Genomic DNA, 57671 nt, shown 5'->3' with positions numbered 1-57671 from the left:
GCCGAATCGATGCAGCCCTTGCTCGATGCGGGAGCGACCGGTGCCGCGTCGCCGGCCGAAGTCGCGTGCGGGCAGGAACTGGTGATTTCCATGGTCGCCGACGCGCCCGATGTGGCCGAAGTGATGCGCGGCGTGGCCAGTGCCGGCATGCCGGGGTTGGTCGCTGTCGATATGAGCACCATTGCGCCGGCAGCAGCGCGCAGGATTGGCGAGGATCTGGCGGCAGCCGGTGTCGATTTCATCGATGCGCCGGTGTCCGGCGGCGAGGTGGGGGCGATTGCCGGTACTTTGTCGATCATGGCCGGCGGTTCGGTGGCAGGTTTTTCCCGCGCCCAACCGGCTTTTGAATGCATGGGCAAGAACATCGTGCATGTTGGTGCATCCGGTGCCGGGCAGGTGACCAAGGCAGCGAACCAGATCGTGACCGGCATGGGGGTGCTGGCGGTCGCCGAGGCGATGGCTTTTGCCTCGAAAAACGGCGTCGACCGCAGCAAGGTGCGCGAAGCGCTGCTCGGTGGCTTTGCCTACTCGAAAATCCTGGAAAACCACGGTCAACGTATGCTGGATCGCAATTTCAAGCCGGGTTTCAAGAGCTGGATGCATGAGAAAGACCTGAATATCGTGATGCAGACAGCGCACGAACTCGGCCTGTGTCTGCCCGGTTCAGCGGCAACGGCGCAGATGTTCAACGCGATGGTCGGTTCCGGCTATGGCGAAGAGGATTCCATCGCCGTGCTGAAACTGCTGGAAAGCTTGTCGGGGCAGCAATGAAAGTCGGATTCATCGGCCTGGGCGTCATGGGGCGCCCGATGGCGCTGCATTTGCAGGCGGCCGGGCATGAATTGCATGCCTGGGCGCGTCGACCGCAAAGTTTTGCCGGTTTGCCTGCCATCGTTCATGCCACGCCGGCCGAACTGGGCGCGGCCTGTGAGGTGGTGTTTACGGTCATTACATCGAGCGCCGATGTCGAAGGCGTGGCGCTGGGCGAACAAGGACTGATCCACGGCATGGCCGCCGGCTCGGTGCTGGTCGATTGTTCGACCATCGCGTCGGATGTTGCCCGTCGTATCGCCGGCCGGCTGGCGGAAAAAGGCATCCATATGCTCGACGCACCGGTGTCCGGCGGCGTGCAGGGGGCGATTGATGCCACGCTGGCGATCATGGCCGGTGGCGATGCGGCGGTGCTGGAACGGGTGCGGCCGCTGCTCGATTGTCTGGGCAAGCGCATCGTGCATGTCGGGCCGAACGGGGCCGGGCAGGTGGCCAAGGCCTGCAATCAGATGATCATGGTGGCGGCCATCCAGGCGGTGGCCGAGGCGATGCGTCTGGCGCAGGCGTCCGGCGTCGATTGTGCCAAGGTGAAACAGGCCTTGTCCGGCGGCTCGGCGGCCTCAAAGGTGCTCGATGTGATGGGCCAACGCATGGTTGAACGCAATTTTTCGGCCGGTATCGAGGCACGCTTGCACCACAAGGATTTCGGTCTGGTGCTGGAGGCTGCGCGCAAAAGTGCTGTGCCGGTGCCGTTGACCGCAAGTGTGGCGCAGCAACTCAATGCCTTGATGGCGATGGGCATGGGGCGTGACGATACGGCGTCGTTGCTGCGTGTGCTGGAGCCTGAACCGGAACCCCGGCCGCATTGATTTTGCCCGTTGGGCTGGTCAGATGGCGGCGAGCTTGGCATGATGCTCGACGACCTGCAGGTTGATGCGGCTGATCCGGCCGGATTGCTATAAGATTGCCGCCTTGTGATTGCTGCTGCTTATGGTTTCCGCATGGTTTTCTGCTTGAACCTGCTCGATGGCCGCGCCTTTCAGACTGTTTGATTAATGAGAAATACAAGGAAAGATCGATGACCCGATCCACCAAATCCGCCGCCCCGCTGAGCGAAGCTGAATTGCTCGCCGCTTCGCCGGATGACTACATGTCGCCTGCCCAACTTGCTTTTTTCCGTCAGCGCCTGCTTGACGAGGAAAAGGCCCTGCGTGGTGCCGCTGAGGAAACCACGCATCACCTGCAGGACAACGCGGCTGAACCCGATCCGAACGATCGCGCCAGTGCGGAAGAAGAGCACACGCTGGAACTGCGCGTGCGTGACCGCGAACGCAAGTTGCTGAAGAAGATTACCCAGTCGCTGCAGCGCATTGACGACGGCACCTATGGTTGGTGCGAAGATACTGGCGAACCGATCGGGATTCCGCGCCTGTTGGCCCGGCCGACGGCCAGCCTCTGTCTCGAAGCCCAGGAACGCCACGAACAGAAGCGTCGCCAGTTCGGCGGCTGAGTGCATGACGTCGTCCGATAGCGACCGGCGCATTCCGGTCATCATCCTCACCGGGTTTCTCGGTGCCGGCAAGACGACGCTGCTCAACCATTTGCTGACGCAGCCGGAGATGGCCGAAACGGCCGTGTTGATCAACGAATTCGGCTCGATTGCGGTCGACCACCATCTGGTGGAAAAAATCGACGATGACGTGATCCTGCTCGATTCCGGCTGCATCTGCTGCACCGTGCGCGGCGACCTGACGCGCAGCCTGACCGACCTGTTCATGCGCTGCCTGCGCCGCGAGTTGACGCCGATTCGTCGCGTCATCATCGAAACCACCGGGCTGGCCGACCCGTCGCCGGTGATTTTTACGCTGATGGAAGATTTCTTCCTGCTCGAACGCTATCGCATCGACGGTGTCGTGACGGCAGTCGATGCGACGCACGGCGAAGGGCAGCTCGGCGCCCACGGCGAGGCGATCAAGCAGGTGGCGATGGCCGACCGGCTGTTGCTGACCAAGACCGATCTGGCGACGCCGGAACAAATCGATTCACTGGCACGCCGGCTGACTGCGATGAATCCCTCGGCCCCACAGATTCAGGTGCAGCAGGGTGCCGTGGCCGCCTCGGTCATCCTGGATTGCGGTTTGTACGATCCGGCCGGCAAGTCGCCGGACGTGGCAGGCTGGCTGGCCGAAGAAAAGGTGCGCGAGGAACGACGCAAGGCGCACGGCCAGCATCACCATCACGACGTGGACCGGCACGACGCCCACGTTTACAGCTTTGCGCTGACTTTCGCCGAACCGCTGCAGTGGGCGGCTTTTGCCGATACGGTCAGCGTGCTGCTGGAAAGCATGGGCGAACGCATCCTGCGCATCAAGGGCCTGCTCAATGTGATCGGCGATCACAAGCCGCGCGTCGTGCAATGCGTCCAGCACGTGCTTTATCCCTATACCCGGCTCGACGACTGGCCGGCCGATGCGCCGTACAACGACCGCCAGAGCCGGCTTGTGTTCATCGTTCGCGATCTCGACCAGTCGCTGGTCGAACAGGCTTTCGCGATGTTTTGTGGAGCGCGCGACCAATGTTGATCCGTAAATTGTTCAAGTTCGAGAATGCCCATATCGTGCGCGGCTGCAGCACCCGCCGTTGTTCGCATTCGATGCACGGGCATTCGTACAAGGTCGAATTGCTGCTCGAAGCGCACGCTTTCGACAACGGCCAGATGCTCTACGATTTCGGCCTGCTGAAGAGCGGCCCGCGTGACCTGATCGACGCTTTCGACCATGCCGTCGCCGTCTGGGATGGCGACGATGCCGAGTACATCGCTGCCTGCAAGCGCTTTTCCGAGCGCTGGATCAGCCTGCCCGTGTCGCCCAGCGCCGAGCAGTTCTCGCGCCTGTTCTTCCGCTTGGTCGACACGCTGCTCGACCTGACCGACAAGGTGAACGGCGAGCAGGACGTGCGCCTGCATTCGGTCATCGTCCATGAAACCGAAACCGGCTACGCCCAGTGTTTCCGCGAGGATGCCGAGAATCCGCGCATGGGGCTGATCGGCCTCGACCAGATCGTCTTTTCCGAGGCCATCACGCAAGCCTGGCGCGACCCGCAACTGTTTGAAAAACTGAAACGCGGCGAACGCCTGATCAATCCGCCGGCTGTTTGAATGCCGGTTGGCCGGCGTGCCGCGTGACGATGTCATTGCCTGAAGGAAGATTCCGATGAAAAAACTGTCTGTTTTGCTGCTTTCCTTGTTGCCGACGCTGGCGCTGGCCCAGCATGCCCATAGTCATGGCGTCGGCCGGCTCGACATCGTGGTCGAGAAGAATCAATTGATCCTGGCGCTGGAAATTCCGCAGCACGATCTGGTCGGTTTCGAGCGTGCGCCGAAGAACGCCCGCGAACAACTGACGGTGCAGGCCGTGCTGGAAAAGCTGAAAGACCCGGCTCGCCTTTTCGTGCCGACGGCGGCCGCCCAATGCGCGCTACTCGAACAGAAAATCGACGCACCGCTGCTCTCCGGCGGCCAGGCGGCCGATGGGCATGGCGATGTCGAAGCGCGCTACGTCTATGCCTGCGCCAAACCGGAAGCGCTGAACGACGTGCAGGTGAAGGCGCTGAACGAGTTCAAGCGCGTCCGTTCGTTGACGCTGAGCTTCGCCGGCCCGAAAGGCCAGAAGGCGGGCAAGGTCGATATGAGGAATCCGGCGTTTGCCTGGTAACGCATGAGCGCAGCGGCCATCCGCATTGATGATCTGGCATTTCGCTGGCGGCGTAAGGGGCCGCTTTGCGTGACGCTGGCGCATCTTGCGGTCGACGCCGGGAAAAGCCTGTTTTTGCACGGCCCGAGTGGCGTTGGCAAAAGCACGCTGCTCAACCTGATCGGCGGCGTGCTGTTGCCGGAGCGCGGCGGCGTCGAACTGCTTGGTCAGCCGTTGGGGAAGTTGTCGGCCGCCGGGCGCGATGCCTTTCGCGCCGATCACCTGGGCTTTGTCTTCCAGCAATTCAACCTGATTCCCTACCTGTCCGTGCTCGACAACGTGTTGCTGCCTTGCCGCTTTTCGGCACGGCGTGCCGCTCGGGCGGGTGATCCGCAGGCCGAGGCGCGGCGCCTGCTCGGCGAACTCGATCTGGCGGCCAGCCTGGCCACGGTGCCGGCGGCCGAACTGTCGGTCGGCCAGCAACAGCGCGTAGCGGCGGCGCGGGCCTTGATCGGCCGGCCGGAAATCATCATCGCCGACGAGCCGACTTCGGCGCTCGACGCGTCGCGTCAATCAGCCTTCATCGATTTGTTGCTCCGCGAAGCGAAAGCCGCCGGCAGCACGGTGGTTTTTGTCAGCCACGACGAACGGCTGGCCGCGCATTTTGATGAAAAACTGGCGTTGACCGCAGGAGCGGCGCAATGAGCGCCTTGTTGCGTCTCGCGCTGGCCAGTGCCTGGAATCGTCGGCTCAGCCTCGGCCTGACCTTGCTCGCCGTGCTGCTGGCGGCGACCTTGCTGCTCGGCGTCGAGCGCGTGCGCCATGCGGCACGCGACGGTTTCGCCCAGTCGGTGTCGGGCACCGATCTGGTGGTCGGTGCGCGGACCAGCCCGGTGCAACTGGTGCTGTATTCAGTCTTCCATCTTGGCGAAGCGACCAACAACCTGAGCTGGCAGAGCTATCAAGCCATTGCCGGCGACCCGGCGATTGCCTGGAGCGTGCCGCTGGCGCTCGGCGATTCGCATCGCGGCCATGCCGTGCTGGGCACGACGGCCGACTATTTCACGCATTACCGTTACGGCGAGCGGACACCGCTGCGCCTGGCCGAGGGCCGCGTGTTCGATGCGCTGTTCGATACCGTGCTCGGCGCCGAAGTCGCCACAACGCTCGGCTACCGGCTGGGCGACCAGATCACGCTCAGTCACGGCGCGGGCGGTTTGCCCGGCATGGAACACGAAGACAAGCCCTTTACCGTCGTCGGCATCCTGGCGCCGACCGGCACGCCGGTGGACCGCACCGTGCATATCAGCCTGCCGGCCATCGAGGCGATCCACCTCGACTGGCTGGGCGGTGCGCCGATTCCCGGTTTGTCGCTGGCCCCCGAGGTGGTGACGAAGTTCGATCTGCAGCCGAAAAGCATCACCGCCTTCCTCGTCGGCCTGCGTCAGCGGGTCGAGGTTTTCCGCGTGCAGCGCCGGATCAACGAATTCCGGGGCGAGCCTTTGCTCGCCGTCATGCCGGGGGTTGCGCTCGACCAGTTGTGGCAAACCGTTGGCGTCGTCGAACGCGCCTTGCAGGCGCTGTCCTGGCTGGTATTGGCGGTCGGTCTGGCCGGGCTGATGGCGGTCATGCTGGCCGGCTTGAACGAGCGGCGCCGTGAAATGGCCATCCTGCGCTCGGTCGGCGCCGGGCCGCGGCATATTCTTTTTCTGCTGATGCTGGAAAGCTTCGTCGTCAGTCTGCTCGGCTGCGCACTGGGCCTCGGGCTGGTGACCTTGCTCGCGCTGACCGGCGATGGCCTGCTCGCCCGTTTCGGTCTGGCGACGCTGCCGATTGCGGTCAACGCAGAAGAAATGCAACTTCTCGGCATTGTGCTTGTCTGTGGGCTCTTGGTCAGCCTGTTGCCGGCCTGGCGTGCCTATCGTCTGTCGCTGGCCGACGGCCTCATCCCGCGTTTGTGATTGCCGTCCGCGAAAAGGAATTCCATGCTGCCTAAACTGTGTCTGCTGCTCGCTCTCGTGTTTCCCCTGACCTTGTCCGGCAGCTTGTCGGCCAGCGATTATCGCGTCGGCGAACGTTTGCCGGCCAGCAAGGGGGCGGCCAAGGGTTTCCAGGAAATCGTCTGGGACGATCTGATGCCCAAGGGCTGGGACCCGATGGCGGCGTTCAAGGGCATCGATCTGAATCGCCTGCAGGACAGCGACCCGAAAGCCATCGAAATGCTGGCCAAGGTGCGGGCCGAATGGGACAAGGCGCCGGTCGAGCCGGCACTGAATGGCACGCGGGTCAAGATTCCCGGTTTTGTCCTGCCGCTTGAGCGCAAGGGCGACGAAATTTCCGAATTCCTGCTGGTGCCATACTTCGGCGCCTGCGTGCATGTGCCGCCGCCGCCGTCGAATCAGGTGATCCACGTCGTCCCGGCCAAGCCGGTGAAGGGCATGAAAACCATGGAAACCTTCTGGATCAGCGGTACGCTGCACTTGCAGGGTGGCGACAGCGGCATGGGGACTTACGCCTACCGGATCGCCGCCGAGCGCGTCGAGCCGTATGAAGTAAAACAAGGAAAGAAACGATGAGTACCTTGAGCATGATCCTGCTGGCCTGTCTGGCTGGCGGATTGATCAGCATGGCCGGCGCGGCGGCGGTGGTTTTTCGCTTTTCCCGGCAGTCGACCGCAATATTGGTGGCTTTTGCCGCCGGGGTGATGTTGTCGTCGGCCTTCCTGCACATCCTGCCGGAAGCCTTCAATTCGCTGCCGCCGGTCGATATCCATGCCGGCCACGACCATGCGCCGGGCGATCAGGCGGCGATGGCGGCAGAGGAGGATGAGCACGCCGGGCACAATCATGGCGGGCCGATTGCCACGCTGTTTGCCGTCATGCTGGTCACGCTGTTCGTGTTTTTCGCCCTGGAGCGCCTGGCGCTGTGGCGTCACTCGCACGGCGACTGCGCTTCGCACGATGGTCACCATGCGGTGGTCACCGCACCGCTGCTCATTCTGGTCGGCGATGCCTTCCACAATTTTGTCGACGGCATCCTGGTGGCGGCGGCTTTCATTGCCGATCCGATGCTCGGCGTGACGACGACGGTGGCCATCATCGCGCATGAAATTCCGCAGGAAATGGGCGATTTCATCCTGCTGCGCAACGCTGGCTGGAGCAATGGCAAGGCCTTTGTGGCCAATGCCGGCTCCAGCCTGAGTTCGCTGCTCGGCGGCGTTCTCGGCTATTTCATGCTGTCCGCCGCCGATTTCGTGTTGCCCTACGTGCTGGTCATTGCCGCATCGAGCTTCATCTACGTCGCGCTGGCCGACCTCTTGCCCTTGCTGCATAAGCAGCGCGACAGCTTTGTCCGGCAGACCCTGCTGATCGCTGCCGGCGTCGCCGTGGTGCCGATCGTGAGCTGGTTTACCCATTGAGTCACCGGATTTCTGGCGTTGTATGATGTTTTCGGGCTGCGGGAGTATTGATTGTTAAATTCGCCATTCGCCAAAAGGAATGTTCGCTTCGGGGTGGCTCTGGTTTATGTGCTGACCGCGCTGCTTGCCTTGTCGCTGGTTTCGGCGCAGTTGCGCAGCATTGACCGGCATACCGACGAGCTGGCCTTGCAGCGGGGCGAGGGGCTGTTCCGGCTGATCGAATTGACCCGGCTGTGGAACGCCCGGCATGGCGGTGTTTACGTGCCGGAGGGGCCAAATGCCCAGGCCAATCCCCACCTTGAACATCCGAAACGGGATATTCGCAGCGATGACGGGCTGGCATTGACCATGATCAACCCGGCCTACATGACGCGACAGATTGCCGAACTGGCCGAGCAGGCCTTGGGCGAACGCCTGCACATCACCAGCCTGAAGCCGCTGCGTCCGGCCAATGCCCCCGATCCCTGGGAGCGTCAGGCGCTGGAGATTTTCGAACTGCGGGAAAAAACGCATCTGCTGGAACTGATCGAAGCACCCGATGGGCCGGTTTATCGTTACATGGCGCCGCTCGAAGTGAAACAGCCTTGCCTGGCCTGTCACGAAAAACAGGAATACAAGCTGGGTGATATCCGTGGCGGCATCAGTGTGACGATGGATGCCCGACCGTTGCTTGCCGTGCGCGATGCGCAACATTGGCAGGTGATCTGGGGTTTTGGCGGTGCTGCCTTGGTGGTGGCGCTTCTGTTGCATCTGGTGATTGCCAGCCAGTTCAAGTATGTGCGTCGCCTGCATCGCGTCAACGAATCGCAGGAACGCCTGATTGCCGAGCGTACGGAGCATTTGCGCCAGGCCAACCAGGAGTTGAACGAGGAGGTCGTGCAGCGCAAGTCGCTGGAAGAGAAATTACGCCATCTGGCGTATTTCGATGCGCTGACCGGCTTGCCCAATCGCAGCATGTTCGATGACCGCTTGCACCAGGCACTCGGCCATGCCGACCGCTACAAATGCCTGTTCGCGCTGGCCTACGTCGACCTCGATTACTTCAAGGAGGTCAACGATACGCATGGGCATACGATAGGTGACAAGGTCCTGCTCGAGGTGGCTCGGCGTCTGCAGGGTGAGGTGCGCGAATCGGATACGGTGGCCCGGCTGGGCGGCGATGAATTCGCCATCATCCTGCATCACGTTGTTGACAGCATGGAAGTCGATAGTGTGGCCCAACGGATCAATGCCCGGCTCGTCGAGCCCTTCATCTTTGGCGAAGTCGAAGCCCATCTGTCGGCCAGCATCGGGATTGCCTTGTACCCGCAGCATGGCGATACGGCGGAAAAGCTGGTCGACGTGGCGGATGCCGCGATGTATGCGGTCAAGGAAGCCGGCCGGAACGCCTACCGGATCGCCTGATCCGGCAGTTCGGCCAGCAGCAGTTCGCCGGCTTCGTTGGCGAACATCAGCCGGGCGTCATCGAGCAATTGCACGAAGGGGCGGACGCGCTCCGGCAACTGGAAGTCGGCCAGCGGGCGGCCATCGTCCAGGGCCAGAATGTGCAGGACGTGGTTCAGGTCGAGTGCGTAGAGCCGTGTTTCGTCGCTGATCAGTTCGGCCAGTAGGGCGCCCCAGTTGTAGCGGCCGCCCCGGTAATCGTTGGTGCGCTGGCGCCAGCGCTGGCGCCCGGATGCCGCATCGATGGCGTAAACCCAGCCGGTCGGCGACCACAGGTAAGCCACGCCATTGGCCACATGGTGCGAATTGATGAAATTGCCGGCGCTGAACTCCCAGGTCTGGTGGCCGCTGGCGATTTCGATGCCGTATAGCTTTTCCTTGTAGCTGCCGGCAAGCAGTGTGTCGCCGCTGGGATGCAACTGGCGCAGGTATTGCCAGTCGGCCATCCGGTCGACGATCCAGCGCGGCTTGCCGTCAATGGCTGACAGCGCAATCAGGCGGCCGTCGCCGGGGCCGAACAGCACCACGTCGCCGGTGACGACCGGTGCGTAGCTGATGCGGGTGTCGGCCACGGCGGCAAAGCGCCACAAAATCGTGCCATTTTCGCTGTCGACCGCAAGAAGTTCGTGTCCATCGCCGAAATACAGCCGGTCTTGCGCCAGGCAGGGCGTGCCGATCTGATCGTGCGCCCGGTAGCGCCAGCGCGCCTGTGCTTCGCCAATGCGCCAGCCGGCGATTTCCGCCAGTCCGCCGCACACGACGATTGGCCCATTGCTGCGCGGGCGGAAAATGGCTGGGCTGGCCAGTTGATGCGGCACGGACCAGGGGATTGCTGTTTGTGCCGGATCGATCAGCCCCAGTCGCTGCTCACCGGCAAAAAGCACCTGGTTTTCCAGGCGGCCGGTCGGGGCGAGGCGCAGGTTGCCGGTTTTCCAGCGGCGGCGCACGGCCAGCGTTTCGCTGAGCGGGCCGCTCGCGGCATTGTTCGTCGGCAGCGCGCTGGCCAGCGGTGCGAGCAGGCTGGACAGCCCGCCGGCCAGCGCGGCACGCAAGCACTGGCGCCGGCTGAGCCTCAATTGCAGCGGGCGCCCTGTTCGATCCAGCGCAGCAGGATGCGTGTGTTCGGATGATCGCGATCTTCGCTCGGCGAGATGCCAGGTGGCATGCGGTCTTCCACCAGATGCTGGAACAGGCTGCTTTCATCCGGTTTGCCGGGTATCACGACCTTGGTCGCGTTGTTGACGCCCTTGGCTACCGAGTCGGCGCCGAGCATGATGCCGGCGTAGCTGCTCAGGTCCAGTTCGTGGAAGCTGGGCGGTTCCTGATTCGACATGTGGCAGGTGATGCAGGCCGGGGTGTCGGGGGCGAAGGCGTTGTCGCGGGTGAACAGCGGCAGGACGTTTTTGGTGAAATGCGCGTTGTTGACCGCACCATCGGCGATCCACTGGCGCACCGTGGCGTAGGCCGCGCTGTTGCCGCCGACCGAGAACGGGATACCGAGCGGCATGCGGTTGTTGCGCAGCCGACGCCCGAGGATGTGCTTCGATCCCTTTTCGCCGGGCTGGAAAATCGGCCGCGAGGGGGCTTCCCGCGAACCGGCGCGGATGCCCTCGCAACTCGACAGGTCGAGGCCGCGATAGCTGTGCGCCGGATTGCCCGAGGAGTGGCAGACGATGCACGCCGGTCCCTGGCCGAAGGCATTCGGTGTGCGCATCAGCGTGGCGATGTAGTCGTAGGGAATGGGAATGTCGCGGCCCAGAATGAGGGCGTCGACGGCTTTGTGATCCCCGTCCAGCTTGACCTTGCCGTCGCGCAGATCCTGTACCCATTGATGATTGAGCGTTGCATGTATCGGTTCGGCGCTGGCCTGGGCGCTGCCCAGACTGAGCAGGCCGGCGAGCAGCAGCCTGGCCCGTGGTGCGTGACGCAGTTTCAAGTGTTGCAGCATGATTTTTCCCCTGTCGATGCTTGGTCGAGTTCTTTATTCTTGCCTGCCGGTAAGCAGAGGCGGACACGCAGGCCGCCCAATGGAGAGTCGAGCAAGGCCAGCCGTCCACCATACAGGCTGGCGAGGTCGTCGACGATAGCCAGCCCGAGTCCGGAACCCGGTACTTGTTCATCACCACGCTGGCCGCGTTGCAGCAGGAGTGGTCGCGCCTCGATATCGATGCCGGGGCCGTCGTCGTCGATGTCGATACACAGTTCGCCGGCCTGCCGGCTGGCTGATACCTCGACGCGCGATCCGGCCCATTTGCAGGCATTGTCCAGCAGGTTGCCGAGCATTTCCTGCAAGTCCTGCGCTTCGCCGCGAAAGACCAGTATTTCCCGGTCGTCGTCCAGATGCAGCGTCAGCGCACGTTCGGCATGCACGCGCTGCATGACGCGCAGCAATCCCTCGATGGCCGGACGAAGCAGGCAATGCTGGCCGTGTACCTGAGCCGATGCGGCGATCCGGGCACGCGCCAGGTGGTGGTCGATGTGTTGTCTTGCCACGCTGACCTGACTGGTCACCAGTTCGGCCAGCTCACTCCGTTCTGCGGCTGCGGCATTGGCCATCACGGCCAGCGGCGTCTTGACTGCATGCGCCAGGTTGCCGGCCTGGCTGCGGGCGCGCTCGACGAATTCGGCATTGCGTTCGAGGACGGTATTCAGTTCGTCGACCAGCGGCTGGATTTCGGCCGGATGGCTGCCGCCCAGCAAGGCCTGTTCGCCATCGCGCAGTCGCGTCAGTTCATCGCGCAGGCGGTTGAGCGGGCGCAGGCCGGCGACCACCTGCACGATGGCGGCCAGGATCAGGCCACCGGCGAGCAGGCTGAGCGCCATCAACAGCAGGCCACGGAAGCGCTCCACCGGTTCGGCGAGCAGTTTTTCATCGGCGGCGACGATCAGGCGTAGCGTTTGTTCCGTGTTTTCGGCCTGCTGTTCGGTCAGATGCAGGCTCTGCTCGATCATGCGCAGCGATTCGCCTTTCGGGCCATTCAGCCGATGTTCGTGGTGCTCGCCATCGCCCAGCCAGTCGTCGGGAACCCGCAGTTCGCCATCCCATAGCGAGCGCGAACGCAGCAAGGCCGGCTTGGCCGGCATGGTGTCGGAGCGCATGCGGTCGACTTGCCAATACAGGCCGGAGTACGGACGTTCCAGCCGGGGGTCGCTGAGGACGTGGCTGACTTCCGGCTGGCCGGCAGCATTGATTTCCAGGTTGGCCGCCAACTGGTTGAGATGGGTGGCCAGTTCGGCATGGAACTGGCGCGACAGATGCTGCTCGAACATGCCTTGCAGCACCCAGCCGGTGACACCGATTGTCGCGACGATCCAGAGCAGGGTGCCGAGCAACAGCCGCAGGCGCAGTGACGGGGCGGCTTTCATCGGGCTGAATTCATCGCGGCGGGGTTGGCGTTTGCGGCATCGCTTGCTTCAAGCATCGCAGCGCAGGCGATAGCCCATGCCGCGCAAGGTTTCGATCATGTCAGGCGGCAATTTCTTGCGCAGCCGGCCGACGAAAACTTCAATGGTGTTGGAGTCGCGGTCATTGTCCATCGGATAGATGTGTTCCGACAATTCGCTACGCGAACAAACCTGGCCGCGCCGGTGCATCAGGAAGGCGAGTACGCGGAATTCGTGGCTGGTCAGGACCAGCGCCTGGCCATCGACATGCGCCTTGGCGCTGCGCGTATCCAGCGTCAGCGGGCCACAGACCAGTTCATTCGCCGCCTGGCCGGCCGCCCGGCGAATCAGGGCGCGCAGGCGGGCCTGCAATTCTTCCATGTGAAACGGCTTGGTCAGGTAATCGTCGGCCCCGGCGTCGATGCCGGCCACCCGCTCGTGCCAGTCGCCGCGCGCCGTCAGGATCAGGACCGGCATGTTGCGGCCGGCCGCGCGCCAGCGCTTGAGCACGCTGAGCCCATCGAGTACTGGCAGGCCCAGATCGAGCACGACGGCATCGAAGGGTTCTTCGCTGCCCAAATGCAGCGCATCCAGGCCGTTGACCGCAGTATCGACCGCATAACCGGCAGCGCTCAGGGTTCGGCTCAATTGCAGGCAGAGTGTGGGTTCGTCTTCTACGACAAGAATGCGCATTACGCTCTCCGCCTCATGGTCTGGGTTCTCCGAACTTGCGCGCTTCGTGCTTGCCGGCGCGACGGCCCTTGATTTCGATCAACGAGGCATCCCTGGCGTTGACCATCAACTTGCTGATACTGCCGTCGCTGCCCAGCAGCTTGACCTCGTAAATCCAGCGGCCGGATTCCTGTTCCAGTTCGACTTCCAGCACTTCGCCGGGGTACGCCTGTTCGAGGCGTTGCAGTACCGTGCGCAAGGGCAGGATTTCACCGGCCGCCATAGCCCGGCGGGCGATTTCGTGATCCTGTCGGGTGTCGGCCTGGGCCGTTGTGCCGAACGGCCCGAGCAAGGCCCACAGGCTCAGGATGGCGCAGCATCCGGCAATCCAGCGTTTCGGCGGCCTGGCGTAGTTCATTGGGGTTGTCCGCGGCATTCTAGTTCGCCGGCTTGCTGCCCGGCAGCGCAAAGTGTTCCCGGATCTTGGCTTGCAGCAATGCCTGGCAGGCATTTTCGTCGCATAGCACGAGTTGGTCATGGATGTCCTGGGCGATGCCGAGAAAGGCGTCGACGACGCTGGCGTCGAAGTGCGATCCGGTGTCCTGTTTGATGATGCTGATTGCCGCATCGAAGCTCATCGGTTTCTTGTAGGGCCGTTCCGAGCGCAAGGCATCGAATACGTCGGCTACGGCAAAGATGCGGGCACCCAGCGGAATGGCATCGCCGCGCAGGCCCTTGGGATAACCGGAGCCATCCCATTTTTCATGATGTCCCGAAACGATGCTCGCCGCGTCGCTCAGCCAGGCAATACCGGATACGATGGTTTCGCCTTGTTCGACGTGCGTGCGCATGATTTGCATCTCGGCATCGTCGAGCCGGCCCGGCTTGAGCAGGATGGCATCCGGGATGCCGATCTTGCCGACATCGTGCAGGAAGCTGCCCATGATCAGCGATTGCATCTTCAGTCTCGGCAACTCCAGCACTTCGCCAATGCGTGCGGCAACCCAGGCGACCCGGTAATTGTGTGCGCCGGTATCCGAATCCCGGCGGGCGACGGCCCGGCCGAGTGCCTCGATGATCGAAATGTGCGACTCGAGCACTTCTTCTGCCTTGCGCAGATTTTCGGCTGACAGTTTGACCACCAGCGGGTAGATCGTCATGCCGCACAGGAGCGATGCGGCGGCCACCAGCAGTGCGATGGTCAGGGCGCCGGCCTGCATTTCCTCCTTTTGCCAGGCCGGCACGATGCGCACGCCTTCGAAATAGGCCAGGGGTTTGTCGGACGACGCGCTGCTCGGCTGGCCCAGCGGAACAAAAATTCTCAGTGCCCAGACTTCGTCGGGAAGATGGATGCTTTCGTACGAAGGTTTCAGGTAGTTCGGGCGCAGATGCTTGGGTAGCTGATGTTCAACCAGATGGCCTTGTTCCGTCGTCGATTCGGCAAGCTTGTTTCCGTTGCCGTCATAAATCTCGGCAATGTCGAACAGGCCGCCGGTGATCATCATGGCCGCTTCCTGTGCCTGCTTCCGCAGTTGTGGTGAATCCAGCGTGAAATCGTCGAGATGCGAAAGAATGCGTTGCGATTCTTCCATGGCCAGCGACATCGCTTCCTGTTCCGCTGTTTCCCTGGCGATGTGCCATGCGATGGGGCTGACCAGCAGCGCCAGCAGGACAGAGACGGCGCCGATGCGCTTGGCGGCCCTGGTGTTGAACGAGTTCATGAGGATTCTTTCCGGTAATTTTTTCAGGCTGGCGCAGGATAGCAGTCCGCGAAGCGCCAATTTACAAAGGCGAAGATGAACAGAAGCTGAATGTCCGCTTCAGGATACGTTCAGCACTACTCTGCCAAAGTGTCGGACATCTACTTCATCAGGCCGATCAAGATGTTCAAATCCCGCTTCAAATTCGCTCAAACAAAAGTCGCCGTCGGTGCACTGCTGCTCTTGTCCTGCTTGCCCTTTGCTGCCACGGCCGCTTCCCTGGAGGCTCAGTTGAGCCAATACGCGGCCACCGCGAAAGCTGCCAATCCGGGTTTTGCCGGTTTTTCCGCGGCGCGTGGTGAAGCCTTGCATACGCGTAATTTTGCCAGCGGCAAGCCGGATACCCCGGCTTGTACGTCGTGTCATGGCAAAGATCCGCGTAGTGCCGGTCAGACCTTGACTGGCAAGCGCATCGAAGCGGTGGCGCTATCGGTCAGCCCGAGTCGTTACGCCGATCCGGCCAAGGTCGAGAAATGGTTCAAGCGTAACTGCAACGAAGTGATCGGCCGTGAATGCACGGCGCAGGAAAAAGGCGACTGGCTGACTTTCGTCGGTAGTCGTTGAAATCCACCGGAGAAAATGATGAAATTTCCAACCCGTCCCGTGAGCTTGGGCCTGCTGGTCCTGGCCTTCTCTGCCCTGGTTTTCAGCCGCGCCCAGGCCGGCGGTGGTCACTACTACCCACCGGTCGTAGATCCGGTAGTCAAGGAGGAGTGCGGCAGTTGCCATCTGGCGTTTCCTGCCGCCATGCTGCCGGCAGCCTCCTGGAAGCGCATGATGGGCGAACTGGAAAATCATTTTGGCGACAATGCTGCGGTCGACCCGGCTTTGGCCAGGAAAATCACTGCCTACCTGGTGGCCAATGCCGGCGATGCCGCCGGTCAGCGTTACAGTGCGAAGTTGTTGCGCGGGGTCGATGCGGCGAGTGCGCCGCAGCGCATTACCGCCTTGCCGCAATGGGTGCGCGAACACCGCAAGGTGCCTGACTGGGAATGGCGCCACAAGGATGTGCGCAGCAAGGCCAATTGCACTGCCTGCCATGCCGATGCCGAACTTGGCTACTACGAGGACTGAGGCGGCCATCACAGCCGCTCGAACGATATCAAGGAGTTCCGACCATGCGTATTTCGACCCAGATGTTTTCCTTTGCCTTGTTTGCCGGCCTGCTGGCCGGCGGGCTGATGCTTTTCCAACCGGCCAGTGCGAACGATGATCGTGTCGGCGCCTGGTTGCCGATACCCCGGCTGATCGAAAAACTGGAGGCCGCCGGCTATCGCAATATCGAAAAGATCGAACGCGAACATGGACGTTACGAAGTGCGGGCGACCAATCGTCAGGGCGAACGCAGCAAGCTGCGCCTCGATGCCCGCACTGGCGAGTTGCTTGGCGCTCAGCGCCGGGATGGCGAAGGCGCTTCCGGCCGGCACGAAGCGCGCAATGCCGGGCGGGCGGAAGGAAGCGGCGAATGCAACAAGCGGCGCTGTCGCGACGACATGCCGGCAGCACCGGCCGGGAGCCGCTGATGACCAAACTTGTGCTTGTCCTGATCGGCGCTGCACTGGGCCTAGCCTGGGGCTGGGATGTGCTGAACGCCCCGGCATTGGCGGCGCATCCCTGGTGGATCGCCCGGCAGGAGTTGATGTATCTGAGTGGTTTGTGGTCAATCGGCCTGATGTCGCTGGCGATGTACCTGGCGACCCGTCCGGTCTGGCTGGAAAAGCCGCTGGGTGGTATGGACCGGGTTTATCGCACGCACAAGTGGGCCGGCATCCTGGCCGGTGTTTTTGCGATCATGCACTGGCTGGTCAAGGAGTCGGACGGCCTGTTGAAGTCGCTGATCGGCCGTGAGGGGCGGGTGCCGAAGGAGAAATTTGTCGGCTTGCTGGAGAATCTGCGCCATCTGGGCAAGGATTTCGGCGAATGGGGTTTCTACATCCTGCTGGTGTTGCTGGCGATCACGCTATGGAAGCGCTTCCCCTATCGTCCCTGGCGTTTTTTGCATCGCGCCATGCCGGTGATTTACCTGGCGCTGGCTTTTCATGCGGTCTTCCTGTCGCCACTCGACTACTGGGCGCAGCCGGTGGGCTGGCTGCTTGCCGGGCTCATCCTGGCCGGTGGCTATGGTGCGCTGCGTGCGCTGCTGGGCAATATTGGGCAGGCCCGCCGGTCGACCGGAGAAATTCTTGCCGTGACGCAGACCGCGGCCGATATTGTCGGCGTACGTTGCCGGCTGGCAGGTGGATGGTCCGGGCATCGGCCGGGGCAGTTTGCGCTGGTGACTTTCGATTCGGCCGAGGGGGCGCATCCCTTCACCATTGCCAGTGCCGATCAGGGGGACCGGACAATCGAATTCCGCATCAAGGCGCTGGGCGACTACACCCGGCAACTGGCCAACCGTTTGCGGGTCGGGCAGATGCTACGCATCGAGGGGCCTTATGGTTGCTTCGACATTGATCGTCTGGATCGTCAGGCGCAGCAGGTCTGGATTGCTGCCGGTATCGGTGTGACACCCTTCCTTGCCTGGCTGGCGTCCTTGCAGGAAAACCCGCAAGCTGCGCCGGCGGCAGATTTGCATTACTGCACGCGGGATCGCGAGACAGATCCTTTCGTTCAGCAATTGACCACGCTGTGCGCCGGTTTGCCGGCTATTCGTCTGCAGGTGCATGGCGACCGCCAGGGCGAGCGTCTGGATGCAGCAAGTCTGTTGCCCAATCGGCCGGCTGGCCAGCCCGCCGAGGTCTGGTTCTGTGGCCCGAGCGGTCTGGCGGCGGCGCTGCGCCGAGGCTTGCCAGGCATCGGCTCGGGGGGGCTGCGCTTTCACCAGGAAGCTTTCGAAATGCGCTGATCCAGCGTCGTGTTCATGTTCGATTAATCTTTGTCGGCGCATACTCTTCAGTCTTGTTGCGAAAACAGGCTCCGGCTCGTCATTCAAACGGTCGGGGCCTGCGTCGTTTTGTTACCCTTGCTGATTTTGATTAGGCGCTTTGCATGAGCATTTCTCAGTCTTTTCCCGCCCCGAATGCAAACCGGACCGATTGGGCCGCGTTGGGGTGGGCCTTCCTGTTCTTCTGGTATTTCTCCGGCGTTTACCATTCCCTGTTGCAGATTTCCGGCGCCACGATTTTCGTCGGCTTTCGCCAGGCAATCATCGTCAGCACGCTGTGGCTGGTGCCCTTGCTGCTTTTTCCCGCCCGGACCAAACAGATTGCGGCAGTCATCGGCGTCATCCTGTGGGCCTTCTCACTGGCCAGCCTGGGGTTTTACTTCGTTTACCAGCAGGAGTTTTCGCAGAGCGTGATTTTCATCATGTTCGAGTCGAACAGTGCGGAAGCCAGTGAGTACGTCGCACAATATTTCGCCTGGTGGATGATTCCCGCCTTGCTCGCCTATACCGCCGGCGCCTGGCTGTTATGGCGCCGCTTGCGGCCGGTCGCGATGGCACCGAACAAAGCGCTGGCCCTGGCCCTGCTGATTTTGGCGTCGTTGTTCGTCTATCCCTTGATCAAACTGGTCAAGGCGGATGAATTGTCACTGTCCAGCGCCGTCGAAGCCTACGAAAAGAAGATGGACCCGGCAACGCCCTGGCAGGTGGTTTTCGGTTACACCCAGTATCGCAAGCGCCTGGCTGAAATGCAGGAGTTGCTCGACAACAACAGCAAGGTGCCGCCACTGGCCAATTTGCGCGATGCCAATGCCGGTCTGCCGGCCACGCTGGTGCTGGTGATCGGCGAATCGACCAATCGGCAACATATGGGGCTGTATGGCTACAGCCGGCAGACGACGCCGAACCTGCAGGCGATGCCGGGCGTGACGGCGTTCAATCAAGTGATTGGTGCGCGTCCGTTCACCATCGAAACGCTGCAGCAGACCCTGAGTTTCGCCGATCAGAAAAACCCCGACCTGTACCTGACCCAGCCCTCGCTGATGAACATCATGAAGCAGGCCGGTTACAAGACTTTCTGGATCACCAACCAGCAGACGCTGACCCAGCGCAACACGATGCTGACATTCTTCTCGCAGCAGATGGACGAACAGGTTTACCTGAACCACACCCGTGCCCAGAACTCCCGTTCGTACGACACCAATGTGCTTGAACCTTTCGCCAAGGTGCTGGCCGACCCGGCCGAGCGCAAGTTCATCATCGTGCACCTGCTCGGCACGCACATGAAATACGAGTACCGCTATCCGCCGGAATACGAGGTGTTCAAGGACAGGCAAGGCCTGCCGGACTGGGTGAACGACAAGCAGCTACCGGTGATCAACAACTACGATAACGCGGTGCTGTTCAACGATTTTGTCGTTTCCCGCCTGATCAAGACTTTCCAGGCGAGCGATCCGAATGGTTTCCTCGTCTATTTTTCCGATCATGGTGAGGATGTGTTCGACTCCGGCCAGCACACGATGCTCGGGCGCAGTGAATTGACGCCATCGGTGCCAATGTACGCCGTGCCCTTCCTGCTCTGGACATCCGACTCCTGGCGGGAAAAGAACCTGCGCGACTTCGTGCCGCAGCCGGATCGTCCGTATAGTCTGGCCAATTTCATTCACACTTGGGCCGATCTGGCCGGGCTGCGTTTCGATCTCTACGATCCGGCCAAAAGCCTGGTCGGGCGTGAATTCAAGGAAAGCCCTTTGTGGGTCGGTGACCCCTATAACCCGAAAAGCCTGATCGACATGCGCAGCATGATGTCGTCCGGTTCGTAACGCAGATACCTTGAGGATTCTCCGCCGGTTCCCTCAAGGTGTCGCATTGAGCAATCCGGCTCGGCGTTGATGGTCCGTTTCTTCTACTGCTGCATTGCCAAGCGGAGCGGTGCGGTAGAGCAGCAGACGGTAGGTCACCAAGCAGATCGTCCAGTCGATCAGCAGAGTCCACAGATTATGCGACAGAAAGTGGGCGCCTTGCAGCATGCGGCCTGCCGAGAGCACTGCGCCGAAGCCCAGTGCCGCCAGCAGTGCGCTGCGTGCCAGTCGAGGCCGACGGTCGCGCAGTGCGAAAAAGAGGGCGAGCAGGGAAAAGCCGGTTGAAGCATGGCCGCCGGGCCAGCAACGTCCAGGTTTGTCGGTCTGGGGGTGTTCGCCGAACAACGGCACAAAAATTTCGTTGCCGCCGAATGTGTTCAGACTCCAGGGGCACTGAATCGCGGTAAGTGTCTTCAGTGGCGGCACGATTGCGGTAGACAGGCTGATGGCGAGCAGCAGGTAGGTCAATTGTCGACGCCAAGGGTGCAGGGCTGCCAGGCGGGGGCTTAAGAGAAGCGTCAGAGCAAGCAGCATGACGAAACTGATGACCAGTTGTTTGGCACGATCATGCAGGATCGATTCGAGCCAGTAGTCGTTGCGGGCAAAGAAGCCCTGGCTGGGGATGTAGAAATGTTGCGTGATCCAGAAGTCCAGTTCCGTCGGTTCGAAAATCAACAACAAAGTCATTGTCACTAGAGGAATGCTCAACCAGAACGTAAAATTGAAAGGGCGTGAAGCCATCATGCGGGTGGCGTGTTCAGGGGGTTTCAGCATGGGAGATGGTTGGTTGTGGCATGTCTCCAGTGTCGACCAAAGCAGGTCAAGGGCTTGTCAAAGACACGTCAAAAAAGCGTCAAAAGCAAGGGGAAATCCCTAGGCGGCATGATGGCCTGGATGACATTTTTTGTTCGATATTTCGTTTTGTCCGGATTTCTGCGGTTGACCGCAAAAATCCGTCATTTTTCTTTTTCCATTTATCCGGATTGCCATGCGCCTACTTGTCATCGAAGATAACCGCGACATCCTGGCCAATATCGTCGATTACCTCGAGGCGGCAGGCCATGTCGTCGACTGCTCACTGAATGGTCCGGGCGGCCTGCATCTGGCGCTGACCGAGCGCTTCGACCTGATCGTGCTCGATGTCATGCTGCCGGGCATGGATGGCTACCAGCTTTGCCAGAGCCTGCGCGCTGCCGGCAATGAGGTGCCGATCATCATGCTGACGGCCCGCGATGCGCTGGATGATCGTTTGCAGGGCTTGAAAGCCGGGGCGGACGATTATCTGGTCAAGCCTTTCGCGCTGGCTGAGCTGGCTGCCCGGATCGAGGCCATCCTGCGCCGGGTCCAGGGCAGCCGGCAACGCCGCCTGCAGGTCGGCGATCTGGTGTTCGATCTGGAAACCGTCGCAGTGTCGCGCGGCGGGCTGGCGCTCAAACTCAACCCGGCCTGTCTCAAATTGCTTGAAGTCCTGATGCGCAAGAGTCCGGCGGTGGTGCGCCGCGAGGTACTGGAAGAAGCCCTGTGGGGCGACAACATTCCGGCCAGCGACGGGCTGCGCAGCCATCTGCATTTGCTGCGCCAGGTCATCGACAAGCCCTTCGCGCAACCCCTGCTGCACACCGTGCATGGCTTGGGTTACCAACTGAGCGAGGCCGAGCATGGTCGCTAAACAGCCGCTGGCCCGGCGCATTGTGCTGGCGTTTACCTTGTTGACCGCAGTCGTCAGCGCACTGTTTGCCTGGGGCATCCTGGCGGTGGTGCATCTGGTTGAGGATGATCTGGTCGGGGATGAATTGCAGCGGGAAATGGCCGCGGTCAGGGAGGTTTATCGGCTGGAGGGGCGGGTGCCTGACCTGGTGGCCGGTAGCGAATTGTATGTGCCGGATTTACACCACAAGCCTTTGCCGCCGGAATTGGCCGGTTACGGCCCCGGCTATCACGAAGTGGTGGGCGAGGCGGGGGCCTGGTACACCTACAAAACGACGATCGACGGTCACGATTTCATCCTGGTGCGCAATCAGGACGATTTCGAGGCGCGCGAGCAACTCTTGCTCAGGGTGGTGCTGATCGGGTTTTTTGCCGCGCTGGGGCTGGCCTTGTTGATCGGCAATTTGACCGCGCGCCGGGTGATCGATCCGGTGGTCCGGCTGGCCAACCAGGTGCGCAACCGCGATCAACTGTTGCCGCTGGCCCCCTCGCTGGCGTCCGATTACGCGGCGGATGAACTGGGGCAGTTGGCCCTGGCTTTCGACCATGCGCTGGATCAATTGCGCGCAGCGGTCAATCGCGAGCGCCTGTTCACCAGCGATGTCAGCCACGAATTGCGCACGCCCCTGATGATTATTGCGACCTCCGCCGAATTGCTCGCCCGCGCCGATCTGCCGCCACGCGAACAGCGCCAGGTCGAGCGCATTGGCAAGGCAGCGGCGGAAATGCGGGCGTTGGTCGAAACCTTCCTGCAACTGGCGCGCGCCCAGTCGGTCGGCAATGCCGTCGAGGCGGGCGTTCTGCTGGCCGACATGGCGGCGGAACAGGCGGCGTATTGGGGCGAAGAAATCCGCAACCGGGGCCTGGCGTTCTCGCTGCAGGTCGCGGCTGAGAGTTCCGTCCGCTACCATCCAACCTTTCTGCGTGTGGTGATGGGCAATCTGTTGCGCAACGCCTTGCATTACACCGAGCAAGGAGAAATCCGGCTGATTCTCGAAGCACAGGGCTTTCGCGTCGAGGACAGCGGGCCGGGTATTCCTGAAGTCGAAAAAGAGACCTTGTTTCAGCCTTTCGTGCGCGGCCGGCAAGCCCGCGGTGAGGGCCTGGGGCTGGGCCTGTCGCTGGTCAAGCGGGTGTGCGAACAACAGGGCTGGTCGATTGCCGTCGGCAATCGGGCCAGCGGTGGTACGTGTTTTTCGGTCATCCTCGGCCGCTGATTTGACAAATTTTTGACATGCTTTTGACAGAGGCTTGACGCCCTGCTGGCTATCGTTGCGACCATTCTGTTTAAAGAAGGTCTGCAATGTCTGCCAAACCGACAATCGAGCTTGAGTTTTCGCGCAAGTACGACGATGCGCATTCCCGGCAATATTTCCTCAAGCATCAGGATGGCCTGGCGCGCCGGCTGTCCAACTGGCGTGATCAGCAACTGGCGCGGCAGGCGCTGAAAGCGGCTGGCGAACCCGGACTGGTACTCGATTTGCCCTGTGGTGCCGGACGTTTCTGGTCCTTGCTGGCAGAAAAGCCGAACCGGGTGATCCTGGCCGCCGACAACTCGTCCGACATGATCCAGGTGGCTCGCCAATGCCAGCCACCGGAAGTCGTGGCACGGGTGCACGCCTTCCAGACCTCGGCTTTTGCCATCGATCTCGACGATGCTGCGGTCGACAGCATTTTTTCCATGCGTTTGCTGCATCACATCGCCGAGCCGGAACACCGCCTGGCGATGTTGCGTGAATTTCACCGGGTAACGCGCGATACGGTCATCGTCTCGCTGTGGGTCGATGGCAACATCAAATCGTGGCGGCGCAAGCGCCTCGAACGCCAACGTGCAGCCAGGGGCGGCAAGGGCGAGAACGCCAACCGCTTTGTCGTGGCGCGCAGCCAGATCGAGTCGGAGTTTTCCAGCGCCGGTTTCACGATTGTCGACCGCCATGACTTCCTGCCCGGCTATGCCATGTGGCGTGTCTACACCCTGCGGAAAAGCGTATGAAGCCGATAGTGAACAAAGCGCCCGTGCCGCAGACCACGTGGATTTTGCAGCGCTATTTCGCGCTGCTGTATGTCGCCCTGCTGGCGATGATTGCCCTGTTCTGGCCGCTAGTTTCATTCGATAGCCCGCCGGCCAGGGTATTTGCCTTTGCTGCCAGTGCCGGTTATGCCGCGCTGTATCTGGCCCCGGTCGTCATGCTGAGCGCCTTGCTCGGGCTGTGCCTGCGCCAGCCATCGCGCACCCGTCATTTTCTGGTCGTTGGCGTGGCTTTCCTCGGCGGCTGTCTGGCGCTACTGGCGATCTATGCCGATTACCGCCTGTATGCGCTTTACGAGTATCACTTCAACGGTTTCGTCTGGAACCTGCTGACCACGCCGGGCGGGATTGCCGCCCTTGGTGCGACGGAAGCGACCGAGCAGACGATTGCCGGTCAGGTGGCCATGTTCGTGGCGGGCAACGCCGCAGTCATGGGCTTGCTGCATTATTTCGCCGGGCGCGGTCCGGTCTGGTCGAAACGTGCCGTGGCCTATGCCGTGTCGGTGGCGCTGCTGGTGCTGGTCAGCGAAGAAATCATTTTTGCCTACAGCGTACATACCGGGCAGGAGGATTTGCTCGAAGCGGCCGATGTCGTGCCTTTCCATCTGGGAACCGGCGCCAAGAAATTGTTCACCCGCCTGGGCATCGAAAGAACCGCGCTCAAGGAACGGCGTCTGGCCGGCGGCACGGTCGATTATCCCGGCGGGCAACTGGTCAGTGCCAAGGTCAAGGGCGACATGAACGTCATCATGCTGGTCGCCGAGTCTTTCCGCTGGGATTTGCTCGACCCGGAAATCACGCCGAATCTGTGGAAGTTTTCGCAGCGGGCACAGCGTTTTGAAAACCACTACAGCGGCGGCAACCGGACGCGCATGGGGCTGTTTTCCATGTTCTATGGCATTTACGCCCCATACTGGTACAGCTTCGAGCAGCAGCGCGTGGCGCCGGCCTTGATGAATTTCATGCGCCAGCACGATTACCAGTTGGCCCTGCATACCAGCCAGAGTTTCGACTACCCGGAATTGCGCAACACGCTGTTTACCGGCGTGCCGGAGCAGTACATGCAGGAATTGAAAACCGGCGAACCCTGGCGGCGCGATATCCAGAACGTCAGCGACATCATCGGCAAGCTGGACAAGCGTGCGCCGGACAAACCCTTCTTCGGCTTCATGTTCTTCGAATCGACCCACGCGCCGTACAGCTTTCCTGAAAAAGACGTGGTGCGTGAGGATTACCTGCGCGAGATGAATTACGTGAAGCTCAATCTGCGCGACAACATCGACGGCATTCATGCCCGCTACATCAACGCTGCGCACCACATCGACCGCGAAGTCGGGCGGCTGATCGAGCACCTGGAACGCACCGGCATGCTCGACAAGACCGTGCTGATGTTCAGCGGCGACCACGGCGAAGAGTTCATGGAAAAAGGGCGCTGGGGCCATGGTCACAGCAATACCTTCCCGGAAGAACAGGTGCGCGTGCCGCTCGTGCTCTGGATGCCGGGTACGGCACCCGCCGTAGTAACGCACCGGACGTCGCATCTGCAGATTGCCCCGACGCTGCTCTCCTATCTCGGCGTCACGCAGCCGGCGCGCAGCTACAGCTCGGCCGATACGCTGGACAAGACCATGCCGTATTTCGTGTTCGGCGAATACGACCACATGGGGATTTTCGACGGCAAGCACAAGATCACCTTTCCCTATACGGGGACCGACTTTTTCCGTTACAGCGTTTTTGATGCCAACGATCACCCGGTGGCCCGCGATGTTCGCCAGGTCGTCGTTTCAGGCGCCACGGCCTTGCTCGATGAAATTACCCGGGAAAGCCGACGCTTTGTTCGCTGAGCCTTCTGTTTCCTGTTTTGTTTCCTCAATTCGAATAATTTCAAGCGGTTTAACCCGATGCTGATTCATGCTTTGCGGCGTTTATTGCCGCGTCACGCCCAGACCCGTTATCTGGGCATGCTGCTCGCCAGCTGGCTCTTGGTCTTTGGCCTGACCCGTGCCGGCTTGCTCGCCCTGAACCGGGAGGTCGCCGACCTTTCGGGGTTGGCCGTGCTCAAGGTCATTGCCGTCGGCACGGTCTATGACCTGAGTTTCCTGCTCTACGCCGCGGTGGTTTTTGCTGCCTACCTGCTGTTGTCACCGAAGCGCTGGTGGGGCGCCCGCTGGCATCTGGTCTGGCTGCGCCTGTTCTTCTGCGGCAGCCTGTTTGCCATGCTGTTCATTGCGGTTTCGGAATACCTGTTCTGGGATGAGTTTGGCGTCCGTTTCAACTTTATTGCGGTCGACTACCTGGTTTATTCAAAAGAGGTGGTCAACAACGTGCTGGAGTCCTATCCGGTCTATGCCATTCTCGCCAGCATCGGCCTGCTGGCCATCGCGCTGACTGCGCTGGCCGGGCACTCCCTGCAGCAGGCGGTCAGTTCGCCGCTGCTCTCCTGGCGTCGCTCGTTTGCCGTCTTGGCCGGCTTGTTGCTGGCGGCCGTGCTGGCCGGCCTGCTGATCGGCCAGGACAGTCCGCGCGGCAGCGGCGGCAATGCCTACCAGCGGGAGCTGGCGAGCAACGGGCCGTACCAGTTCTTCGCCGCCTTTCGCAACAACGAGATCGAATACAGCCAGTTCTACGCGGGTCTGCCGCAGGACGAAGTGGGGCGCTTGTTGCGCGATGCGGTGGCTGAACCCAATGCGCGTTTTGTCGGCACGGACCCGCTGGATATTCGCCGGGTGATCGACAATCCGGGCGCGCCGAAGCGGCTGAACGTGATCCTGGTAACCATTGAAAGCCTGAGCGCCAAATACCTCGGCAGCTTTGGCGACAAGCGCGGTCTGACGCCTAATCTGGACAAACTGCGCGGCGAAAGCCTGTTTTTCAGCAAGTTTTACGCAACCGGCACGCGCACCGACCGGGGCCTGGAAGCCATCACCTTGTCGATTCCCCCGACGCCGGGCCGCTCGATCGTCAAACGCATCGGCCGTGAAAGCGGCTACGCCAGTCTGGGTTACCAGTTCCAGCAGCAGGGTTACGACACGGCTTTCGTCTATGGCGGGCGGGGTTATTTCGACAACATGAATGCCTTTTTCAGCGGCAATGGCTATCGCATCGTCGATCAGGCCAGCGTGCCCGAGTCGGAAATGCAGTTCCAGAACGCCTGGGGCATGTCGGACGAGGATTTGTACCGGCAGACCGTGCAACTGGCCGATGCCGATCACGCTGCCGGGCGGCCGTTTTTCCTGCAATTGATGACGACTTCCAACCACCGGCCTTACACCTATCCGGATGGACGCATTGACATTCCGTCCGGCGACGGGCGCGAAGGCGCGGTCAAATACACCGACTACGCCATCGGTAAATTCCTCGAAGAAGCGAAGAAAAAACCGTGGTTCGAGCAGACGGTTTTCGTCTTCGTTGCCGACCACAACGCCGGCAGCGCCGGCAAGCAGGATCTTCCGGTCGACACCTATCACATCCCGCTTTTCATCCATGCGCCGGCCCACATTCAGCCGCGCGAAGTGACGACGCTGGCCAGCCAGATCGATCTGGCACCGACCCTGCTCGGCCTGCTCAACGTCGATTACACCTCGTCGTTCTACGGCCGCAACCTGCTGTTGAACCCCTCGGCACCCGGTCGTGCGCTGATCGGCAATTACCAGCACCTGGGCTTGTTCGACGGCGAGCAACTGGCCATCCTCAGCCCGCGCCGGATGTTACGGCTGGTGGCGGACGAAGGCGACGGGCGGCGCGAACGATCGGGGTCGCTCGATGACTTGCTGGTCAGCCGGGGAGTGGCTTATTACCAAGGCGCCAGTTACGCCTTCGGCAAGCGCTTGCTGGGGCCGGCCAGGCTGGCACCTTGAAGGTTTTGCGTTTGAGGAAAAACGCGTTTTCATGCCATTTTTACGGTCGACCGCAATAAAACCGGAATTTCAGGCCGGATTGAGATGCTGGAAGCGTTCAGCCAGATTGTCAGCGGCGTAGAACACGAAGGCGTTGCCTTGTTTGAGTTTGCCAAGCAAACCGAGTTTTTCCAAACCCAGCAAATCGGCGCGGGCGGTTTGATAGACAACGCCATGCAGCGTTTGATGCTTGGCAAGCCGATAGCATTCTCCGGGGTGCTTCAGTGCATGCGTTAGCAGGGCGAGCTGCCGGTGGTTCAATTGGGTGCCGAGCTGGCCCGTCTTGATCAGCAAGCGCTCGGCTTGCTTTTGCTCCTGGATCTTGCGGCCGAGATACTCATGCAGGCCGGCGATTGATCGCCGAATGATGTCCAGCTGATGCAGCAGGAAGTAAGTCGTGTCGTTTCGGTCGGTTTCGCTGTGCAGGTAGGCCTGGACGTATTGTCTGGGGGCATCACGGAGAAACTGCGAGATCGACAGAAACTCCATCAGCCAGTAGCCGCTGCGTGCCATCGACCAGTAGAACAGGGCACGTGCCGTGCGGCCGTTGCCATCGGCAAACGGGTGATCGTAGCCAATCATGAAGTGCACCAGGATCGCCCGGAGCACTGGATGGACAAAAGGGGTGCTATCCGGATCGGCATTCGCGAATGCACATAGCCTGTCCAGTCGCTCGGGAAGCTCCGTGAAACTGGGCGGCTGGTGCAGAAGCTTGCCGTCCCGGTTGTCGACTACGTTGACGTCATCGGATTCGCGCAGCCTGCCAGCGTCAGCCGGGTCGTCGAGCGTATCTCGCGTGATGGTGCGATGTAGTTCGAGGATATGTTCTGGCGTGATCTTTTCGTTTTTCAGGTGGCGTAGCTGTTGCATCGCCTGGAAGTTATTGAAGATCATCGTCTCGCTGCGATCCCGGGGTTGCCGTTTTTCCCGCAGCATGGCTTCGGCAATCTTGCGCGTGGTGGATGCCCCTTCGAGCTGGCTGGAGGTGATCGACTCTTCAATCAACGAGTGCAGCAGGTAGCGCTCCCGGTTTTCATCCATCGAGCTCGATCCCGCCGTCTTGATGTGCCCGGCGGCATCGCGATCAATATGGTGGAGATGCACGAGTAGTGGCGTCGGGGTGGCGAAGCGGAATGGCTTGGCTTCCTTGTCCACGAATGGCAGCGGCTGAAGGATCGAACCCCTGGCCAGTGATACGGCAAGCCACCACTTTTCCGCCGAGAGTCCTTCCGGCGGGGGGCGGTGCCGAAGATCATCCCAATGCATGTATTTGCCGGCAGGAAGCGGGTTCGCGTGCTGGAATATCTTCGCCAGCTCATCAGGCGTGAGCTGCGCGAACAACTGTTCCACACTCGGTGGGGACATCGGGATTTTCATGTTTACTAATATCCATGAGTTTTAGTAGATATTAGTTTTCAAGCCCGATGATGTCTACTAATGTTGTTATGGATTAGTAGAAGTTGCCGGAGGGGAAGCCTTTTGCTATCGGACTAGCCGTTGATCAACGGGAGTTCGATATCCACCTGCAGACCGCCCGTTTCCAGGTTTTTTGCCTGAATCGTGCCGTCGACCGCAGATAACACACGGCGGGCGATGGCCAGGCCGAGGCCGTAGCCGCCGCCTGCCGCATTGGCGGTGCGGCGGAAGGGTTCGAAAATCACGCCCAGTTCGTTCTCGGGAATGCCCGGCCCCTGGTCGAGCACGCTGATTCGGCAGCGCGTGTTGCCGCTTGGCTGGGCGACGATCTTCAGTGTGCTGCCGGCGGGCGTGTGGCGGAGCGCATTGCGCACGACGTTTTCGATGGCCCGGTGCAGCAATTCCGGGTTGGCCCGGACGTGCAGGCCCGGTGTTTCGCTGAACTCGATGGCGATTTGCTGCGGTGCGGCTTCGAAGCGGGCATCTGCGATCAATTCGCCCAGCAGGTCGCCCACTTCGATCTCTTCCAGCGGACTGCCGACGCCGGCTTCCAGCCGGGACAGCGTGAGCAATTGGCCGACCAGTTGATTCATGCGTTCGCCTTCCCGTTCCAGCCGCAGCATGGTTTCTTCGAAACGCTCCGGCGCCTGGCGGGCGAGGCCGATGGCGGCGTGCAGGCGGGCCAGCGGCGAACGCAGTTCGTGCGATACGTCATGCAGCAGCCGGGTTTGCGCTTCGATCAACTGCCGCAGCCGGGAACTCATGCGGTCGAAATCGTGGCCGAGATCGGCCAGTTCATCGCGCCGTCGCCCCATTGCGGGGCCGACGCGAACGCTCAGGTCGCCTTCGGCGGCAGCGGCAAAAGCTTCCTTCAATTGGCGAACCGGGCGGGCGACATACCAGGCGATGCCGCCGGCAGAAACCAGACTGGCCAGCAGGCCGGCGACGATGGGCAGGATAGGCGGACGAGGGCCGGGTGGTGGTGGGCGCAGGCCCGGCGCTAGCGCAAAGTCGGGCGGCGGGGGAGGGCGGTTGCCGATGCGGCTTTCAAATTCCCGCCGTTCGGCCCAGAAAATGGCCCCGGTGGCCATGACCGCCGCCAGTTGGGCCAGCCAGACGATCAGGAAAAATTTCCAGAACAGGCGGCCCATGCTCAGCCCCGGATCATCTGGTAGCCCTGACGGAAAACCGTCTGGATCGGGGAGCGGCCATCGGGCAGCGGGCCGAGTTTCTGGCGGATGCTCGACAGGTGCACGTCGATGCTGCGGTCGTAACGGGCCAGCGGCCGGCCCAGTGCCTGTTCCGACAGTTCGCTTTTGCTGACGGTGCGCCCGGCATGGCGGGCGAGGATTTCGAGCAAGTTGAATTCAGTACTGGTCAGTTCCAGCGGCGTGTCCTGCCAGGCGGCCAAGCGCTGGCCGGGGTGCAGGCGCAAGGGGCCGACGCTGAGTTCGCCGGTTTCTGTGGCCGGGGTGCCAGTGCTGCGGCGCAGGATGGCGCGCAGGCGGGCGGCCAGTTCGCGTGGCTGGCAGGGTTTCGGAACGTAATCGTCGGCACCCAGTTCGAGGCCGACGATGCGGTCCATGTCGTCGCCGCGCGCCGTCAGCATCAGCACCGGCAGCCGGCTTTCCTGCCGGATGCGGCGCAGGACTTCGATGCCCGTGATGCCGGGCATCATCACGTCGAGCACGGCGATGGCGTACTGGCCGGACAAGGCCGCACGCACGCCGCTTTCTCCATCGTGGGCCAGGTCGACCGCAAAACCGTCGCGTTTCAGGTAGTCGGCAAGCATCTCGGCCAGTTCGATGTCGTCGTCGATCAGCAGCACGGCTGCCATGTCCTGCACTCCCGAGGTTCGGATTGAAGCCCGCATGATAGCCAAGCGGCTGGCGCCAGCACGCCGGTTTTACAGACTTTTACCCCGGTGTTGCCGGGTGCTACGGATGGCCAGAACTTGTCTACGGAGTTCTTCGGGGTCAAGGTCCAGATCACCTGCCGGATAGAGGTTGGGCAGGAGCGAACCGAGGGCGTGCATGGGAAAGCCGACGCGGACCTTGCCTCTTGGCGAGTCGGAGACCAGAAACCCTTCGAGGATAAGTGTGCTGAGCACGTCTCGTGCCGTTCTTTCGGGGAGGCCGGTGATCCGACCGGCTTCCATGCGCTCGATTTCACCATTGCTGAAAGCGTGAATAAAGAGGTGGGCGGATTCCGGCTTGAGGTCGAAGCGCACCTTCCGGAAGTAGTTCTCGGCGCGGAACTTGAACTTGTCGAGTGAGAACATCCGGGCCATGAAGCTGGCTTGATCGATGGCTGTCTGCATGGCGTATTCGCAAAACTCGGCCAATCGCTTTTCGGAAAGGTTGCCGCGACCATCCAGATCGCCCATGCGTGGCTGATCTGCGTTGGCCAGCCTGGCTTTGTATTCTTCTGCGGTCTTGGCAAAACCGCGCGACATCGACCAGAGGCATGTGCCATTTACGCCGTACTGGCGAAGCATGGCGTCTATGGCGATCCGGGCAACGCGGCCGTTGCCGTCAAGAAACGGGTGAATCCAGACGAGGCGATGGTGCGCCGCGAAGGCAGAAAGAACGCCATCGAGTTTTCTGATCCCGCCTTTCGGCGCCCATTCGAGCAGCATGCCGTAGCGTTGTGCGAAGCGATCGAGAAATCGATCAAGGCTATCCGCCTTCGGCGGGACGTGAATGCCGACATGCACATCCCGCTCGCGGATTTCCCCCGGTGCCATGTAGCTGCCGTCCTTGAGCTTGAGCATTTCCATCGGCAAGTGTTCGCAAAAGCGTCGATGCACTTCGAGCAGGAAGGGGATCAGCGTGTCCTTCGCCAGCGACTGAGACCTCGCCCAGCGATCCGCTTCGATGTGGGCAAACGCGAGTGTCTGCAAGTCTCGCTGCGCCATTTGTTCCTTAGTCTCGAACAGCGCTTTCTCGATGTCTAGTGGCAGCGTGTGCTGCCCCTCGATCAAGTTCGAGTAGTAACAGTTCATCCCCGCGACAAGCTCGGCAAGGCTTTTGGCGGTTGCGGGAACCAGGGAAGCATCCAGGCATGCGGATGCCTCGGATAGCTCGTGCGCGAGTCCAATCAAGGGATGGTAGAGCGGACGGGACTCATCGATGACAAGCGGCTCCATCTGGGCAGGGGCGTCGTAAAACTCGAACATGATTTTTGCCTGTTTTGCCGATGTTGTAACCGATTATAGTTCTTTATTGATCAAGTGGTTAGTGTTGCAAAGTGCAACAAATCTGCCGATGCTTTTGCCGATTTCTATGCCGAAGCTCACCGGCCCGAAGCGCGCAGCGCGGAAGCCGTAGTCAATTTGCGGGGGAAAACATCATCAGCACAAAGAACTGCGCCACCGGCAAGTGCTCGGCAGCAATCTTGCGGTCAACGGTTGCCTGCATGAATATCCCCGGCGGCTTGAGCTGGGGATTTTTGCCGTTGGTGAAATCGCCTCCATCTGAGCGCCGAATCGACTCGAGGGCCTCTAATCGATCCAAGGGTGACGATCAGGACTTTGGAAAGCGGACTTTCAACTCTCAAACTGAGCCGCGAGCAGCGGATTGCCGACGTGAGTCGGCTCGAGCGATTGATTGGACGGCATTCATGCAGTCTCTACCTTGGACGCCCTGTTACTACGTGACGACCAAGCGCAACCATTCCGGAGTTTCTCGAAACAAGCTTCAATCTAACATCGTCCCAATCCAGGAATAGCGGCAACGACTCTTGCTTCCCATGGGAATTAAGCCGGAATGCAGTAAGTCCGATGGTTATGCCATTGTTTTTGTTGGAATACTCGGAAATTTGGTCGCTTATCAATTGACGAGACTTCAGGACGCGATCAGCAATATGACTACGCACAAGCATGTGAAGGTTGCCTATGCACTGGAGATACTCTCGTATGACCAGCATTAGTACAACTTTGTCTGGCATTTCAGTGAGGATGGACCTCTTGAATTTACCGTCCGCAGCAAGGTAACGTTTTTCAGAGAATGGTTGAACGGAAATCTCCATTGCACGCTCAGCACCCTCCCCGATCCATTTGTTGGTGTAACTCAGGTGATGGACGGCGAGTCCACAGTGCTGAACGTGATTTCGCAGAGCCTCCAAGAAGCGATAACTAAAGAAACCGTCGTAATGCTCTGTGGTGCGCTGCCTGAATTCACTTCTGGCGTTATCTGGATCTACCGCGCAGTCGGCTAAGCGCTGTGGCGCTTGGTCGAGGTAAAGCCGCGTCGTGGTAAGCAGATTGACGACACGGCGATTGACCGTAGAGCGAAGTTCGAAGAAGTCTTTATATTCGGTGAGGTCTTGAACTGCATTACTGGCTGCGGCGGCGAGTAGCTCCTTTTCAACTTCAACGTAGTTGCCTATGAGTAAGTCATACGATTCCTCAAGTCCAAAAGCAGCCATAAGCACAACGCGAGCTTCGGCAAGAGCTTCGAACAACTGCTCACTGATCGGCAATTGGAGCGTATTGCCTAAAATGTTCTGCCGAATGTATGGAATCATGGCGTCCAACGTTGGAACTAAGCTGCCGCCGTCGGCGGTCCGCTTGAGCGATTTGTTAGGCGCCGAGGAAGCCGCCGAAGAAGAACTAGTGACCATTGTCGAAATTTTAGTCGGTACACCTTTACTGTTTTATGAGCAGTGGTCTCCCATTCAAAATTTATGTAGGGGAACCGTTCTTTAATTGTGAAAAGCTTGTCAAAGGTCAGGAAAAATGCGGGCAGGTTTTTGATTGGCTTGTACTTTTCAACAAGCCCCGTTCTTTCCCATTCGGCCCCCAAATGCGACATGATGTTTAACGCAAGAACCGCTTGCTCGTGATTCGATAACTTTGAGCGCAAAACTTTACCTAGAGAAAGTTTCTCTTCATCTGAGAGGTTTGTCCCATCTATGAACGTATAGGCTGAAAAGAGGTTTCTGAAGTAGTGCGATAACCGCAACTGGTGTCCACCAAACTGGCGACGTTCAGGCTCTTTCTTCTGTCTTTCTGTGTGGATCGCACCAGATAGTCTTTGTATTTTCTCAGGGCCGTAATTCTTTAGGATTTTCTCGGATGAAAGGTGCGCACCGAAAAACATGCACGTGTATGCAATATCTATTCGCGCAGAAATCGGCCAGACAAGATCGTCAGCTTCGACCTCTCTAGTCAATTTGTAAATTACATAAAACTCTCTCAGAACAGAAGAAAAAGTGTCTCTCCCTGCCTTGCTCCCGATCCGAAGCGACTGAACGATTTCTTCGTGAGTTCTCATCATTTCGGCGAACACTTGGTATGTCTTTGCCCGGTAGTCCACGCGCCGTGACCACCAGAAAGTCAGAAATACACCCAAAACTGTTGCAGCAGTGAGCAGCGTTCCCCACACACCACCAATGTAATCTCCGAGCAGTCCGTAGTACTGCATGGGTTCGTATGCAGGTGACGCAGTACATTGAAGAGGGATAAATCTGTCGATGCCCATTGGTTTTGCGCCTTACTGTGTATATGCGGACGCAGGGGTCCGTTTAGAAATTGATATTGATGATGCTGGATTTGGTGCCCTAAATCCAGTATTTTCAATCACTTGGAATATTTGGTGTCAGTGTAACAACATCAATATGCCAGACAAGTTTGCCGGGGCAATGTCTTCTTTTGGGAGCATCCAAGGTTTGCTTCTGGCCGGGGGGCTGTCGAATTGCCCGCGGGTAAAAAAATCGATAATCACTGGTCGGATTGGATGATTCAACTGGGTAACTTAGGAGAGATTTTGCATAGGCAGGTTTTGCCGATTTAGCTGATTTTTTGCTCGTTTTTGCGGTCGACCGCAGTATTTCACCGATTCCTTGACAAGTTTTTACACCGTTTAACCCTGATCGCCGCCAACTTTAATGGCAAATAGCCGATAAATGGCTCAAGGCGGTGTGCCGGGTGGTTTTCCGGTGTTTTTGTCCTCTTTCAAGGAGTCAATCATGATCAGCGGTATCGGTAATTCTTCAAGCATGAGCCAGTTGTTTTCCCGGCTGGACAGCAAAAGTCAGGGCTATCTGGAAAAAAGCGATCTGGCTTCGGCCTTCAGTGCCATTTCAGGGGGCGACGAGAGCGCTGTCGACGATGTGTTTGCCGCGCTGGATGGCGATAGCGATGGCAAGGTTACGGAAAGCGAGTTTGCTTCCTCTTTGAGCAAGTTGCAGGAGGAGCTGGATGCCCAGTTCGGCCAGATGCGTATGCACGGCATGGGCGGGCACGGGCCGCAGGGCATGGGTGGCATGCCGCCGCCCCCGCCGCCTGATGACGAAGGTTTCACGCAGGAGGAACTGGAAGCCCAGTTGTCGGAAATCGGTGCGTCGGACAGCAAGCGGAGCAGCCTGATTTCGGACATCGTGTCGAACTTCGAGGCGGCGGATGCCGACAGCGACGGCAAGGTCAGCTTCCAGGAAGCGATGGCCTACAAGGACGAGCAGCAAGCCTCGGGCGGCGCATCGGAACAAGCATCGACGCAGCCGGCGGCCAGCGAGGAATCGCAGGTGATGATGAAAATCATGCAATTGATGCAGGCTTACGGCCAGCCGGAAAGTTCGGCCAGCAGTCTGCTCTCTGCGCTGGCCTGAGTCGCTTCAGGTCGGGCACTCGTCGCAGCGGTGAATTTCCACGGTGACGTGGACGATTTCTTCGTGAATGGCGAGTGCCTGGCGGATGTCCAGCGGGGTCAGCGCCGCGTCGTGCGTCAGCAGTGAGACGGCGCAGGCGTAGGCGCCGCTGCCGACGCGCCAGACGTGCAGGTCGGTGATCTGCGTGCCGGCCGGCAGTTCGCCGATGACCTCGCGGATTTCCTCGACCACCGGATGGTCCATTTCGCGGTCGAGCAGCACGCGGCCGGTATCGCGCAGCAGGTCCTTCGCCCACAGCGCGACCAGCACGGCGCCGACCAGTGCGCAGGCCGGGTCCAGCCAGTCCCAGCCGTAGAACCAGCCACCGATCAGCGCGCCGATGGCCAGCACCGACGTCAGCGCGTCGGTGATGACGTGGATGTAGGCGGCTTTCAGGTTCAGATCGTCGTGGTGATGGTGGTGGGCATGGTCGTGATCATGGTTATGCGTGTGGCCATGCGCGTGCCCATCTCCGCCGGCGCTGTGCAAAATGGCCGCGCAGCCGAGGTTGACCGCAAGACCGAGGATGGCAACGACCAAGGCTTCGCCGTAACGGATGGGCTGCGGTTCAATCAGCCGGTCCACGGCGCCGAACACCATCAGCGCGGCGACGGCGATCAGGAACAGCGCGCTGGTGTAGCCGCCGAGCACTTCGATCTTCCAGGTGCCGAAAGTGAAGCGCGGATCGTTGGCGTATTTGCGGGCGGCGGCGTAGGCGAAAACCGATAGTCCGATGGCCAGTGCGTGCGAACTCATGTGCCAGCCGTCGGCCAGCACGGCCATCGAGTTGAACCACCAGCCAGCGCCGATTTCGACGACCATGGTGACCAGCGTGATCCACAGCACCAGACGCGTGCCGCGTTCGGCCTTGGCGTTATTGGTGCCAAAATCGTGCGTCTGTTCCCAGCGCGACAGGTCGTGGTGGGCGTTCATGGTTGTTGGCTCACTGTTGTCCGTAACCTTTGAATTTTTCCAGCACGGCGGCCATTTCTTCGTCGCTCAGCAGTACCGGTTGGCCGAGTTGGCAGGCGCGCCAGTATTGCTCGCACAGTTCTTCCAGTTCGCTGGCCAGCGCCAGGGCTTCGTCGAGATCGCGGGCGGCGACCAGCAGGCCATGGTTGGCCAGCAGGCAGGCCTTGCGCTGGTGCATGGCGGCCAATGCTGCGGTCGACAAGTCCTGCGAGCCAAAAATGGCGTAATCGGCGCAGCGGATCGTGCTGCCGCCGAAGCGGGCGATCATGTAGTGAAAGGGCGGGATGTCCAGGCGCAGGCAGGCCAGGCTGACGGCGAACGGCGAATGCGCATGCAGCACGGCGCCGATTTCCGGCCGGCTGGCGTAAAGGTCGCGATGGAAACGCCATTCGGACGACGGTTTGCGACGGCCGCTGTAGCTGCCGTCCGGGCTGTCATCGATGGCCATCAGCGGGATGTCGTCCTCGCTCAGCGCGGCGTAGGGCAGGCCGGTGGGCGTGATGTAGAAACCTTCACCGCAGCGCACGCTGACATTGCCCGAGGTGCCGCGATTCAGGCCGGCCGGGGCCATGGCCTGGGCGGTGGCGATCAGTTTTTGACGCAGGTCGGTCATGCCGCGCGGTAGATCTCGGCCATCGGCAGGCGCAGGCCGACACTGGCGAATTCGACGCTGTCGTTGTCTGTGAAGGCCAGGTAATGCCAGCCGATATCGCCGTTGCGCCGATAAATTTCCACGCTGCATTCATCCTGGGCGATCAGCACATATTCCTGAAGCGAATGAATGCGTCGGTAGGCAGCGAGTTTTTCGCGGCGGTCGGTGGCTTCGGTCGAGGGCGACAGCACTTCGACGATCAGTGTTGGGTCCGTGATGAGGCGGGTCTCGTCGGCGAGCGGTGCAGATTGGCAACGCACGACGAGGTCGGGGTAGTAAAAGGCGTTGGCAGCCGCGGCGTGGACTTTGATGTCGGCAAAAAAAGTCGAACAGGGCTGGCCGGTGAGGTGATTGCGCAAGGCCAGATAGAGATTGCCCGCTAGCTGGTTGTGCTTCACCGTCGTGCCGGTCATGGCGTGGATTTCACCATCGACGTATTCGTGTTTTTCGCTGGCCTCGGCGTCGAAGGCCAGATACTCCTCAGGACTGAGCAGGTGGGGTTTTCTTGCGGCATTGGACATGGCAGGCCTCGCAGCGGAAATCAATTCGAGGATTCTCTCATCTTTACCCGGCTTCTTCCGGGTAGAGCGCCAACAGGCCGTCGCGGCTGGCCGGGCAGGCGCCGCGTTCGGTGATGATGGCTTTGACCAGCCAGGCCGGTGTCACGTCGAAGGCCGGGTTGGCCACGTCCTCGCCGGCCGGCAACTGGCGTAGCGCCGAGGGCTGGGCGTGTTGGTCGATGCCGTGCACGAGGCGGAATTCGTCGCCGTCGCGTTCCTCAATCGGAATGTCGGCGCCGTCGGCACAGGCGAAGTCGAGCGTCGAGCGTGGCGCGGCGACGTAGAAGGGGATGCCGTTGTCAGCGCAGGCCAGCGCTTTCAGGTAGGTGCCGATTTTGTTGGCGACGTCGCCATTGGCGGCGATGCGGTCGGCGCCGACGATCACTGCGTCCACCTTGCCCTGACGCATCAGCAGGCCGGCTGCGTTGTCGGCGATCAAGGTGTGCGGTACGCCGTGCTGTTCCAGTTCCCAGGCGGTGAGCAGGCCCTGATTGCGCGGCCGGGTTTCCGACACCCAGACATGCACCGGCACGCCGGCATCGTGCGCGGCATAAACCGGCGACAGCGCCGTGCCCCAGTCCACGGTGGCCAGCCAGCCGGCGTTGCAGTGGGTCATGATGTTCAGCGTCTGGCCGTCGGCGATGATCAGATCCTTCCACAAGGCGAGGCCGTGCTGGCCGATGGCGGCGTTCTGCGCCACGTCTTCCTCGGCGATGGCGGCGGCTTCGGCCCAGGCAGCGGCGCAGCGTGTTGCGGTCGACAGCGGTTGCAGGACATTTTCCATGCGCGCCAGCGCCCAGTGCAGATTGACTGCCGTTGGGCGGGTTGACCGCAATAATCGGGCCGCATACTGTAAATGTGTGTCGGAGGCATCGGCCGCCAAGGCAATGGCCAGGCCATAGGCAGCGGTAGCGCCAATCAGCGGCGCGCCGCGCACCTGCATGGCGCGAATGGCGTGCGCCGCCTCGTCCAGTGTGCTGACGCGAACCCAGTGCAGCGCATGCGGCAGGCGGGTCTGGTCGATGATGTCGATGGCGCGCTGTTCGGGATGGGCGCGCAGGGTGCGGGTGGGGGTGCCGTCGATGTTCATGGGGCGGCATTGTGGCATAGTGCGGCCATCGAAAACCAGCCATTCAGCCATGCAAACCGCCATCCAGATCGACTCCCGTTTCCCGGCCATGGGAACCACCATTTTCACCGTGATGTCGCGCCTGGCCGCCGAGTGCGGTGCGGTCAACCTGTCGCAGGGCTTCCCGGATTTTCAGGCCGAGCCGGCCTTGTTTGATGCCATGCACCGCCACATGCTGGCCGGGCGCAACCAGTACGCGCCGATGGCTGGCCTGCCGGAATTGCGCAGTGCCATCGTCGACAAGGTGGCCGCTCTGTACGGCACCCGCTTCGATGTCGAGTCCGAAGTCACGGTGACCGCCGGGGCAACGCAGGCGATCTTCACGGCGATTGCCGCCTTCGTCCGGCCGGGCGACGAGGTGATCGTCTTCGATCCGGTGTACGACTCCTATGTGCCGGCCATCGAGACGGTGGGTGGCACGGCGGTTTATGCCCGCCTGCAGTTCCCTGATTACACCCCGGACTGGGAACAGGTCCGGGCGCTGATCTCGCCGAAAACCCGGATGATCATCGTCAATTCGCCGCACAACCCGACTGGCAGCCTGATTTCTGCGGTCGACCTGGAAAAGCTGGCAGAAATCGTCCGCGGCACCGACATCGTCGTGCTGTCCGACGAGGTGTATGAGCACATCCTGTTCGACGGCGAAAAGCACGCCAGCCTGTGCGGCCATGCCGAACTGGCGCCGCGCACACTGGTCGTTTCCAGCTTCGGCAAGACCTATCACATCACCGGCTGGAAGATCGGCTACGTGGTCGGCCCGGCGGCGCTGATGGCCGAGTTCCGCAAGGTGCATCAGTTCAACGTGTTCACCGTGCATGCGCCGTCGCAACTGGCGATTGCTGAATACATGCAGGAGGCTTCGCGCCACCTCGGGCTGGCTGCCTTCTACCAGGAAAAGCGCGATTTCTTCCGTCAGTTGATGGCGGCGACGCCGTTCGAACTCTTGCCCAGTCGCGGCACCTATTTCCAACTGGTCCGCTACGGCCATTTCTCGGACATGCCGGACCGTCAGTTTGCCGAGTGGCTGACCCGCGAAGTCGGTGTGGCGGTGATTCCGGTCTCGGTGTTTTATGCCGACGGTCGCGACGACAAGGTGGTCCGTTTCTGCTTCGCCAAGCGCGAGGAAACGCTGCAGGCCGCTGCGGATCGTCTGGTCAAGGGCTTGTGTTGACTATGCTCGGAGGAATTGCTTTGGTTGGCGGCGCCGGACTGATTTTCGGACAGCGGACGCAAGACGTTATCACCGACACGCCGAATCTCAGGTGTGCTGCCAGTAATCGAGCAGGAAATCGTGCCAGGCCAATAGGCCAAGTGACTGGGTGATGGCGCTGTAATTGCCGAAATCGTATTCGGAGGGGGGGGATTGGGGCCAGTAGATGGCAATCCCGCCGGGGTCCGTTACACCTGGGGGCGGAGCGATGAACGACTGCTGCAGGGTGTCCGAAAGCGTGCTGGCGGCGGCAAGCAAACCAGAGGAAGGGTTGGCTCCGAGCAGGTTGTCAATGAAGCTGGGCAGATCAACGCCTTTGTTGTCGAAAAAATAAGGTGCACCTTGCCGTGCTGCTTCGATTATTCGCCAATCAGCGACTGAGGCACTGGCGGCGGCCTTCGCGAAGGCGCTTATCTGGGGAGAGATTTCGCTGAGTTGAGAGAGGTCAAAGGCAGAAAGAGACGCGTCATTCGCTTGAGGGTAGCTAATACCGTATTCGTGCATTATGGTCGTGGCAACATTGCGAGGGCTGGACGCATTTGAGTCCAGTCCGTCAATGACTTTGGTGTAGTTCCAGCCTTGAAGAGGCACCAGGTCCTCTGCCGCAACCATGACACGCGCAGATCCTCGAATGGCAGCAGCGACTTCCAGCATTGACATGCTGCAGGCATCGAAGCCAATGAGGTCGAGTTGCTTCAGCGACGAGCGTTCGATGCCAACCCTGATTTCATCCAGGGCGAGTACGTCCCGATTGTTGCCCTCATCGACACCAAGACCTTTTACACCGAGGCCGTGGTTCCACAAGATAAGGGCGTAGCGATCCGTTTTGCTTACCTGAGATGACCAATCAATGAATGAGGTCAGGGACATGGGGTCTCCCATGTTTAGTTCTCCCAGACTTGTCAGGTTGGCAGCGATGTTTTCGGGAGTCCACTCGGGCTGGAGGAGGCCGCTGCGGGTATCTGTCCAATCTCCCGCCGAGTTGTCGTAACCAGCACTGCGGTCGATGGCAATGGTCAGGTTAATGCTGCCGGACGTGCTTGCCGCAGCCATTTCCCGAATATCCTCAAGTGCGTAAGGCTCAAGATTATTGTCGGCGACCATGTAAACCATGAACGTCCAGCGCTGTGGTGTGGCGTCAATTCCCTGAATAGCCTTGAGCACGCTTGCTGAGCTTGCATCGACGGCTGAGAGAATAGCGCGCAATTCATGGATGGTTTCTGCATTCCAGCCGTTCTCGACGTAATGAGCAGCGACCTCAATCCGGTTTTCCAGGCGTGCGCGGGCTTCAGCAAAGGACGGTGCGCTGGTGTTGCGCAGACCATCGATCGCCTGAAAAATAACCGTGCCTCGATCTTGAATGCTCAGGCTGTCGCTGATCCACTCGTAGGCCCGGAGGAAATCGTGATCCGGCGGGAGGGTGGAGAAATCAAAATCTGGCACCAGCCCGAGCAGAGACCGGCACATTTTTTCTGCAAAGGCAGTATTGCCAAGAGAGTCCGGGAAGTAATCGGAAGAACGGAAAAGCTCTGTGCTGGCCAGCCATCGGCAAAGGTCGAGCTGACTCCCCAGCGTGTCCATGATGTCGACTAATTGTGTGTATGTTGCAATGTTCGGAGTGGCTTCGAACATGCTGACGACTTGAGCAAGCAGGATGCTTTGCTGCTCCTTGTCAATCATCTCTCGATTGTCGGCCGTGGGTGCTGGCATATTCCTTCGTGGCAAGTGCGCGCTTGATATTTAAAAGGGGGAATCCGTACTAAATTACCCTTGTCTTGAGAGGCAGGGCGATATGAGAAAAATATACATTGGATTTCATGCCTGAATCTCTTCAGCATAGTCGACGTCGCAAAATTGATGATTTGATGATAAATTTATCCCCAATAAAGCTTTGTGCTAAGTCCTGTTTGTATTCCATTGAAATTTCTTTCGTCTGCCGCCCTCTGTAAAGAAGGGGCAAGCTTAGTAACTCTTGTCTTGTTAGGAAAACTGAATGGCTACTATACCAGGTGGACTTTTCGTTACTGCTGGTTGGGATTTACCCTCCAACGGAGGGGTCCGAGATGTTTTTAACAGTCTTGTGACGGAGTATGGTGTCTCTGTAATCCAGGCGCCTATTGCAGGATCGCAAAGTGTGACAGGTGCAGGTTTCGCTACTCCGATTGGTAATGTTGTAAACCTCATTGCGGGTGGTTCAGGGGTAACTGTACTGTCGTCCCGTCAGTCTTTTAGTCCTGTTGATCAATTGGGTCATCAAACAATAGTTGGGGGGGCTGGTAGTGATAGCATCCTTGGGGGTAACGGTTTGGGTACTCTCGTGGGGGGCACCACTGGCGATAGTGTTGTAGGTTCGGTATCCAGTAAAACGTTCCTTGCTGGCAAGGCGGGCGATCCCGTCACGGTTTACTTGAATCAAGGTATTTTATCTGTTGGAATACAGGCTCCCCCCGGTGTCAGCTTTAGTGTCAGCACGCCTCCGCAAGGCTTGACGCCAGCTAAAGCCGTACAACACTTGAATAGCCAGATGCATCAGGCTCAGCTTGCAGCTGAGGCGGAAGGTGTAACAAATACGGCTGAGTTTACAGCTTACAGAGAAAGCTTCGACAAAGCTGTCGCAGTCTTAACGGCGTTAGCCCCTAATCCCTATTTTGCAGCTTCTATTGTAAGTTTCTCTACAACAAACAATGGCAGGTCCAGTGCGGACGTAGACTTCGTGGCCTCCAACCCTGTCGAGGGGATGGCCAATCTGTTCACTTTTGTACTCGGTGGTATCCAGGCTGGCAGCGCCCTGAATATCAGTAATGTCGACAATGCCATGCTTGTGGGTGGAGGCAAGGTGGTTGTCGTTGACAACAACGCAACCAGAGTATTCGGTGATCTCTCCGACCAAACCATTGTCGGTGGCGGAGGTAGCGATACCTTGGTTGGTGGCGGTGGTTCGGACACTCTCGTGGGCGGCTCCGGTGCCGATTCCTTCGGCTTTAACGAGGCTGGCCATTACAGAATCGATGACTTCAGCGGCTCGGTGGATCGCCTGGTCTTTGATTCCGACATAATCAATAGCTTGTCCGACCTTGCACCGTTCTTGACCAGTGCTCGAAACGTCAATGGCAACGCTGTTTTTGAATTTGTCCATGGACAAGCCTCTATTACGCTGGTTGGCATTAGCGTCGAGGAGGTTACCTCCGAAATGGTAAACTTCAATTTTGGCTGACATATCGCCACGTATAAAAGCCCGCTTTTGCGGGCTTTTATGATTTAGATCGATAGAGCAGCACAATTCGAGAAACACAATCTCGAATCTGGGTTTTGCCTTCTGTCCAAACCCCATCCGAATTATCCATGCCCTCCTGGCGACTACGTCGCGCTGACAAGGTCTTTCGGCCGGTCCAAGCTGCGACCGAGTTTATTCATCAGAAAATTTCTCCTGCATGGACTTATTGTTTATTCATCCGTCATTTCCTGGGCAGTATGCGCGCCTCGCACCCAAGCTGGCTCTCGTCGATGGGATAAGCGTCTGCGGAATGGGTGATATCGCGAAAATCCCGATTCAAGAGAGCGTTCCAAATATTCCTGTGATTCGCTATGCAATTCCGGGAGGCAACGAATCGTTTGAGCATCCCAATGCTAAAAATCTCAATCACGCGATGCGCCGCGCCCATGCTGTATTCAATACCCTTCTTGAGCATAAGCGCCAGGGCTACGAACCGGATGTGATATTCGTCCACACCGGCTGGGGTGACTCCATCTTCCTGCGCGATGTCTATCCAGCAGCGAAAATCATTGGCCTGTTCGAGTATTACTACAGTCGGACGGGAGCTGATGTTGGTTTCGACAGCGAGTTTCCAAAGACATTCAATGACATTTTTCACGTCCGTGGCCTCAACGCCTTACCCTTGATGGCTTTGGAGTCGTGCGACCGGGGTATTTGTCCGACCGAATGGCAACGCAGCCGCTTTCCGGAGGTCTACCAGCCCCGCCTTGACGTTATCCACGACGGCATCGACACGGAGTTGGTGAAACCCGACCCCGATGCGGTAATCACCCTCGCTGACGGTAAAACCTTTTCTGCCGGCGATGAAGTCCTGACCTATGTCAGTCGTGATTTGGAACCATACAGGGGTTACCACATTTTCATGCGGTCGTTGCCAGAGATTCTCTCTGCCCGTCCGAATTGCCACGTGGTCATTGTTGGTGGCGACGGAGTCAGTTATGGTCGTCCCGCTCCTCAGGGCGAAACTTGGAAACAGAAATATCTAGAGGAAGTGGCGGACCGCATCGACTTGAGTCGCGTGCATTTTACCGGCAAGTTGCCCTATTCTGATTTCCTGAAGGTTCTGCAGATTTCCCGTGCTCATGTTTATCTAACTTATCCGTTCGTGCTGTCCTGGTCCATGCTGGAAGCCATGTCCGCAGGCTGCCTCGTCATCGGCTCGGCGACCCCCCCGGTGGAGGAGGTTATCTGCCACGGTAAAAATGGTCTCTTGGTCCCATTTCGTGATTTTGGCGGCCTTGCTTGTGTCGTGATTGATGCCTTGGCACGGCCGGATACGTACCTGCGACTTCGGGAAGACGCGAGAAAGACCGTAGTCGAGAAGTACGATTTCAGGTCAGTCAGCCTTCCCTCCTTCCTTCGGCTTATCCAATCCTTGGAGGGATAATGCCTGCTCTCCGTCTCACGATTCCATGCTGATCGATGCCTTCCAAATCTCCCGTTGAAGCACACTAGAAATGGCCCAATTTCACTTTGTTGAAGACTACGAGCGCTTGGTTGCACAGCTCGTAGCTACCTACCCTGTCGACGAGGCGATGGCTATTGCGGTAGGCGGAGACTACGAACTATTCGGCCGCATTCAAGCCGAACTTTTAAAGTCGGTAGGGCTTTCGCAGGGGATGCACCTACTTGATCTAGGCTGTGGTAGCGGCCGCTTGGCCACTATCCTGCATCAGGAACAGGATGGGATTTCCTATACTGGCATTGACATCGTTCAGGCCCTGCTGGATTACGCACAAAGCAAGGCCCCAAATTACCGCTTCATCCTGAGTCGTCAACTGAGTCTTCCTCTGCTTGATGCTTCCGTCGACATGATCAGCGCTTTTAGCCTGTTCACTCACCTGCTACATACGGAAAGTTATTGCTATCTTGCCGAGTGCGCGCGCGTTCTTCGCCCGGGCGGTAAGGTGGTCTTTTCATTTCTGGAGTTTGCCGAGCCGCATCATTGGCATGTTTTTGAGCACACTGCAGAGATGACTCGGCACAACACCTTGGGCCATCTTAATATGTTTATCGAACGCAGCACTATCAGTATCTGGGCTGCTCATCTGGGGTTTCAGATTGAAGGTTTCATCGACGCGGCCCAGCCCATTTGGGAAAGTCACCCCCTTGGACAGTCGATTGCATTATTGAGTAAGCCTGCAGAGCCCACTCGTGATCAACAGCCCTCCAAGCCCATAAATGAATCTGTACCTCAAGTCTCCCCTGATGCAGCATTTGCGTCAGGGGTCCATGCCTTGAGAGAACACCGTTATCAGGCAGCTGTGGAGGCGTTACTCATGGCTTTCCAAGCGCAGACCGTTGCGCCAAGTAGCGTGGTTGCAATTCTGCTTACGGCCTATCAGCGTTTATACGCAGTGATGTCTTTGTATAAATCCGTCGAGGCTAGCAACACGCCAGGTCAGATGGCGACCGATGGCCAAGAAGACCCAACAACTCAGCAACTAATGCGAGTAGGCAAGTTCATCAGCAAGCAAGACCACGGCGTTCTCTACTCGCGTATCGTGCAGCTCGCAGAGTCCACACTCATCGATCCGGCATATGTGGCGAAACAACTTGGTCTTGGCGGTTGCACAACCTGGGAGGCCGCTTTCCACCTCCATACCAATACTGGCCGCAAGATTCATCCAAATATCTTCTTCGATGCGGCCTACTACAAGGCGGTTAATAATCTGCCCCACGACTGTGATGCAATCGAACATTATCTTGGTCTTGGCTGTTTCAAGCATTTTTCGACCCACCGACTGCTTGACGTGGATTGGCTTACGGCCCACTGCCCGGGAGCATATGAAGCTTGTTGTATGGTTACCCACTACTGGCAAGTAGGTTATCCCTTGGGGATACTGCCATCTGACCCGGCCAAGGTTACGGTGGACCCGCGTGTTGCCAGCCTGTTTTTCTTGGGGCGAGCCAGCCCGGAATTAAGCCTCCCTGGTAGTGTTTCGGCGCCTGCGTTAGAGCGGCCCCTAACAGAAGAGCAGATCAATGTCTTAAAGCAATATTTTTCCTGGGCGGAGGCATTTCCGCGCTTCGTACCCATCGACTTTTCGTCCAAGACCTACCTGAGTCTCTACCCCGATCTTGAAAACGCGATAGGGGCAGATCCCTTGGATGCATTGTCACACTACCTGAAACATGGGATTCGCGAAGCTCGGGCGTATAACCTCGATGACGTTTTCGGTAGCCATCCTCGTGAAAACAAGACGTTCGACACAACCCGACTGTCCAACCTGCGGGAAAGAAAGCCGCTCTGCGTGTTGATGCACCTTTACTACGTGGACCTCTGGGAGGAGTTGGACCACTATTTAGACAACATCGATTTAGCCTTCGATCTTTATGTCAATCTCGTCGAAAGCACGTGGTCATCAGGCGTCATTGCGCGGATACGGAAGAAACACTCCACTGCACGTATCCTCATCTCGCCTAACGCAGGCCGGGACATTGGAGGCTACATGCGTTTACTTGAGATGTTTGATGCAGAGGATTATCTCGCCATTGCTCTGGTGCACAGCAAGAAAAGCCAGCACATTTCTGCGCATCACGCCAACACTTGGCGCAGGAACCTGCTTCAGGCCACCCTGGGTTCGACCAATATTGTGAGGAACAACCTCGCCGCCTTTGCGGAAGACCCGTCAATCGGCATTATCGGCGCTGCAAAACACCGTCAGGAACTGATCGGAAAAAACGAGGTGCTTTACAACCGCCTTCTCGATATTTTCGAGATCGATGAAGACAAGCGGGAGTGCGAGTACGTATCAGGCACGATGATGCTGCTGCGCCCAGATATTCTAAAACGCGTGCATCAACTCATTCATCTGCAGGCCTTCAATGATGCAGAGAACCGTGATTTGGATTTCTATATGGACGGGCAAATGGAACATGCCGTGGAGCGCCTCTTCGGTAACGTAATGAAACAACTCGGCTATCGCTTCTACTGGTGCTGATTGATATGCATATCCTCTTTGTCCTGCATGACCTTAGCCTTACCGGCGCCCCCAAGCTAGGCCTGCAAATTGCCGAAGCCTTTGCCCGACAAGTCAAAGTCACCTTGCTTGCGCGCCAAGATGGCAACCTGCGCCAGCATATCCATACCGCGGCGTTCAAGGAGGTTGTCATTGACGACGCCTTTCATGAGGATGTAACCGAGGCGCGCGAAACCCGGGTGTCGCTTGGACTTGACCTGGTAAGACGCGTCAATCCAGATCTCATTTACGTTAATTCCCTTGCGGCAGCAGAGTGGATCAGTATCGCCCGGATCAGCCAAAGGCCGAATGTTCTCCATGTTCATGAAATGAAACAGGGCATGTTGGCGCTGGAGCGGAACGACCTCTTCAATCCTTATGACGTAGCGAACTGCGACTATGCTGTCTATGCTTCAGAAGAATGCCAGCGCGACTTCATGGAGTCCTTCGCCTACCCCCTTGAGCGTGGCCTGCAGTTTGGCGTTGCGGTCGACATCCAATCCATTCGAAGGCAGGCAAAGAAGACGCCAAGCGAACTGGTTAACGTCCACGGATTGAAACTTGAAAATAATAAAAGCACTGTTGCACGACGAAAGCGTATTGCTATGTGTGGCACTGCAGTGCCGCGCAAAGGTTGCGACATCTTTTGGCATCTTGCGGAACGCATGCCTTGGAGCGACTTTCTTTGGATCGGGAGTTGGGACGATGACGATTTTGTGCTTCAGCACAATGCAGCCCTGAGCCTCAACAAGAAAAAACCGCTGGCGAACCTGTATTGGACCAATACGGTACATAACCCTTATGCCGGCATCCAGCTAGCAGACCTGTTCACGCTGACATCGCGTGAGGACCCCAACCCCTTGGTTGTACTCGAAGCATTGGCCCTTGGTGTACCGGTGGTGGCCTTCACGCAGACTGGCGGCTCCAAGGCTTTTACTAGTCGATATGGCTACACACTGTCCGGGGCTATCGATACCGACCGGCTCGCAAATTTCTGTCAGCGCTACTTTGAAGGTGAGCCCGCTCAAGCTCCTCCGCCGGAATCGTTGAGTGGGAGCATTGATGTTTGGATAAAGTCCAGGGAGTTACTGGATAATCTCAAACGGGCTTTGTCTCACAGAGAAGTGGTTCTTCAGGATAGGCCGCTGTAAATTACGCCCTCATTAGAAAATTGCAAGAGAGGAAAAAACGATGGCCAAAGACTTGGTTTACCTGCTAAAAAAAGCCGCCAAAAAACTTGAAGAGTTCGATTTCGGCGCGGCAACCAAGCTGTACAGTGAGGCTCTGGAAGTCCAGCCCGGTAACATAGCTGCCAGCATGGGGCTAGCCATGGTTTACAACCGAACGGAAAAACCACTTGATGCCCTGAAAATACTGGGCAAGATATGGGAAGCTGTTTCCGCGCCCAAGAACAAGGCAACCCCCGCTGCCATGGCCACCGTGTTAGCCCAAGTCGGCCTGGCTCAACAGCAGTTGGGAAAATGGGCTGATGCCCTGCAAAGCTACCGCAAGGCACATGCCTTGACGCCCTCCGATGAGGTGGCTGGCAAAATCAAACAGCTGCAGTCTCTGGTTGAAATGCCAGAACCGATTCAACAACTGATACAACAAGCCATGCAACAACATCGGGCGGGCAAACTTGACATGGCGGTGAAGCTCTACCAAGCCGCACTGCAGTTGAATCAAGACCATCCTGACGCCCTACATGGCCTGGGTATGGTCATGCGCGAAAAAAAGGAATCCAACTCCGCCATGGCCTTGGTGCAGCAGGCCATCGTCCTTGAGCCCGAGCGGGCAGACTTCTACAACGACCTCGGAATGATCTTTCAGGACCGAGGGGAGCTTGAAAAAGCTATCAATTTCCACAAGCGTGCCCTGAGGCTTCAGGTGACATTTGCCCCCGCCTACATCAACCTGGGAGTCGCCTACAAACGATTAGGGCAGCTTGATGATGCTATCAACGCCTACCAGGAGGCGCTTAAGCTGCAACCTGACATGCCTGAAACGCACAACAACCTCGGTAACCTTCTGCGCCTCAAGGGTGACACGGATGGGGCGCGCGAAGCGCTGAGTCGCGCTTTGGCACTGCGTCCGAATTACCTTGCTGCTCGCCAGAACCTGGAGGCCGTTGAGCAGCTACTGTCCGGGACACAGAATAACCTAGGGTCTGAGGAACCTTTGGCGACCAGTGTCCCAAAGCCAGCTACCAGAAAGACAAAAGGTTCCAAGAAAGGAAGCGACACCACCTGTTCTGTCGAGAGCAAGACTGCTCCAGTCAAGCCAGGCAAGGCTAAGTAGGGTCTTAGCTCTCATCGTACCCACGTTTTAAATTAATCCTGCGCTACCTTCTTCGGGGAGCCGGACTACGTGCTGGTCGAAGAGAGGTATCAACCCGCGTGGCTGGAGTTTTAGCAGATGATTGAGTGCTCTCAGGCATACGCAGCGTATCAATTTTGGTAAGACTTAATGCAGGTGGCTATTTCATGAAAGCTAAAGCGGTTTGTTTCATCTCGGAAACAGGGCGTGGTGATAGGCCATTGCACGACCCATCGGTACGTTATCGTGCTTATCATCCGGCAGAAACCCTGCTGAAGTCTGGAGTCTGCTGTGCGGTTTACTCGGCTGAACAGTTTTATAAAAAACCATGCTTCGATTACGACGTTTACGTCTTTCATCGGCCTAATACGGCCCGGAGCATGTTTTGCGAAGCGGTCACCATTCTGAGGCGACTTAAGCGGTGTTTGATTGCAGATTACGACGACTTGATTTTTGGAGACGAAAAACTCGCATTGGAATCTTCGGCAGCCAAGAACGGTTCCCTCACTCCGGAGCGAGCCATCGCCGCCTTCTCAAGTAACCTCGATGGCCTTCGGTGCTTTGATAGGGTTACAACATCGACCGTGTCCCTCGCTGATCGGGCTCGCGAGTACAACCCGGGGGTAGAGGTTATGGTGGTGCCCAATATCGTTCCCGAATCTGTACTCGCTTTTCAAGAGTCAATCGGAACACCTTTTCTGGCACGGGATTCGAACATGATCGGCTATTTTGCCGGTACCAAGAGCCACGATCACGATTTTCCCGTGATTGAGGTAGTCCTGCATCGCGTCCTGTCTGAGAATCGCCGGCTGAAACTCCTTGTCATCGGCCCTGTTAAGGTACCCCCGAGCCTTGCATCGCTTCCAAACGTAACAGTGGGGCCTGTCGTGAACTACCTGCAATTGCCGGGTCTGATGTCCAAATGCAGCACTGTCATCGCGCCGCTGGAAAACACCGCATTTAACGAATGTAAATCCCGAGTAAAGTTTCTGGAGGCGGCGCTATCTGGTTGCCGGCTGATCACCAGTCCGATTCCCGACATGCAGGTGATTGGGAGCAATCACATAACACTTGCCGCCAATCTCGATGATTGGTACGAAGCTCTTTCTGAGCCTCTTGGCAGAAGCGATCAGGTGACATTAGCAGCGCGCAACTTTTCCTTCTTGAAAGACAACTGTACGGTGGACGGGCTTGTAACACTGGGAGAACTGCTGTGAAAGTTCTTTTGTACGTCGAGCCGCACCCCTTGAGGGATTCAAAGAGTTATTTCCGTGATGTGGCCAAGGGATTCTTGCCCGTGCTTGTAACAGACCCTCATCTGGACACGAGGTTGTTTGCAAATCGAGCTACGCTTAATGAGATCAAGGAATACCTTGAGCCTCTTAAGGAGCGGTTAATTCGGTCGACCGATGAAGAAGAGGCAATTTTTGATTGTTACAACCTGAATTGGACTACTGAGGGAATGCCTGTCTGGCGTGAGCTAATGGCTGGTACAGGTCATGTATCAGAGGATTACCTGCTGATCCTTGAACAAATCTGGCAGCGTTTTCCATTCGATCTGATCATCCACTGGGGTGAAAATGGTGCGGTGTCCCGTTTTATTCAGGATCGCCCCATCACCCGCATTGCAATGGAACTTGGCTGTACCCGCCCACCTTTCCTCGATTCACTGGTAATGGATCCTTATGGCACCAACGGCGCCGGAATGGTGCCCAAACTTTCCATTGCAGATTTGCGTGATATCGTCGGCGGTGTGCCAATGTCTTGTCATGAGGCGTTGCTGGCCTATTCGGAGAATTCGGAGCTTCAATCTTACGAACAGCAGTTCCAGCCTTTGCCAGGGGAACTCATCAAACGGGTCAGTCGATCAGCAAAACTAGCTTTCCTGCCGCTACAGTTGTTCGACGATGCAAACCTGCTGCGCTTCTCACCCTATGAAACATTAAGTGATGTCGTGCTTGATGTCGTGCCAAAGCTCGCAGAGGCAGGTTTCACTACGATCATCAGTCCCCACCCGGCCACGAAACATCGTTCGCAGAGTGCTTTCGCATCAACTATGGCCAGGGCTGCTCTGAATGAATGGGCAGAACAGATCATATGGCTCGAACCTGCATCAGACCGTCCTCACAATGCCCAGTTGATCAGCATGTCGGATGTTGTGATAACGGTAAATAGCTCTGTGGGTTTCGAGGCGCTTTATTTCGACAAGCCCGTGGTAGTACTGGGAGATGCCGTTTACAAACCTCGCGATTTATTTCCAACGCTGGGTGATTTTCTTGCGGGTAATTTCGATTTCGCCACTTATTTGCAAGGGGCGTGTTGGCTGCGTCGTTTCTTTTTGGGGGGATATTTGCAATCGTCACGCGTCCGCTCTGACATTGCGTCCTTCAAACATCGAATTGCTCTGATCAACCGGCTCTATCAGACACATGGCAATGATCCGGTGGCTGTAGCTAAAGGGTTCTGGGACGTTATCTCCCCTCTTGCCCAAGCTTATGCGGAATCGGCAGCCTTTAGTGGTCACTCTAAACCGGGAAATCATGATTTCAGTCGCCCGGTCATGGACGCAATTACGTCCACAGCTTCAGAGCAGAGTCAGATTGAGGTCGCTAAAATTCAATGGATGCGAGTTTCTCTCCGCCTGCTTAGGCAAAGCGGTTTGAAAGACCCCAAAGACTTTACGGCGTGGCTACGCGAGACCATTGCCAGCCCTGATGGAGTAAAAACACTGGTCTCCATCGGTAATGTACTGAATCCAGAGCATTATCTGGAGTTGCATCCGGATGTAAAACAAGCGGGACTCGATCCGCTGAGCCATTACCTTTCCCACGGTCTGAGCGAGAAACGTACCCCACAAAAATTTTTGCCAGGGGTGTCAGAACAGGAATTAATAGAACACCTGTCAGCAGCGGCTGCTTTCCTTCTGTCAAAAAATGGGAATCCGTTGAGCGATTACCCCCTGGCTCCTGACGAATCTGCTCGGCGTGATAGCAACATGGCGAAAGTGCGTGGTCGGCTGAAACGAAGCCGCCGGCGCATTGCCGTGGTCGCGCATCTGTATTATCGCGATCTAGTCCCCGGAATTCTGGAAAAGCTGCGCGCGATCCCGGAAGCCTTCGATCTGATTGTCACCATGCCAGCTTGGGGGACACGACGCATCGAGGCCATGGTTAGCGAGGTTTATCCGGAGGCGGTGTTCTATCAAGCTGCCAACCGGGGGCGTGACATCGGCCCCTTTACCGATCTTCTGCCCATGCTGCTCGACAGGGATTACGACGCGGTTCTGAAGATACAGACCAAGCGTGGCTATTACGTGGCGGGGAAACTGCGCCCAGAATTGGGTGACCTCTGGCGGGAGGAAGCGTTTGATGCACTGCTAGGCAGTCAGGAGCGGGTAAGAGCCATCCTCGATGCGTTCCGCACCTTGCCCGACCTGAACATGGTCGGTCCCGAGCCGCACTACCTTGGACTGGAGGATTATCCCTATCACGATCAGGGCACGCTCGCCCAGTTGGCTTTTGGGGCGGCCGAGGGCGAAGGTTTCTTCGCGGGGACGATGTTCTGGGTTCGGCTTTCTTGTCTGCAACCGCTGGTAGATACGCTCGATCTTTCGATCAGCTCCTTTGCGCCCGAGTCCGGGGCAAATGATGGTGCTTTGGCACATCTGGTTGAGCGTTTGTTCGGCCATGCGGCAAGTGCGGCAGGGCGACTCATGGCGGTGGCTCCCGATCCCGATGTGCCGCTGAGAGAAAATCCGGAGCCGTTGGCCATCAAGATGCATGAGCGGATTGAACAAGCGATGAAGGAGAGGCGGATGCAGAGGGTGGAGATTTGTGATAAGGGCGTTTTGATTTGGTAATCTTATGGATTGCCGTGTTAATAATTTGACCGAGTCGAACGGCTCCTCGCACATATTGTTTGAAACCGAGGATGTGGCGGTCATCATGGTTGCTGCCTCAGGCAGCCGCCAGACGGTAATCACATTCTTTCCCCGGCTACCTGGTCCAAGACCCGGCCCTGTGACAGGTCTTGAAGGGTTTGGACGTGCGTTTCTCATAAAAAATGGAATCACCGGAATCCATGTCGTACCAAAATGGAATCACTGGTGGCAAAGCCAAGATATGCCTTTGGCACTGGACGTTATCCTGCGCAATCTGCCGCGGAACCAGGAGGTCTGGACCTATGGGGCGAGCATGGGCGGCAACGGTGCCTTGATGTTTGCGAGGCAGCTTGGGGCAACAGGTGTGTTGGCGCTAAATCCGCAGGCCAGCGTTGATCTCTCTCGAGCGAGTTTTGATCCCCGCTGGATTGAGGATCGTAAGCGGATTCCTTATTGTGATGACAAATGGCTGGAGGTCGGGGCTCCTCCCGCAACTTGGCTGCTTTGTGACCCAGGATTCAAACTGGACCAGCAGCACATCGAAATGATCCTTCGAAATGCTGGAGACGCACGATATGTGCCTGTCAGGTTTGCCGAACATTCCGTGATGCGTATGTTGCGCGATTGTGGCATTTTGTCCTCGACAGTCGGCAGTATCTTTGATGGAACATTTCAGCTGGAGCAGTTTCAGCTTGAGTTACGCCAGATGCGTCATCGTTCGCCAGTGGCGTTGGCTGGGGCGGGGAGTGAGTTGCTTCGGAGAGGTAAACCCCAGGCTGCGTGCCGTTTCTCGGCAGCCGCAGTCGCAATGCTGTCGGCTGAGAAAAAGGCTGGCCGAAGACTCGATTCTGCCAACACAACGCTCATCTTGCATAAACATGCCATCAATTTAGTTCGGAGGCGCGACCGGGGCCTTGCCGTTGAATTTCTGCATGAGTTGCGAGATGAGCCTTTGGTGGCTGGTGACTATGACTGGCCACTGTTGCAGTTGGCCTTTGTCTGTGGTGACCGGGATGAGGCCGAACGATTATTCAAGAGCAGGCAGCGCCGCGGGTTAATGACTGATGTCTGGCGAAGCGCAATGGAAGGCTGTCTGAAAAATGGTTTTTTTACGCCAATACAACTCGGCAGGATGTCTGAAATGATGACAAAGGAGACCAAGGCAATAGACGTAGTGGTTGGTCCGTCACACAGCGTTAGATGGCAGTGGCATCGACGTGATGGTGTGGTGCCCGGTTCACTGCCGGCAGGGAGAATTCTCGGAATTGGTGGTGCGCCAGTCTGGTCAGGTGCGCTGTACGAAAAAACCGTTTCTGCGCTTGATGGGGCCGGACATTTCGCCTTGCTGGTGCCGGATTTTCGTTTCGGGAACGGCATCGCCCTCGATGTTGCGGCCAGTAGTGGGCCACTGTTGCAGGATGGTTTTCTCGGCATTACCCCTGCTGCGCTGACGATGGAAAATGATCTTCTGATGCTGAAGCGCAGTATGGATGCTCTATCTCTATGGCATGAGCGCTTCGGTGAGCGTGCCCGCTATGTTTTCTGGTGTCTGTTTGCTCGCCAGGTCCATGATCGCTTGGCTGGAAAACATCTTGGAGAAGGGCGGTATCACCACCCCGTGTTCAACTATGATGAAATCACCGCAGCCCTGTCAGACCTCGACATCGTTGACTTGTCGCCGTTGCTGCGTCGGCCAATGCATGACGTGCGACGCCTGTTCATCGATACTTCTTCGCATCCCTCACAAGTCGGTTACTTGCTTTTGAACGGATTGTTGTTCGATGGTCTGGACGCCAATAGCGCCTATGATCGTGCCGTGGCGACGGTCGAGGCCGATCTGGTCGCCTTGGCGCGGCAGATTCGTGGCTGGGCTGGCAAACCTGTACTCATGACCGGGCGTTCAGTGTGGCTTGATGTATTGATGCAAACACTTGGGGCCACGGGGCAGGCAAAATTGGCAGAGGCTGGGCTGGTACTGATTCCGATCGATCGTGGTCCAGGTCAGTTAGCGCTGGCGGAGGTACTGCGACAATATCCGCTGGCCAGTTGTCTGCCGGTTGTCGTGTCGGCAGGTGGTGCCGATCTGTCAGCGCAACTCAGTCAACTTTTTACGACTTCGCCTGATTTCTGGTGCGTTCAACCTGTATTTGATTGGGAGAGCGCTACGGAAGCGGCGATCCGTAGCCGGGGCGAGACGCCACGATTCACCCGGATCGCCACGCAGTTGCCGAGCCTCCCCGGTGCGATCCGCCTGGATTTGCCGGCACATGCAGTGGAGCAGGGGCCGCTCGGTATGCCCTCCTGGAGCGGTATCCTGGCTGTCCTGCAGGCGCTGACGGAAAAATTTTCTGCCGGCCTTGGCTGGAGGACCGAGGGCGACGTATTACTTACGCGGAACAATGTTGCCTTCCTTATCGGTGGCAACCACGGCGTGTTGAGGTTCGCAACCGGTGAGCTCACTCCTTCAGCGGAGTCACTGGCTGCCTTTAGCGACAATATCGCTAGCCGTGTCGTGCTCGCACGCAATGCAAACTTTAATTATTTGCACGTCATTTTTCCAGACAAGCAATCGGTGCTGAGTGATGACTTTCCCTTCACCCCCTTGCATCGGCTGGGCGACGCCTATATGGCGTGCCTCAACCCCAGGCTCTGCCCCCATGTGCTCTGGCCCGCCGACCAATTGAAACTGGAGACAAAAAGCCCTTTTTTGCCGCTTGATACCCATATGACCGATCATGGCTCATTGGCGGTCCTGCGGATCATGCTGCAGGCGATCGGAATGGAAGCGGATGGCGCGCTGGAACGGATCGGTTCGCGGATCGTGCGGCTGCAGCGCTGGCAGGGAGACTTGGGGAGCAAGTTCGATCCGCCGCTGTTTCAGGAGGGGCTGCTATTGGAGCCCGACTGGCCAAAAATACGATTCCGTAGCCCTGGCGGCTTCAACGATGGCATGGTGGACATCGTGTTTAATCCTGAAGCGCAGGTAGACAAGACCGTGCTGTTGTTCGGAGACAGTTTTTTTCGGATGATGCTGAGCCACCTCAGCGCAGTGTTTACGCGGGTGATCTGTTTGCGTACTAGATTCCTGCATCCCGAGATGGTTACGCTCATCCGGCCGAATATCGTTTTTACTGGAAATGCAGAGCGGTATTTGTCGAATGTCAGCCCTGATACGGAGGCCCAGGCTTTCGCTCTCTACCCCCATCCATGGGGATCAAAAGATCTGAGCGATGACGCGGGGTTTCTCGCTGCCTGGGCAGCGGTAACCGCACCATATTCACAGCGGAGCAAGCAATTTATGATTGATTGCGGTTTCGGCTGATGCCGGTATGGCGTTCGGTAACGGGTGTTTAGCGTGCTAATGTCTGCTGCTTCAGCCGTGCTGCAGGCCGCTGCTGATTGTCTGGTCAAAGGTTTGTGTTGACGGCCTCATGCCGGAAATTGGCTTGACGCCTTTTCCTGCCAGACCGAATAATTCGTTCGTCCAATAACTTTCAAAAAGGAAACAGCATGGGAATGCTCCAGGAATTCAAGGAATTTGCCGTCAAGGGCAACGCCATGGACCTCGCAGTTGGCGTCATCATCGGTGCGGCGTTCGGCAAGATTGTCGATTCCATCGTCGGCGACCTGATCATGCCGCTGGTCAGCATTATTGTTGGCAAGCTCGATTTCTCCAATCTGTTTGTCGTGCTGGGTGACAATCCGGCCAATCTGAGCGCGCTGGCGGAATTAAAGAAAGCCGGTATTCCCGTGTTTGCCTACGGTTCCTTCCTGACCATTCTGCTCAATTTCGTGATTCTGGCTTTCATTATTTTCATGATCGTCAAGCAGATGAACCGCCTGCGCAAGGAAGATGCAGCACCGGCTCCGGAAGCCGCGCCACCGACGCCGGAAGATGTCGTGCTGTTGCGTGAAATTCGCGATGCGCTGAAAAAGTAAGTACCCGCTACGCGTTTCTGGAGGCCGCCTGCGGGCGGCTTTTTTACGCCGGCCATTTATCTTGGCAAGCACTTTGTGAGTAAGCGCCCGGCAAACTCATCTGTAAATTGACGCGCTAGACCGCGAAGATCGTGTCCCCTTAAAAACGATGGTGGACACTTTCGATGGAAATCCAGAAGCCAAGTCGGCGCCGGCGGC

At 58.6% G+C, this 57671-nt stretch carries 50 protein-coding genes (1 of these 50 running past the window's edge); 32 read left to right on the top strand and 18 right to left on the bottom strand.

All coding sequences use genetic code 11. The features are described 5' to 3' along the window. From RCI20_RS01625 to RCI20_RS01575, 11 genes are all read left to right on the top strand, one after another. On the top strand, positions 1–771 hold the 3' portion of the coding sequence (locus tag RCI20_RS01625) for an NAD(P)-dependent oxidoreductase (protein ID WP_306602751.1). The gene continues 96 nt to the left of window position 1, outside the view; 771 of the gene's 867 nt are visible here — the last part of the coding sequence; its start codon lies beyond the left edge, outside the window; the stop codon is at positions 769–771. Continuing rightward, positions 768–1640 carry an NAD(P)-dependent oxidoreductase gene (locus RCI20_RS01620; RefSeq protein ID WP_306602750.1) on the top strand — a complete coding sequence of 291 codons (873 nt, stop codon included), beginning with the start codon at positions 768–770 and terminating at the stop codon, positions 1638–1640. The genes RCI20_RS01625 and RCI20_RS01620 overlap by 4 nt, the downstream gene beginning before the upstream one ends. A 209-nt stretch (positions 1641–1849) precedes the next feature. Further along, complete coding sequence (dksA, locus tag RCI20_RS01615) at positions 1850–2281, top strand: RNA polymerase-binding protein DksA (RefSeq protein WP_373691453.1); 432 nt, start codon at positions 1850–1852, stop codon at positions 2279–2281. Between the two features lie 4 nt (positions 2282–2285). Beyond that, positions 2286–3353 carry a GTP-binding protein gene (locus tag RCI20_RS01610; RefSeq protein WP_306602749.1) on the top strand — a complete coding sequence of 356 codons (1068 nt, stop codon included), beginning with the start codon at positions 2286–2288 and terminating at the stop codon, positions 3351–3353. After that, positions 3347–3928: a 6-carboxytetrahydropterin synthase gene (locus RCI20_RS01605; RefSeq protein WP_306602748.1), complete on the top strand. Its 582-nt coding sequence runs from the start codon at positions 3347–3349 to the stop codon at positions 3926–3928. Before RCI20_RS01610 ends, RCI20_RS01605 begins: the two co-directional genes overlap by 7 nt. A gap of 55 nt (positions 3929–3983) precedes the next feature. After that, positions 3984–4484, top strand: a complete 501-nt coding sequence (locus RCI20_RS01600; protein WP_306602747.1) for a DUF2796 domain-containing protein — start codon at positions 3984–3986, stop codon at positions 4482–4484. A 3-nt stretch (positions 4485–4487) separates the two neighbouring features. After that, the gene (locus tag RCI20_RS01595) at positions 4488–5168 is read left to right on the top strand and encodes an ABC transporter ATP-binding protein (RefSeq protein WP_306602746.1); all 681 of its coding nucleotides are present in this window, start codon (positions 4488–4490) and stop codon (positions 5166–5168) included. Next, the gene (locus tag RCI20_RS01590; RefSeq protein ID WP_306602745.1) at positions 5165–6424 is read left to right on the top strand and encodes an ABC transporter permease; all 1260 of its coding nucleotides are present in this window, start codon (positions 5165–5167) and stop codon (positions 6422–6424) included. The genes RCI20_RS01595 and RCI20_RS01590 overlap by 4 nt, the downstream gene beginning before the upstream one ends. Positions 6425–6448: 24 nt before the next feature. Beyond that, the gene (locus RCI20_RS01585; RefSeq protein ID WP_306602744.1) at positions 6449–7039 is read left to right on the top strand and encodes a DUF3299 domain-containing protein; all 591 of its coding nucleotides are present in this window, start codon (positions 6449–6451) and stop codon (positions 7037–7039) included. Beyond that, complete coding sequence (locus RCI20_RS01580) at positions 7036–7881, top strand: ZIP family metal transporter (RefSeq protein ID WP_306602743.1); 846 nt, start codon at positions 7036–7038, stop codon at positions 7879–7881. The genes RCI20_RS01585 and RCI20_RS01580 overlap by 4 nt, the downstream gene beginning before the upstream one ends. Before the next feature lie 93 nt (positions 7882–7974). Next, complete coding sequence (locus tag RCI20_RS01575; RefSeq protein WP_306602742.1) at positions 7975–9285, top strand: diguanylate cyclase domain-containing protein; 1311 nt, start codon at positions 7975–7977, stop codon at positions 9283–9285. Here the strand turns inward: RCI20_RS01575 and RCI20_RS01570 are convergent. Genes RCI20_RS01570 through RCI20_RS01545 form a run of 6 tightly spaced genes read right to left on the bottom strand, consistent with a single transcriptional unit; the run spans position 9270 to position 15101 of the window. Continuing rightward, entirely contained in the window at positions 9270–10376 is a 1107-nt protein-coding gene (locus RCI20_RS01570) for a PQQ-binding-like beta-propeller repeat protein (protein ID WP_306602741.1), read from the bottom strand. The genes RCI20_RS01575 and RCI20_RS01570 overlap by 16 nt on opposite strands. Before the next feature lie 20 nt (positions 10377–10396). Continuing rightward, complete coding sequence (locus RCI20_RS01565; protein WP_306602740.1) at positions 10397–11272, bottom strand: hypothetical protein; 876 nt, start codon at positions 11270–11272, stop codon at positions 10397–10399. Next, complete coding sequence (locus tag RCI20_RS01560) at positions 11257–12690, bottom strand: sensor histidine kinase (protein WP_306602739.1); 1434 nt, start codon at positions 12688–12690, stop codon at positions 11257–11259. Before RCI20_RS01560 ends, RCI20_RS01565 begins: the two co-directional genes overlap by 16 nt. A gap of 48 nt (positions 12691–12738) precedes the next feature. Next, positions 12739–13401 (bottom strand): response regulator transcription factor, encoded by a 663-nt coding sequence (locus tag RCI20_RS01555; RefSeq protein ID WP_306602738.1) that lies wholly within the window; start codon positions 13399–13401, stop codon positions 12739–12741. Between the two features lie 13 nt (positions 13402–13414). Continuing rightward, on the bottom strand, positions 13415–13798 hold the full coding sequence (locus RCI20_RS01550) for a PepSY domain-containing protein (RefSeq protein WP_306602737.1): 384 nt from the start codon (positions 13796–13798) through the stop codon (positions 13415–13417). Between the two features lie 19 nt (positions 13799–13817). Then, complete coding sequence (locus RCI20_RS01545; RefSeq protein ID WP_306602736.1) at positions 13818–15101, bottom strand: HD-GYP domain-containing protein; 1284 nt, start codon at positions 15099–15101, stop codon at positions 13818–13820. Positions 15102–15191: 90 nt separating this feature from the next. On the opposite strand from RCI20_RS01545, the gene RCI20_RS01540 reads away from it, so the two are divergent. From RCI20_RS01540 to cptA, 5 genes are all read left to right on the top strand, one after another. Continuing rightward, complete coding sequence (locus tag RCI20_RS01540; RefSeq protein WP_306602735.1) at positions 15192–15704, top strand: DUF1924 domain-containing protein; 513 nt, start codon at positions 15192–15194, stop codon at positions 15702–15704. Between the two features lie 15 nt (positions 15705–15719). Then, positions 15720–16214, top strand: coding sequence for a diheme cytochrome c (locus RCI20_RS01535; RefSeq protein WP_306602734.1), 495 nt, complete (start codon positions 15720–15722; stop codon positions 16212–16214). A 44-nt stretch (positions 16215–16258) separates the two neighbouring features. After that, positions 16259–16663, top strand: a complete 405-nt coding sequence (locus RCI20_RS01530; protein WP_306602733.1) for a PepSY domain-containing protein — start codon at positions 16259–16261, stop codon at positions 16661–16663. Further along, positions 16663–17985 carry a ferric reductase-like transmembrane domain-containing protein gene (locus RCI20_RS01525; protein WP_306602732.1) on the top strand — a complete coding sequence of 441 codons (1323 nt, stop codon included), beginning with the start codon at positions 16663–16665 and terminating at the stop codon, positions 17983–17985. Before RCI20_RS01530 ends, RCI20_RS01525 begins: the two co-directional genes overlap by 1 nt. A gap of 143 nt (positions 17986–18128) precedes the next feature. Next, complete coding sequence (gene cptA, locus RCI20_RS01520) at positions 18129–19844, top strand: phosphoethanolamine transferase CptA (RefSeq protein WP_306602731.1); 1716 nt, start codon at positions 18129–18131, stop codon at positions 19842–19844. Between the two features lie 33 nt (positions 19845–19877). Here the strand turns inward: cptA and RCI20_RS01515 are convergent, their stop codons facing one another. After that, positions 19878–20657: a phosphatase PAP2 family protein gene (locus RCI20_RS01515; protein WP_306602730.1), complete on the bottom strand. Its 780-nt coding sequence runs from the start codon at positions 20655–20657 to the stop codon at positions 19878–19880. A 214-nt stretch (positions 20658–20871) separates the two neighbouring features. On the opposite strand from RCI20_RS01515, the gene RCI20_RS01510 reads away from it, so the two are divergent. From RCI20_RS01510 to RCI20_RS01490, 5 genes are all read left to right on the top strand, one after another. Further along, positions 20872–21552 carry a response regulator transcription factor gene (locus tag RCI20_RS01510; RefSeq protein WP_306602729.1) on the top strand — a complete coding sequence of 227 codons (681 nt, stop codon included), beginning with the start codon at positions 20872–20874 and terminating at the stop codon, positions 21550–21552. Further along, positions 21542–22807, top strand: coding sequence for a HAMP domain-containing sensor histidine kinase (locus RCI20_RS01505; RefSeq protein ID WP_306602728.1), 1266 nt, complete (start codon positions 21542–21544; stop codon positions 22805–22807). The genes RCI20_RS01510 and RCI20_RS01505 overlap by 11 nt, the downstream gene beginning before the upstream one ends. A gap of 86 nt (positions 22808–22893) precedes the next feature. Further along, a complete protein-coding gene (locus RCI20_RS01500; protein WP_306602727.1) occupies positions 22894–23583 on the top strand; it encodes a class I SAM-dependent methyltransferase in 690 nt (229 codons plus the stop codon). 8 nt (positions 23584–23591) lie between these two features. Further along, the gene (locus tag RCI20_RS01495) at positions 23592–25463 is read left to right on the top strand and encodes a sulfatase-like hydrolase/transferase (RefSeq protein WP_306602726.1); all 1872 of its coding nucleotides are present in this window, start codon (positions 23592–23594) and stop codon (positions 25461–25463) included. Positions 25464–25520: 57 nt separating this feature from the next. Then, entirely contained in the window at positions 25521–27476 is a 1956-nt protein-coding gene (locus RCI20_RS01490; RefSeq protein ID WP_306602725.1) for an LTA synthase family protein, read from the top strand. Between the two features lie 69 nt (positions 27477–27545). Here RCI20_RS01490 and RCI20_RS01485 read toward each other — a convergent pair whose 3' ends face one another. From RCI20_RS01485 to RCI20_RS01460, 6 genes are all read right to left on the bottom strand, one after another. Beyond that, the gene (locus tag RCI20_RS01485; RefSeq protein WP_306602723.1) at positions 27546–28892 is read right to left on the bottom strand and encodes a Fic family protein; all 1347 of its coding nucleotides are present in this window, start codon (positions 28890–28892) and stop codon (positions 27546–27548) included. 113 nt (positions 28893–29005) lie between these two features. Next, complete coding sequence (locus tag RCI20_RS01480; RefSeq protein WP_306602722.1) at positions 29006–30082, bottom strand: ATP-binding protein; 1077 nt, start codon at positions 30080–30082, stop codon at positions 29006–29008. A gap of 2 nt (positions 30083–30084) precedes the next feature. Next, on the bottom strand, positions 30085–30768 hold the full coding sequence (locus RCI20_RS01475) for a response regulator transcription factor (RefSeq protein WP_306602721.1): 684 nt from the start codon (positions 30766–30768) through the stop codon (positions 30085–30087). Positions 30769–30837: 69 nt separating this feature from the next. After that, entirely contained in the window at positions 30838–32109 is a 1272-nt protein-coding gene (locus RCI20_RS01470) for a Fic family protein (protein WP_306602720.1), read from the bottom strand. Positions 32110–32561: 452 nt separating this feature from the next. After that, positions 32562–33458 carry a hypothetical protein gene (locus RCI20_RS01465; protein WP_306602719.1) on the bottom strand — a complete coding sequence of 299 codons (897 nt, stop codon included), beginning with the start codon at positions 33456–33458 and terminating at the stop codon, positions 32562–32564. Positions 33459–33475: 17 nt separating this feature from the next. Further along, positions 33476–34357: a putative phage abortive infection protein gene (locus tag RCI20_RS01460; protein ID WP_306602718.1), complete on the bottom strand. Its 882-nt coding sequence runs from the start codon at positions 34355–34357 to the stop codon at positions 33476–33478. 544 nt (positions 34358–34901) lie between these two features. Between RCI20_RS01460 and RCI20_RS01455 the strand changes: the two genes are divergently transcribed. Then, a complete protein-coding gene (locus RCI20_RS01455) occupies positions 34902–35540 on the top strand; it encodes an EF-hand domain-containing protein (protein WP_306602716.1) in 639 nt (212 codons plus the stop codon). A 6-nt stretch (positions 35541–35546) separates the two neighbouring features. On the opposite strand, the gene dmeF is transcribed toward RCI20_RS01455, so the two are convergent. The 4 genes from dmeF to mtnA are packed head-to-tail and all read right to left on the bottom strand — an operon-like array spanning position 35547 to position 38853. Then, positions 35547–36512: a CDF family Co(II)/Ni(II) efflux transporter DmeF gene (dmeF, locus tag RCI20_RS01450; RefSeq protein ID WP_306602715.1), complete on the bottom strand. Its 966-nt coding sequence runs from the start codon at positions 36510–36512 to the stop codon at positions 35547–35549. Positions 36513–36522: 10 nt separating this feature from the next. Beyond that, complete coding sequence (locus RCI20_RS01445) at positions 36523–37164, bottom strand: class II aldolase/adducin family protein (RefSeq protein ID WP_306602714.1); 642 nt, start codon at positions 37162–37164, stop codon at positions 36523–36525. Next, positions 37161–37724 carry a Uma2 family endonuclease gene (locus RCI20_RS01440; protein ID WP_306602713.1) on the bottom strand — a complete coding sequence of 188 codons (564 nt, stop codon included), beginning with the start codon at positions 37722–37724 and terminating at the stop codon, positions 37161–37163. Before RCI20_RS01440 ends, RCI20_RS01445 begins: the two co-directional genes overlap by 4 nt. Positions 37725–37767: 43 nt before the next feature. Then, complete coding sequence (gene mtnA, locus RCI20_RS01435; protein ID WP_306602773.1) at positions 37768–38853, bottom strand: S-methyl-5-thioribose-1-phosphate isomerase; 1086 nt, start codon at positions 38851–38853, stop codon at positions 37768–37770. A gap of 49 nt (positions 38854–38902) precedes the next feature. On the opposite strand from mtnA, the gene RCI20_RS01430 reads away from it, so the two are divergent. Then, a complete protein-coding gene (locus tag RCI20_RS01430) occupies positions 38903–40063 on the top strand; it encodes a pyridoxal phosphate-dependent aminotransferase (RefSeq protein ID WP_306602711.1) in 1161 nt (386 codons plus the stop codon). A gap of 87 nt (positions 40064–40150) precedes the next feature. On the opposite strand, the gene RCI20_RS01425 is transcribed toward RCI20_RS01430, so the two are convergent. Beyond that, positions 40151–41812 (bottom strand): clostripain-related cysteine peptidase, encoded by a 1662-nt coding sequence (locus RCI20_RS01425; protein WP_306602709.1) that lies wholly within the window; start codon positions 41810–41812, stop codon positions 40151–40153. A 283-nt stretch (positions 41813–42095) separates the two neighbouring features. Here RCI20_RS01425 and RCI20_RS01420 point away from each other — a divergent pair, with 283 nt between their 5' ends. From RCI20_RS01420 to mscL, 9 genes are all read left to right on the top strand, one after another. Continuing rightward, complete coding sequence (locus RCI20_RS01420) at positions 42096–43316, top strand: hypothetical protein (protein WP_306602707.1); 1221 nt, start codon at positions 42096–42098, stop codon at positions 43314–43316. A gap of 217 nt (positions 43317–43533) precedes the next feature. Next, positions 43534–44763 carry a glycosyltransferase family 4 protein gene (locus RCI20_RS01415; RefSeq protein WP_306602705.1) on the top strand — a complete coding sequence of 410 codons (1230 nt, stop codon included), beginning with the start codon at positions 43534–43536 and terminating at the stop codon, positions 44761–44763. A gap of 70 nt (positions 44764–44833) precedes the next feature. Then, positions 44834–47320, top strand: coding sequence for a rhamnan synthesis F family protein (locus tag RCI20_RS01410; RefSeq protein ID WP_306602704.1), 2487 nt, complete (start codon positions 44834–44836; stop codon positions 47318–47320). A 5-nt stretch (positions 47321–47325) separates the two neighbouring features. Next, positions 47326–48489 carry a glycosyltransferase gene (locus tag RCI20_RS01405; protein ID WP_306602703.1) on the top strand — a complete coding sequence of 388 codons (1164 nt, stop codon included), beginning with the start codon at positions 47326–47328 and terminating at the stop codon, positions 48487–48489. A gap of 40 nt (positions 48490–48529) precedes the next feature. Then, a complete protein-coding gene (locus RCI20_RS01400; protein WP_306602701.1) occupies positions 48530–49636 on the top strand; it encodes a tetratricopeptide repeat protein in 1107 nt (368 codons plus the stop codon). Between the two features lie 185 nt (positions 49637–49821). Beyond that, the gene (locus tag RCI20_RS01395; RefSeq protein WP_306602700.1) at positions 49822–50871 is read left to right on the top strand and encodes a glycosyltransferase; all 1050 of its coding nucleotides are present in this window, start codon (positions 49822–49824) and stop codon (positions 50869–50871) included. Continuing rightward, positions 50868–53513, top strand: a complete 2646-nt coding sequence (locus tag RCI20_RS01390) for a rhamnan synthesis F family protein (protein ID WP_306602699.1) — start codon at positions 50868–50870, stop codon at positions 53511–53513. The genes RCI20_RS01395 and RCI20_RS01390 overlap by 4 nt, the downstream gene beginning before the upstream one ends. Before the next feature lie 25 nt (positions 53514–53538). Further along, a complete protein-coding gene (locus tag RCI20_RS01385; RefSeq protein ID WP_306602698.1) occupies positions 53539–56856 on the top strand; it encodes a hypothetical protein in 3318 nt (1105 codons plus the stop codon). Positions 56857–57044: 188 nt separating this feature from the next. Continuing rightward, positions 57045–57473, top strand: coding sequence for a large conductance mechanosensitive channel protein MscL (mscL, locus tag RCI20_RS01380; protein WP_306602697.1), 429 nt, complete (start codon positions 57045–57047; stop codon positions 57471–57473). Positions 57474–57671: the final 198 nt, after the last annotated feature.

It is taken from the genome of Azonexus sp. (assembly GCF_030824335.1).
In the GTDB taxonomy this organism is placed as follows: domain Bacteria; phylum Pseudomonadota; class Gammaproteobacteria; order Burkholderiales; family Rhodocyclaceae; genus Azonexus.
This window is presented reverse-complemented; position numbering and strand designations above follow the sequence as displayed.

Excerpts from the sequence above, each read along its gene's own strand:
- RCI20_RS01610 (WP_306602749.1), top strand. The coding sequence starts at position 2,286 with ATGACGTCGTCCGATAGCGACCGGCGCATTCCGGTCATCATCCTCACC.
- mscL (WP_306602697.1), top strand. The coding sequence starts at position 57,045 with ATGGGAATGCTCCAGGAATTCAAGGAATTTGCCGTCAAGGGCAACGCC.
- RCI20_RS01485 (WP_306602723.1), bottom strand. The coding sequence starts at position 28,892 with ATGAAAATCCCGATGTCCCCACCGAGTGTGGAACAGTTGTTCGCGCAG.
- RCI20_RS01605 (WP_306602748.1), top strand. The coding sequence starts at position 3,347 with ATGTTGATCCGTAAATTGTTCAAGTTCGAGAATGCCCATATCGTGCGC.
- dksA (WP_373691453.1), top strand. The coding sequence starts at position 1,850 with ATGACCCGATCCACCAAATCCGCCGCCCCGCTGAGCGAAGCTGAATTG.
- RCI20_RS01400 (WP_306602701.1), top strand. The coding sequence starts at position 48,530 with ATGGCCAAAGACTTGGTTTACCTGCTAAAAAAAGCCGCCAAAAAACTT.
- RCI20_RS01480 (WP_306602722.1), bottom strand. The coding sequence starts at position 30,082 with ATGGGCCGCCTGTTCTGGAAATTTTTCCTGATCGTCTGGCTGGCCCAA.
- RCI20_RS01500 (WP_306602727.1), top strand. The coding sequence starts at position 22,894 with ATGTCTGCCAAACCGACAATCGAGCTTGAGTTTTCGCGCAAGTACGAC.
- RCI20_RS01490 (WP_306602725.1), top strand. The coding sequence starts at position 25,521 with ATGCTGATTCATGCTTTGCGGCGTTTATTGCCGCGTCACGCCCAGACC.
- RCI20_RS01545 (WP_306602736.1), bottom strand. The coding sequence starts at position 15,101 with ATGAACTCGTTCAACACCAGGGCCGCCAAGCGCATCGGCGCCGTCTCT.
- RCI20_RS01455 (WP_306602716.1), top strand. The coding sequence starts at position 34,902 with ATGATCAGCGGTATCGGTAATTCTTCAAGCATGAGCCAGTTGTTTTCC.
- RCI20_RS01600 (WP_306602747.1), top strand. The coding sequence starts at position 3,984 with ATGAAAAAACTGTCTGTTTTGCTGCTTTCCTTGTTGCCGACGCTGGCG.
- RCI20_RS01530 (WP_306602733.1), top strand. The coding sequence starts at position 16,259 with ATGCGTATTTCGACCCAGATGTTTTCCTTTGCCTTGTTTGCCGGCCTG.
- dmeF (WP_306602715.1), bottom strand. The coding sequence starts at position 36,512 with ATGAACGCCCACCACGACCTGTCGCGCTGGGAACAGACGCACGATTTT.
- RCI20_RS01555 (WP_306602738.1), bottom strand. The coding sequence starts at position 13,401 with ATGCGCATTCTTGTCGTAGAAGACGAACCCACACTCTGCCTGCAATTG.
- RCI20_RS01535 (WP_306602734.1), top strand. The coding sequence starts at position 15,720 with ATGATGAAATTTCCAACCCGTCCCGTGAGCTTGGGCCTGCTGGTCCTG.
- RCI20_RS01560 (WP_306602739.1), bottom strand. The coding sequence starts at position 12,690 with ATGAAAGCCGCCCCGTCACTGCGCCTGCGGCTGTTGCTCGGCACCCTG.
- RCI20_RS01405 (WP_306602703.1), top strand. The coding sequence starts at position 47,326 with ATGCATATCCTCTTTGTCCTGCATGACCTTAGCCTTACCGGCGCCCCC.
- RCI20_RS01445 (WP_306602714.1), bottom strand. The coding sequence starts at position 37,164 with ATGACCGACCTGCGTCAAAAACTGATCGCCACCGCCCAGGCCATGGCC.
- RCI20_RS01465 (WP_306602719.1), bottom strand. The coding sequence starts at position 33,458 with ATGATTCCATACATTCGGCAGAACATTTTAGGCAATACGCTCCAATTG.
- RCI20_RS01525 (WP_306602732.1), top strand. The coding sequence starts at position 16,663 with ATGACCAAACTTGTGCTTGTCCTGATCGGCGCTGCACTGGGCCTAGCC.
- RCI20_RS01585 (WP_306602744.1), top strand. The coding sequence starts at position 6,449 with ATGCTGCCTAAACTGTGTCTGCTGCTCGCTCTCGTGTTTCCCCTGACC.
- RCI20_RS01410 (WP_306602704.1), top strand. The coding sequence starts at position 44,834 with ATGGCCCAATTTCACTTTGTTGAAGACTACGAGCGCTTGGTTGCACAG.
- RCI20_RS01580 (WP_306602743.1), top strand. The coding sequence starts at position 7,036 with ATGAGTACCTTGAGCATGATCCTGCTGGCCTGTCTGGCTGGCGGATTG.
- cptA (WP_306602731.1), top strand. The coding sequence starts at position 18,129 with ATGAGCATTTCTCAGTCTTTTCCCGCCCCGAATGCAAACCGGACCGAT.
- RCI20_RS01470 (WP_306602720.1), bottom strand. The coding sequence starts at position 32,109 with ATGTTCGAGTTTTACGACGCCCCTGCCCAGATGGAGCCGCTTGTCATC.
- RCI20_RS01550 (WP_306602737.1), bottom strand. The coding sequence starts at position 13,798 with ATGAACTACGCCAGGCCGCCGAAACGCTGGATTGCCGGATGCTGCGCC.
- RCI20_RS01620 (WP_306602750.1), top strand. The coding sequence starts at position 768 with ATGAAAGTCGGATTCATCGGCCTGGGCGTCATGGGGCGCCCGATGGCG.
- RCI20_RS01475 (WP_306602721.1), bottom strand. The coding sequence starts at position 30,768 with ATGGCAGCCGTGCTGCTGATCGACGACGACATCGAACTGGCCGAGATG.
- RCI20_RS01565 (WP_306602740.1), bottom strand. The coding sequence starts at position 11,272 with ATGCTGCAACACTTGAAACTGCGTCACGCACCACGGGCCAGGCTGCTG.
- RCI20_RS01540 (WP_306602735.1), top strand. The coding sequence starts at position 15,192 with ATGTCCGCTTCAGGATACGTTCAGCACTACTCTGCCAAAGTGTCGGAC.
- RCI20_RS01510 (WP_306602729.1), top strand. The coding sequence starts at position 20,872 with ATGCGCCTACTTGTCATCGAAGATAACCGCGACATCCTGGCCAATATC.
- mtnA (WP_306602773.1), bottom strand. The coding sequence starts at position 38,853 with ATGAACATCGACGGCACCCCCACCCGCACCCTGCGCGCCCATCCCGAA.
- RCI20_RS01590 (WP_306602745.1), top strand. The coding sequence starts at position 5,165 with ATGAGCGCCTTGTTGCGTCTCGCGCTGGCCAGTGCCTGGAATCGTCGG.
- RCI20_RS01395 (WP_306602700.1), top strand. The coding sequence starts at position 49,822 with ATGAAAGCTAAAGCGGTTTGTTTCATCTCGGAAACAGGGCGTGGTGAT.
- RCI20_RS01460 (WP_306602718.1), bottom strand. The coding sequence starts at position 34,357 with ATGCAGTACTACGGACTGCTCGGAGATTACATTGGTGGTGTGTGGGGA.
- RCI20_RS01430 (WP_306602711.1), top strand. The coding sequence starts at position 38,903 with ATGCAAACCGCCATCCAGATCGACTCCCGTTTCCCGGCCATGGGAACC.
- RCI20_RS01505 (WP_306602728.1), top strand. The coding sequence starts at position 21,542 with ATGGTCGCTAAACAGCCGCTGGCCCGGCGCATTGTGCTGGCGTTTACC.
- RCI20_RS01425 (WP_306602709.1), bottom strand. The coding sequence starts at position 41,812 with ATGCCAGCACCCACGGCCGACAATCGAGAGATGATTGACAAGGAGCAG.
- RCI20_RS01515 (WP_306602730.1), bottom strand. The coding sequence starts at position 20,657 with ATGCTGAAACCCCCTGAACACGCCACCCGCATGATGGCTTCACGCCCT.
- RCI20_RS01415 (WP_306602705.1), top strand. The coding sequence starts at position 43,534 with ATGGACTTATTGTTTATTCATCCGTCATTTCCTGGGCAGTATGCGCGC.
- RCI20_RS01595 (WP_306602746.1), top strand. The coding sequence starts at position 4,488 with ATGAGCGCAGCGGCCATCCGCATTGATGATCTGGCATTTCGCTGGCGG.
- RCI20_RS01420 (WP_306602707.1), top strand. The coding sequence starts at position 42,096 with ATGGCTACTATACCAGGTGGACTTTTCGTTACTGCTGGTTGGGATTTA.
- RCI20_RS01440 (WP_306602713.1), bottom strand. The coding sequence starts at position 37,724 with ATGTCCAATGCCGCAAGAAAACCCCACCTGCTCAGTCCTGAGGAGTAT.